At 60.5% G+C, this 56,176-nt stretch carries 55 protein-coding genes and 4 pseudogenes (1 of these 59 cut by a window edge); 43 read left to right on the plus strand and 16 right to left on the minus strand.

Going from position 1 to position 56,176, the window contains the following annotated elements; translation table 11 throughout:
- Positions 1-371: helix-turn-helix domain-containing protein (locus FMN63_RS28415; RefSeq protein WP_148587538.1), on the plus strand; the 371-nt coding region annotated here is incomplete at its 5' end.
- 66 nt (positions 372-437) lie between these two features.
- Here FMN63_RS28415 and FMN63_RS28420 read toward each other — a convergent pair.
- Positions 438-680: a WGR domain-containing protein gene (locus FMN63_RS28420; protein ID WP_148587539.1), complete on the minus strand. Its 243-nt coding sequence runs from the start codon at positions 678-680 to the stop codon at positions 438-440.
- 528 nt (positions 681-1,208) lie between these two features.
- Here FMN63_RS28420 and FMN63_RS28425 point away from each other — a divergent pair.
- The 14 genes and pseudogenes from FMN63_RS28425 to FMN63_RS28490 all read left to right on the plus strand — a co-directional run bounded on the left by FMN63_RS28425 (position 1,209) and on the right by FMN63_RS28490 (position 14,354).
- A complete protein-coding gene (locus FMN63_RS28425) occupies positions 1,209-1,907 on the plus strand; it encodes an alpha/beta hydrolase (protein WP_148587540.1) in 699 nt (232 codons plus the stop codon).
- Positions 1,908-1,950: 43 nt separating this feature from the next.
- Entirely contained in the window at positions 1,951-3,660 is a 1,710-nt protein-coding gene (locus FMN63_RS28430) for a sensor histidine kinase (protein ID WP_162530145.1), read from the plus strand.
- Positions 3,657-4,265, plus strand: coding sequence for a response regulator (locus FMN63_RS28435; RefSeq protein WP_148587542.1), 609 nt, complete (start codon positions 3,657-3,659; stop codon positions 4,263-4,265). Before FMN63_RS28430 ends, FMN63_RS28435 begins: the two co-directional genes overlap by 4 nt.
- Positions 4,266-4,329: 64 nt before the next feature.
- Positions 4,330-4,676: pseudogene (locus tag FMN63_RS28440) on the plus strand (DDE-type integrase/transposase/recombinase); the annotation flags it as partial.
- A 184-nt stretch (positions 4,677-4,860) separates the two neighbouring features.
- Entirely contained in the window at positions 4,861-5,727 is an 867-nt protein-coding gene (locus tag FMN63_RS28445) for a PaaX family transcriptional regulator C-terminal domain-containing protein (protein WP_209001426.1), read from the plus strand.
- A gap of 120 nt (positions 5,728-5,847) precedes the next feature.
- Complete coding sequence (gene pcaF, locus FMN63_RS28450) at positions 5,848-7,053, plus strand: 3-oxoadipyl-CoA thiolase (RefSeq protein ID WP_148587544.1); 1,206 nt, start codon at positions 5,848-5,850, stop codon at positions 7,051-7,053.
- A gap of 21 nt (positions 7,054-7,074) precedes the next feature.
- Positions 7,075-8,073, plus strand: coding sequence for a 1,2-phenylacetyl-CoA epoxidase subunit PaaA (gene paaA / locus FMN63_RS28455; RefSeq protein ID WP_148587545.1), 999 nt, complete (start codon positions 7,075-7,077; stop codon positions 8,071-8,073).
- Positions 8,074-8,097: 24 nt separating this feature from the next.
- Positions 8,098-8,385, plus strand: a complete 288-nt coding sequence (gene paaB / locus FMN63_RS28460) for a 1,2-phenylacetyl-CoA epoxidase subunit PaaB (RefSeq protein WP_148587546.1) — start codon at positions 8,098-8,100, stop codon at positions 8,383-8,385.
- Positions 8,385-9,239 (plus strand): 1,2-phenylacetyl-CoA epoxidase subunit PaaC, encoded by an 855-nt coding sequence (paaC, locus tag FMN63_RS28465; protein ID WP_148587547.1) that lies wholly within the window; start codon positions 8,385-8,387, stop codon positions 9,237-9,239. The genes paaB and paaC overlap by 1 nt, the downstream gene beginning before the upstream one ends.
- Positions 9,240-9,244: 5 nt before the next feature.
- Positions 9,245-9,766, plus strand: a complete 522-nt coding sequence (gene paaD / locus FMN63_RS28470; RefSeq protein ID WP_148587548.1) for a 1,2-phenylacetyl-CoA epoxidase subunit PaaD — start codon at positions 9,245-9,247, stop codon at positions 9,764-9,766.
- A 65-nt stretch (positions 9,767-9,831) separates the two neighbouring features.
- Positions 9,832-10,908, plus strand: a complete 1,077-nt coding sequence (gene paaE, locus FMN63_RS28475) for a 1,2-phenylacetyl-CoA epoxidase subunit PaaE (RefSeq protein ID WP_148587549.1) — start codon at positions 9,832-9,834, stop codon at positions 10,906-10,908.
- Positions 10,898-11,650: a Phenylacetic acid catabolic protein gene (locus FMN63_RS28480; RefSeq protein ID WP_148587550.1), complete on the plus strand. Its 753-nt coding sequence runs from the start codon at positions 10,898-10,900 to the stop codon at positions 11,648-11,650. The genes paaE and FMN63_RS28480 overlap by 11 nt, the downstream gene beginning before the upstream one ends.
- Before the next feature lie 17 nt (positions 11,651-11,667).
- Entirely contained in the window at positions 11,668-13,737 is a 2,070-nt protein-coding gene (paaZ, locus tag FMN63_RS28485) for a phenylacetic acid degradation bifunctional protein PaaZ (RefSeq protein ID WP_148587551.1), read from the plus strand.
- 2 nt (positions 13,738-13,739) lie between these two features.
- Positions 13,740-14,354: a transferase hexapeptide repeat family protein gene (locus FMN63_RS28490; protein ID WP_148587552.1), complete on the plus strand. Its 615-nt coding sequence runs from the start codon at positions 13,740-13,742 to the stop codon at positions 14,352-14,354.
- Here FMN63_RS28490 and FMN63_RS28495 read toward each other — a convergent pair.
- The 4 genes from FMN63_RS28495 to paaG form a co-directional block, all read right to left on the minus strand.
- Entirely contained in the window at positions 14,338-14,937 is a 600-nt protein-coding gene (locus tag FMN63_RS28495) for a TetR/AcrR family transcriptional regulator (RefSeq protein WP_148587553.1), read from the minus strand. The two genes, FMN63_RS28490 and FMN63_RS28495, sit on opposite strands and share 17 nt — an antisense overlap.
- 88 nt (positions 14,938-15,025) lie before the next feature.
- Positions 15,026-16,336 (minus strand): phenylacetate--CoA ligase PaaK, encoded by a 1,311-nt coding sequence (paaK, locus tag FMN63_RS28500; RefSeq protein WP_148587554.1) that lies wholly within the window; start codon positions 16,334-16,336, stop codon positions 15,026-15,028.
- A gap of 18 nt (positions 16,337-16,354) precedes the next feature.
- The gene (gene paaI, locus FMN63_RS28505; RefSeq protein ID WP_209001427.1) at positions 16,355-16,813 is read right to left on the minus strand and encodes a hydroxyphenylacetyl-CoA thioesterase PaaI; all 459 of its coding nucleotides are present in this window, start codon (positions 16,811-16,813) and stop codon (positions 16,355-16,357) included.
- Positions 16,814-16,815: 2 nt separating this feature from the next.
- A complete protein-coding gene (gene paaG, locus FMN63_RS28510) occupies positions 16,816-17,610 on the minus strand; it encodes a 2-(1,2-epoxy-1,2-dihydrophenyl)acetyl-CoA isomerase PaaG (RefSeq protein WP_148587555.1) in 795 nt (264 codons plus the stop codon).
- A 97-nt stretch (positions 17,611-17,707) separates the two neighbouring features.
- On the opposite strand from paaG, the gene paaN reads away from it, so the two are divergent.
- From paaN to FMN63_RS29965, 8 genes and pseudogenes are all read left to right on the plus strand, one after another.
- A complete protein-coding gene (gene paaN / locus FMN63_RS28515; RefSeq protein WP_148587556.1) occupies positions 17,708-19,354 on the plus strand; it encodes a phenylacetic acid degradation protein PaaN in 1,647 nt (548 codons plus the stop codon).
- 50 nt (positions 19,355-19,404) lie between these two features.
- Positions 19,405-20,550 carry an ABC transporter substrate-binding protein gene (locus FMN63_RS28520; protein WP_148587557.1) on the plus strand — a complete coding sequence of 382 codons (1,146 nt, stop codon included), beginning with the start codon at positions 19,405-19,407 and terminating at the stop codon, positions 20,548-20,550.
- Positions 20,551-20,616: 66 nt separating this feature from the next.
- Entirely contained in the window at positions 20,617-21,489 is an 873-nt protein-coding gene (locus FMN63_RS28525) for a branched-chain amino acid ABC transporter permease (RefSeq protein WP_148587558.1), read from the plus strand.
- Complete coding sequence (locus tag FMN63_RS28530; RefSeq protein ID WP_148587559.1) at positions 21,489-22,445, plus strand: branched-chain amino acid ABC transporter permease; 957 nt, start codon at positions 21,489-21,491, stop codon at positions 22,443-22,445. The genes FMN63_RS28525 and FMN63_RS28530 overlap by 1 nt, the downstream gene beginning before the upstream one ends.
- Entirely contained in the window at positions 22,442-23,227 is a 786-nt protein-coding gene (locus FMN63_RS28535) for an ABC transporter ATP-binding protein (protein WP_148587560.1), read from the plus strand. Before FMN63_RS28530 ends, FMN63_RS28535 begins: the two co-directional genes overlap by 4 nt.
- Positions 23,214-23,915: an ABC transporter ATP-binding protein gene (locus FMN63_RS28540; RefSeq protein WP_148587561.1), complete on the plus strand. Its 702-nt coding sequence runs from the start codon at positions 23,214-23,216 to the stop codon at positions 23,913-23,915. Before FMN63_RS28535 ends, FMN63_RS28540 begins: the two co-directional genes overlap by 14 nt.
- A 1-nt stretch (position 23,916) precedes the next feature.
- Positions 23,917-25,875 carry a 3-hydroxyacyl-CoA dehydrogenase NAD-binding domain-containing protein gene (locus FMN63_RS28545; RefSeq protein ID WP_148587562.1) on the plus strand — a complete coding sequence of 653 codons (1,959 nt, stop codon included), beginning with the start codon at positions 23,917-23,919 and terminating at the stop codon, positions 25,873-25,875.
- 211 nt (positions 25,876-26,086) lie between these two features.
- Positions 26,087-26,203 (plus strand): annotated as a pseudogene (locus FMN63_RS29965) (IS630 family transposase); the annotation flags it as partial.
- A 15-nt stretch (positions 26,204-26,218) separates the two neighbouring features.
- On the opposite strand, the gene FMN63_RS28555 reads toward FMN63_RS29965, so the two are convergent.
- Positions 26,219-28,108 (minus strand): potassium transporter Kup, encoded by a 1,890-nt coding sequence (locus FMN63_RS28555; RefSeq protein WP_205514393.1) that lies wholly within the window; start codon positions 28,106-28,108, stop codon positions 26,219-26,221.
- Positions 28,109-28,577: 469 nt separating this feature from the next.
- Here FMN63_RS28555 and FMN63_RS28560 point away from each other — a divergent pair, with 469 nt between their 5' ends.
- Positions 28,578-29,321 (plus strand): imm11 family protein, encoded by a 744-nt coding sequence (locus FMN63_RS28560; RefSeq protein WP_148587564.1) that lies wholly within the window; start codon positions 28,578-28,580, stop codon positions 29,319-29,321.
- Positions 29,322-29,511: 190 nt separating this feature from the next.
- Here FMN63_RS28560 and FMN63_RS28565 read toward each other — a convergent pair.
- The 3 genes and pseudogenes from FMN63_RS28565 to FMN63_RS28575 form a co-directional block, all read right to left on the minus strand.
- A pseudogene (locus FMN63_RS28565) lies at positions 29,512-29,922 on the minus strand (IS5 family transposase); the annotation flags it as partial.
- Positions 29,904-30,293: a transposase gene (locus FMN63_RS28570; RefSeq protein WP_148587566.1), complete on the minus strand. Its 390-nt coding sequence runs from the start codon at positions 30,291-30,293 to the stop codon at positions 29,904-29,906. The pseudogene FMN63_RS28565 and the gene FMN63_RS28570, both read right to left, overlap by 19 nt.
- A gap of 139 nt (positions 30,294-30,432) precedes the next feature.
- Positions 30,433-30,687, minus strand: a complete 255-nt coding sequence (locus FMN63_RS28575) for a hypothetical protein (RefSeq protein ID WP_148587567.1) — start codon at positions 30,685-30,687, stop codon at positions 30,433-30,435.
- A gap of 128 nt (positions 30,688-30,815) precedes the next feature.
- Here FMN63_RS28575 and FMN63_RS28580 point away from each other — a divergent pair, with 128 nt between their 5' ends.
- The 7 genes from FMN63_RS28580 (at position 30,816) to FMN63_RS28610 (ending at position 36,727) form a co-directional block, all read left to right on the plus strand.
- Positions 30,816-32,426, plus strand: a complete 1,611-nt coding sequence (locus FMN63_RS28580) for a cytochrome ubiquinol oxidase subunit I (RefSeq protein ID WP_148587568.1) — start codon at positions 30,816-30,818, stop codon at positions 32,424-32,426.
- Between the two features lie 5 nt (positions 32,427-32,431).
- Positions 32,432-33,595 carry a cytochrome d ubiquinol oxidase subunit II gene (gene cydB / locus FMN63_RS28585; RefSeq protein ID WP_148587569.1) on the plus strand — a complete coding sequence of 388 codons (1,164 nt, stop codon included), beginning with the start codon at positions 32,432-32,434 and terminating at the stop codon, positions 33,593-33,595.
- Positions 33,596-33,611: 16 nt separating this feature from the next.
- The gene (gene cydX / locus FMN63_RS28590; RefSeq protein ID WP_148587570.1) at positions 33,612-33,749 is read left to right on the plus strand and encodes a cytochrome bd-I oxidase subunit CydX; all 138 of its coding nucleotides are present in this window, start codon (positions 33,612-33,614) and stop codon (positions 33,747-33,749) included.
- Between the two features lie 217 nt (positions 33,750-33,966).
- Positions 33,967-34,515 carry a YeeE/YedE thiosulfate transporter family protein gene (locus tag FMN63_RS28595; RefSeq protein ID WP_148587571.1) on the plus strand — a complete coding sequence of 183 codons (549 nt, stop codon included), beginning with the start codon at positions 33,967-33,969 and terminating at the stop codon, positions 34,513-34,515.
- 3 nt (positions 34,516-34,518) lie between these two features.
- The gene (locus FMN63_RS28600) at positions 34,519-35,106 is read left to right on the plus strand and encodes a DUF6691 family protein (RefSeq protein ID WP_148587572.1); all 588 of its coding nucleotides are present in this window, start codon (positions 34,519-34,521) and stop codon (positions 35,104-35,106) included.
- A gap of 194 nt (positions 35,107-35,300) precedes the next feature.
- Positions 35,301-36,266: an SLAC1 anion channel family protein gene (locus tag FMN63_RS28605; RefSeq protein ID WP_148587573.1), complete on the plus strand. Its 966-nt coding sequence runs from the start codon at positions 35,301-35,303 to the stop codon at positions 36,264-36,266.
- Between the two features lie 17 nt (positions 36,267-36,283).
- Positions 36,284-36,727: a DsrE family protein gene (locus FMN63_RS28610; protein WP_209001428.1), complete on the plus strand. Its 444-nt coding sequence runs from the start codon at positions 36,284-36,286 to the stop codon at positions 36,725-36,727.
- Between the two features lie 27 nt (positions 36,728-36,754).
- Here FMN63_RS28610 and FMN63_RS28615 read toward each other — a convergent pair whose 3' ends face one another.
- Entirely contained in the window at positions 36,755-37,669 is a 915-nt protein-coding gene (locus tag FMN63_RS28615; protein ID WP_148587574.1) for a hydrogen peroxide-inducible genes activator, read from the minus strand.
- Positions 37,670-37,770: 101 nt separating this feature from the next.
- Between FMN63_RS28615 and FMN63_RS28620 the strand changes: the two genes are divergently transcribed.
- The 5 genes and pseudogenes from FMN63_RS28620 to FMN63_RS28640 all read left to right on the plus strand — a co-directional run bounded on the left by FMN63_RS28620 (position 37,771) and on the right by FMN63_RS28640 (position 41,536).
- Entirely contained in the window at positions 37,771-38,433 is a 663-nt protein-coding gene (locus tag FMN63_RS28620) for a peroxiredoxin (protein WP_148587575.1), read from the plus strand.
- A gap of 85 nt (positions 38,434-38,518) precedes the next feature.
- Entirely contained in the window at positions 38,519-39,190 is a 672-nt protein-coding gene (locus tag FMN63_RS28625; protein WP_148587576.1) for a Crp/Fnr family transcriptional regulator, read from the plus strand.
- 20 nt (positions 39,191-39,210) lie between these two features.
- Positions 39,211-39,501, plus strand: coding sequence for a YgaP family membrane protein (locus tag FMN63_RS28630; protein WP_286192792.1), 291 nt, complete (start codon positions 39,211-39,213; stop codon positions 39,499-39,501).
- Positions 39,502-39,915: 414 nt separating this feature from the next.
- Positions 39,916-40,118, plus strand: a pseudogene (locus FMN63_RS28635) (IS3 family transposase); the annotation flags it as partial.
- A 248-nt stretch (positions 40,119-40,366) separates the two neighbouring features.
- Positions 40,367-41,536, plus strand: coding sequence for a M20 aminoacylase family protein (locus FMN63_RS28640; protein WP_148587577.1), 1,170 nt, complete (start codon positions 40,367-40,369; stop codon positions 41,534-41,536).
- Between the two features lie 96 nt (positions 41,537-41,632).
- Here FMN63_RS28640 and FMN63_RS28645 read toward each other — a convergent pair whose 3' ends face one another.
- Positions 41,633-42,394 (minus strand): helix-turn-helix domain-containing protein, encoded by a 762-nt coding sequence (locus FMN63_RS28645; protein ID WP_205514397.1) that lies wholly within the window; start codon positions 42,392-42,394, stop codon positions 41,633-41,635.
- Positions 42,395-42,655: 261 nt separating this feature from the next.
- On the opposite strand from FMN63_RS28645, the gene FMN63_RS28650 reads away from it, so the two are divergent.
- The 5 genes from FMN63_RS28650 to FMN63_RS28670 all read left to right on the plus strand — a co-directional run bounded on the left by FMN63_RS28650 (position 42,656) and on the right by FMN63_RS28670 (position 49,855).
- Positions 42,656-44,236, plus strand: coding sequence for an ABC transporter substrate-binding protein (locus tag FMN63_RS28650; protein WP_148587579.1), 1,581 nt, complete (start codon positions 42,656-42,658; stop codon positions 44,234-44,236).
- Between the two features lie 134 nt (positions 44,237-44,370).
- Complete coding sequence (locus FMN63_RS28655; RefSeq protein WP_162530156.1) at positions 44,371-45,318, plus strand: ABC transporter permease; 948 nt, start codon at positions 44,371-44,373, stop codon at positions 45,316-45,318.
- A complete protein-coding gene (locus tag FMN63_RS28660; RefSeq protein ID WP_148587581.1) occupies positions 45,315-46,139 on the plus strand; it encodes an ABC transporter permease in 825 nt (274 codons plus the stop codon). Before FMN63_RS28655 ends, FMN63_RS28660 begins: the two co-directional genes overlap by 4 nt.
- A gap of 19 nt (positions 46,140-46,158) precedes the next feature.
- Complete coding sequence (locus FMN63_RS28665; protein WP_148587701.1) at positions 46,159-47,784, plus strand: ABC transporter ATP-binding protein; 1,626 nt, start codon at positions 46,159-46,161, stop codon at positions 47,782-47,784.
- A 76-nt stretch (positions 47,785-47,860) separates the two neighbouring features.
- On the plus strand, positions 47,861-49,855 hold the full coding sequence (locus FMN63_RS28670) for a CocE/NonD family hydrolase (protein WP_148587582.1): 1,995 nt from the start codon (positions 47,861-47,863) through the stop codon (positions 49,853-49,855).
- 253 nt (positions 49,856-50,108) lie between these two features.
- Here the strand turns inward: FMN63_RS28670 and FMN63_RS28675 are convergent, their stop codons facing one another.
- From FMN63_RS28675 to FMN63_RS28695, 5 genes are all read right to left on the minus strand, one after another.
- A complete protein-coding gene (locus tag FMN63_RS28675) occupies positions 50,109-50,861 on the minus strand; it encodes an SDR family NAD(P)-dependent oxidoreductase (protein ID WP_148587583.1) in 753 nt (250 codons plus the stop codon).
- Between the two features lie 22 nt (positions 50,862-50,883).
- Positions 50,884-51,702 (minus strand): SDR family NAD(P)-dependent oxidoreductase, encoded by an 819-nt coding sequence (locus FMN63_RS28680; protein WP_148587584.1) that lies wholly within the window; start codon positions 51,700-51,702, stop codon positions 50,884-50,886.
- Positions 51,699-53,066 carry a TRAP transporter large permease gene (locus FMN63_RS28685; protein WP_148587585.1) on the minus strand — a complete coding sequence of 456 codons (1,368 nt, stop codon included), beginning with the start codon at positions 53,064-53,066 and terminating at the stop codon, positions 51,699-51,701. Before FMN63_RS28685 ends, FMN63_RS28680 begins: the two co-directional genes overlap by 4 nt.
- Before the next feature lie 2 nt (positions 53,067-53,068).
- On the minus strand, positions 53,069-53,602 hold the full coding sequence (locus FMN63_RS28690) for a TRAP transporter small permease subunit (RefSeq protein WP_148587586.1): 534 nt from the start codon (positions 53,600-53,602) through the stop codon (positions 53,069-53,071).
- A gap of 74 nt (positions 53,603-53,676) precedes the next feature.
- Positions 53,677-54,702, minus strand: coding sequence for a TRAP transporter substrate-binding protein (locus FMN63_RS28695; RefSeq protein WP_209001429.1), 1,026 nt, complete (start codon positions 54,700-54,702; stop codon positions 53,677-53,679).
- 200 nt (positions 54,703-54,902) lie between these two features.
- On the opposite strand from FMN63_RS28695, the gene FMN63_RS28700 reads away from it, so the two are divergent.
- Both FMN63_RS28700 and FMN63_RS28705 read left to right on the plus strand, forming a co-directional pair.
- Positions 54,903-55,724, plus strand: coding sequence for an IclR family transcriptional regulator (locus FMN63_RS28700; RefSeq protein WP_148587587.1), 822 nt, complete (start codon positions 54,903-54,905; stop codon positions 55,722-55,724).
- Positions 55,725-55,757: 33 nt separating this feature from the next.
- Positions 55,758-56,176 carry the beginning of an acetyl-CoA acetyltransferase gene (locus tag FMN63_RS28705; protein ID WP_148587588.1) on the plus strand. Its footprint extends 751 nt past the window's final position, so 419 of the gene's 1,170 nt are visible here — the first part of the coding sequence; its start codon is at positions 55,758-55,760; the stop codon falls past the right edge of the window.

The raw sequence follows: 56,176 nt of genomic DNA on the forward strand, positions 1-56,176 counted from the left end.
ATCGGCTGAACCTATCCACCGGCTTGCGGAAATCCCCTTTCCGCTGGCGCCGCAAGGATCCGTTCCAGACACGCATCTCCGGCTTCCTCACCGGCTTTGAAAAAGCCGCCCAGGAAACCATGGATCAACTGGACCGGCTGTCGATCGCACAGGAGCAACTGGCGCGCCATTGCCAGGCGTGCCGAAGCCACTCCCGGCTGCCGGAGTTTGCGCAGATGTTCCTGTCCCGGCCGTTGGTAACCATTCCGATGGCGCGCCAGACCCTCGGCGTCACCGCCGCCGCCGTCGACCGCATGATCCGCCAGCTTGGCCCGGCATTGCCACGCGAGCTCACAGGCCGCGACAGATACAGGGCCTGGGGTATTCTGTGATTTCTGATTTAGTGATCTGTCAGAGGAAGATCCCATGAAACGTGGGATCAGGCGCCCGCCACTGCCTCACTGCGGACAATACCCGCGCCTGTGTTTTTGCGCTGCTATTTTCTGCTGATGTGCCAGAGCCAAAGTAACATCTGCAAAGAGATCCAGGCGCGTCCGTCCCCAGGTGCCCACACGTCCCCATGTCCGTCGCACAGCAAATCCGCCGAACAATGTCGGCTCGACGGACAGGTGGTAGAACCGGTTCATGTTCCGGGCGGGATCCACGCGTTTGAGCAGAAGAGGGGTGTCACCAGGCTCCATCCCCCAAGTCTCGAGGACTTCCGATCTGCGGTCCAATGAATCATTGGAATCAAAACGTGAGGAAAGATTCAAACGGATGATGTGTAACGGAGGTGGGGGTTGCAGGCCTGATGAGGTAGACAGCCTCCTGCCCCAGCACGTGAAGTGCCATGATGCAGTTGTAAGGAGCCGCAAAGAGGAGAGCTCTCCATCTTTTCAGGCCCCAACGAAAGAGACCTGCCGCCGTTCGGTTCATTTTGGCGGTTGTCACTTCTGTCTCTTGACGCATTCTCTATCTTGGGAGCCCCTAAGGTCGCAAGATCCAGCGCGTCTGGCTCGGTGGGAATTGCAGCCGATGGGCTGAAGAACGTTGATTTGTGGGTGTGTCGCAACTTACGCTGAGAGGCAGGATGCAGCGCGGAACGTAAAATTCCGGATTTTCGGAAAGACTTTGCCCAAAGGCAACCGAAACTCAATCCTAAGCCCCTAAAATAATTCACGAAAATCTCAACGCGGCTGTCTGGCACGGTTTCATCTAGGTGACATGCGATGCGCTCCTTCACAATAGATGTCTCACAACTTCAAACTTGGAAATGGCTGGAGGAAGACATCGTGTCGAAATTACCTTTTCTTTTGATTGCAGCGTATCTGTTCACGACGTTTGCCAGTTTTGCAGCAGACGTCGCCCCCCCGGAAAACCTTGTCACCAACGCTGACAGCGACCTCTATATGAGCGATGCCACCTACTTTCCGGCGCAGGGTGCAAAAGCGGTCGTGTGGGTTCCTGGCTTCATCTTCAACAAGGAGAGCTGGTTTCCGCTTGCAAAAACTCTTCAGGAAAAGGGTATTGCCTCTCTTGCAATCAGCGGCAAATCTGCGAACCACGTAAGGCACGCGATCCAGCAACTAGCCCGCCGTGGCCATCTGGAGGTTATTCTCGTCGGTGCCTCGAGTGGTGGCGAGGCTGTCTTGAACGCCATGGAGCAGGTCACGTCCGTTGCCGGAGTGAGGAAGGTCGTCCTGCTTTCACCAGTGCGAGGAAACCCGCTGGACGATTCCGAAGCTGAAAAACTCTTCATCGCGTCAAGCGACGAAAAAGCGATGGCCAATGTACAGCGGCTTTTCGATGGCTCGTTGGAGCCGAAGAGCCTTTATCCGGTGGAAGGCAAGGCACATGCGCAATTCTTGCTCTTTGGAGAAAACAAGGACAAGGTGTCATCAATGATCATTGAATTCATTGAGAAATAGCAACAACAGCGACATGAAGCAGCGTCCCGGCGCGGAAAGTTCTGTGCGTTCCGACAAGACAATCGCCCTCAACTTTACGAGAGCGATTGTCATTGTCCTGACCGCAGCTCTTGCAGGCGGCACCGCGGGGCTGATTAAGGGATACGCGGACGTTACCCGAAATGCCGAACTGAAGCTGGGATTGTTCGCACAGCAAACCGAAGGCCTGCTTGCGAAATACCGTCACATCCCGCTTTTCCTGGCGAGCCATCCGACAGTTGTCACTGCCACGATCAAGGAAACCGGATCCGTGGAACTCGATGACCTGTTACAGCAAACGGTCATTGCAACCAACGCCTTCGGGATTGTTCTGCTGCTCGAAGACGGAAAACCGCTGGCTCATGCTTCCCGAAGGATTTCCGGTCCCGCACCTTCAGAGGCAGGAGCAGAAAAAGCGATTGGGTCCTCCGGAATCCTGGCCTTGAAACGCCGGTTCACGCTGGACCGGCGCAGCGGAAAACGTCTTTACGAATTCGCCTTTGGAATACGCGACGTCGAAAAGGCGGAGACCGGCACGGTCGCGGTTTATGTCGATCTTGAAGATTTCGAGATCGGCTGGCGATCGCAGTCGGAACTAATCTTTCTGCAAGCGGACGATGGGACTGTCGTTGCCTCGAACGAGGCAGGGCTGCTGATGAAAAAAACGCCGGTCCAAGACGCGGCGATTTTGTCATTGCCCGGGACCTACAGGATCGGCGATTTGCCCGGCTTCTGGCTCGGCACCAACAAACAGTCTTTTGTCACCGGCACGCGGCTTTATGTTCTCAGTCCGGCGTCGTCACTTTTCAACTATTTCGTCTTTGGCGCGGTCTCGATCGCGGCGATTGCAGCGCTTTTCTTCACGACGTTTCGCTACCTGCAGATCCGAAGACATCTCATCTTGAGACGGCTGGACGAAGAACAGTCGGCGAAGGAGCTGCTCGAGCAAGCGGTGCAGGAGCGCACGCGGTCTCTGCGGGCGGAAATGGCCCAGCGGAAGGACGCGCAGGACCGCATGAGACGGCTGCAGGCAGAACTGGCCGAGGGGGAGAAATTGCGCGCGCTCGGCGAGATGTCGGTCACCATTAGCCACGAAATCAATCAGCCCCTGTTTGCCTTGGAGGCGCTGGTCGACACAATCCGGGTTGATCTGGCTGCAGACAACGACCGCTCTCACATTGGCCCCGAGATTGACCGGCTTTCCCAAATCGTCGACCGGATCGGTGATGTCGTGCGGAATCTGAGGGATTTTGCCCGCGATCCTGAGTTTGAGGTCGAGCAGGTAAATCTGCTTCAGTCGGTACGCGACTCCATCGAGCTGTTGGCCATACGGCTTTCGCGTGACGGTGTCGAAGTGGATCTGAAATCCCGGGAGGAGGAAGGGCCAATGGTTGCCGCCGAAACCGTGCGGCTGCAACAAGTCATTGTCAATCTGATGTCGAACGCCGCCGACGCGGCGAAAACGGCAAGGTGCCCGCGCGTGATCGTCGAAGTGGCCCGGGAGGAGCAGGAGGCGACCGTCGCCGTTCGGGATTTCGGTGCAGGTATCGAAAGGATCGAAAAGATCTTCGACCCGTTTTACACGACCAAGCCGACCGGTGAAGGTATGGGATTGGGGTTGTCGATTTCGGCGCGGATCGCAGCGGTGTTCGGCGGCCGTATCACGGCAGCGAATTGCAGCGGCGGCGGTGCCGAATTCACCTTGCATCTTCCGCTGAGGGAGCCCGAGTCATGACCGGGGTTCGCGTTCTTCTTGTCGATGACGACCGGGATGTCCGTGAAACGGTGGCAAGCCGCCTGAGGCAAGAACAGTTCGAAGTGATTTCCTGCACCTACTTCATCGAGGCAGCCGACCATCTTCATGTGCACTTCGAAGGGGTTGTGGTCTCCGATTTCCGCATGCCCGGCAAAGACGGCTTGTGGCTGTTGAACCATTGCCGTTCTGTTGACCCGGAACTGCCGGTAATAATGCTGACGGGCTATGCGGACCGCCGCTTCATTATCGACGCGATTTCCCTGGGTGCAGTCACTGTTCTGGAGAAACCATGTTCAATGAAGACGCTCATCGCCGAGATCCGGGCCGCAAATGACAGGCGCCTTTCTCGGCTGGAAGCCCGGTCGCGCAGGGCCAAGAGGCAGCTGCGCTCCTGGATCGGCAAAACACCAGAGGATGTCAGCCTTTCGGTTCAGATGCAGATGATCGAGAAAACGCTGATAGAAAAATCGCTGAAACGCCATGGCGGCGATATCGCGAATGTTATGAAAGAGCTGAACCTGTCGAAAAGTACTCTTTATGAACGCATGCGAAGGGCTGGTATCGACCCAAAGAAATTTCGCTAGGCAAGCGGGCCGGGCGTGTCGCAAAGCTTGTGAAGTTAACCACGCCTTGAGATTTGACTATTGAAAGAGCGCTCCTCTGCTGTCACCGGGCAAAATCGGCACAGATGGTGCCGGCATATTTTCTCCGGCCATCCAAGGTTCAGTTGACGGGGCCTGCTTGCTTCGGATCCGGTGCACCTTTTGACCAAGCATTTGCAACAGGGTACCGAGAGCGATCATTTCAGGGTGAAGAAGAACATGCCGAAAGTAGGCGGGTTCCGCTCGTTTATCTCAGCCAGAAAATCCATCGCCGGTTTTGAAGCCATGCTGTGGCTCAGGAAGGGTTTCGACTCTGACGGTCAGTGGAGCGTCCGCGAACAGAACGATCTGCTTGCGGTGCTCTTCGGAATTGAAAAAGGGAACGAAGCCTGAAAGTCGTTCCCAAAACGGCAGAAACCTGCCCGAACGCAAAAGTTTCGACACGCCTATTGGGCGTCGGCCCTATTTTAAGCACACCATATTCCATTTAACGATGTTATATGTGATGCTTTTGATGTGACGTCTCTCTTTGAGGGCCAGACAGGTACCGAGAGCGATAATGTGGGAACTGGGACGCATGACAATGGATACAGGGACAGTCCTCGCGGATGCGCCGCGCGCGCCCGCCTTCATCGTGACCATCTACGGCGATGTGGTGGAGCCGCGCGGGGGCATGCTTTGGATGGGCACCTTGATCGACTGCTGTGCCGCGCACGGTCTGAGCGAAAGTCTTGTGCGCACCGCCATGTCCCGGCTTGTGGCGGCAGGGCGTCTGGAAGGGGTGCGGGTCGGGCGGAAAAGCTACTACCGGCTCTCCGAGGCCGCTCGGGATGAGTTTCACGCAGCGGCAAAGCTCCTGTTTCGACCGACGCCCGCGACAAAGGGCTGGTTGATTTGTTTGTCAGAAACCTCTTTCGATCAAGAACTTGCCGACGGCTGGGTCCGGTTTTCGCCGACAGTTGCCCTTGCGCCGGACCGCCCGGATGTGACGCGGATGGACGGCGTTCTGATGGCGGCCCGGCATTTGGGCGGATACGGCGATTTGCGGGCTCTGGCGTGGGACAAATGGGGGCTTGAGGCGGTCGCCGCGGCCTATGACAGATTTCAGGACCGCCATGGGTGGCTGATGTCTCGGCTCGCGGGGGAGACCCCGTTTCCCTCAAAGGACGCGCTGGATCTGCGCTTGCGCCTTGTCCACGATTACCGTCTCGCGGCGCTCAATGACCCGAGGCTACCAGAAGACGCCTGTCCGCCGGACTGGCCTGCGGACCGGGCGCGTCAGCTTTTCGTGCGTGCCTACGTCGGCCTGTCCGCGCCCGCGGACCGCTACGTCGGAGAGGTTTTTCTTAGCAATGACGGGGCCTTGCCCACGCAGAGCGCCGGGAGCGAGCGGCGTCTGATCCAGCTGAATCAAGAGATCGCCGCGTGGGCGGAAAACGGCTGATCACTCAAAGCATCACGTAAAATCGAATAAATCACTTAACACGTGCTGTTTTGAGTGTTATATGTCTGACCGAACGGTCGGCCTATGGTTCGGCGGGAGAGTTCTGAGGGAGGAAACTTGATGGCTGACGCCTTTATCTGCGACGCGGTCCGCACACCCATCGGGCGCTACGGCGGGGCCTTGTCCGGCGTACGCACCGACGATCTGGCCGCAGTGCCGCTGGCCGCGCTGGTCGCACGCAACGGGTCTGTCGACTGGGAAAGCGTGGACGACATCATTTATGGCTGCGCCAACCAGGCGGGGGAGGACAACCGCAACGTCGCGCGGATGGCGGGGCTGCTGGCCGGTCTGCCGATTGAAGTGCCGGGCACGACGGTCAACCGGCTGTGCGGGTCGGGCATGGATGCCATCGGCCTTGCGGCGCGCACGATCCGCGCGGGCGATGGTGACCTGCTCCTGGCGGGCGGTGTCGAGAGTATGAGCCGCGCGCCCTTCGTGATGGCCAAGGCGACCTCTGCCTTTTCGCGCAACGCCGAGATGTATGACACGACCATCGGCTGGCGGTTCAAGAACCCCAAGCTGAACAAGGCTCACGGCACACATTCGATGCCCGAAACCGCCGACAACGTGGCCGCCGACTACGGCATCAGCCGCGCCGATCAGGACGCCTTTGCCGCACGGTCCCAGGCGCGGTGGGAAGCGGCGCAGGCCGCAGGTGTCTTCGCCGAAGAGATCGTCCCTGTTACAATCCCGCAGCGCAAGGGCGATCCAAAAGTCGTCGATACCGACGAACATCCGCGCCCCGGCACCACGGTTGAGGATCTCGCGCGGCTGCGCGGCGTGAACGGGCCGGATCTGAGCGTGACGGCTGGCAACGCCTCTGGCGTGAACGACGGGGCGGCTGCGGCGATCATCGCCTCCGAGGCCGCGGCGCAGAAGAACGGGCTAACCCCGCAGGCGCGTATCGTCGCCATGGCGGCGGCGGGGGTGCCCCCGCGCGTGATGGGCATGGGGCCGCTGCCCGCGACGCTCAAGGTGCTGGGACTGGCTGGTCTGACGCTCGACCAGATGGACGTGATAGAGTTGAACGAGGCCTTTGCCGCTCAGGGTCTGGCCGTGATGCGCGAGCTGGGCCTGCCCGATGATGCGGCCCATGTGAATATGAACGGCGGGGCCATAGCGATGGGCCATCCACTGGGCATGTCGGGGGCGCGGCTTGTGCTGACCGCCGCCCGGCAACTGCATCGCACGAATGGCCGCTATGCCCTGTGCACCATGTGCGTGGGCGTGGGGCAGGGGATCGCGATGATCCTCGAACGCACTTAATTCTTTTCAGGAGGAGCGGACATGTACGCACAGATGGTCAAATCGGAAGGCATGAAGTCTCTGGAAGAGATGAGCCCCGAAGAGCGCGCCTTTCAGGAGCGGATCGACGCGAACGAGAAGATCGAACCGAAGGAATGGATGCCCGAGGGCTATCGCAAAACCCTGATCCGTCAGATCGGCCAGCACGCGCACTCTGAAATCGTGGGCCAGCTGCCAGAGGGCAATTGGGTGACCCGCGCACCCACGCTGGAGCGCAAGGCGATCCTTTTGGCCAAGGTGCAGGACGAGGCGGGGCATGGGCTCTACCTCTATTCAGCGGCCGAGACGTTGGGCGTCACCCGTGACGAGCTGACCGAAAAGCTCCTGTCGGGCGACATGAAGTATTCGTCGATCTTCAACTATCCAACGCTGACCTGGGCCGATATGGGCGCGGTGGGCTGGCTGGTCGACGGGGCGGCGATCATGAACCAGGTGCCGCTGCAGCGGACCTCTTACGGGCCTTATAGCCGCGCGATGATCCGTATCTGCAAGGAGGAAAGTTTCCACCAGCGGCAGGGCTTCGCCATCATGATGAAGATGGCGAACGGGACGCCCGAGCAGAAGGAAATGGCGCAGGACGCGCTCAATCGCTTCTGGTTCCCGGCGCTGATGATGTTCGGGCCCTCGGATGCGGATTCGGTTCACTCCGCGCAGTCGATGGCCTGGAAGATCAAGATGAACACCAATGACGAGCTGCGTCAGAAGTTCGTCGACGAGACCGTGCCGCAGGCAGAGTTCCTGGGCCTGACCGTCCCGGACAAGACGCTCGCCTGGAACGAGGAAAAGGGCGGCTACGACTTTGCCGAGCCGGACTGGAACGAGTTCTTCGAGGTGATCAAGGGCAACGGCCCATGCAACGAGGAACGTCTGAGCGCACGGCAAAAGGCGTGGAGCGAGGGCGCGTGGTTCCGCGAGGGGCTGACCGCCTACGCCGACAAGGCCGCGTCGCGCCGCGCGGCAGCACAGATGGCCGCCGAATAACCGGGATCAAAGGGAGGATATGGCATGAGCAAGAAAGAATGGCCGCTCTGGGAGATTTTCATCCGGGGCCAGCACGGATTGAACCACCGCCACGTGGGCAGCCTCCACGCGCCGGACGCCGAAATGGCGATCCGCAACGCGCGCGATGTCTACACACGCCGCAAGGAGGGTGTCTCGATCTGGGTCGTACCGAGCGCACAGATCACCGCGTCGAGCCCCTCTGAGAAAGGGCCGATGTACGACCCCGCCGAAAGCAAGGTGTACCGTCATCCGACGTTCTACGACATTCCTGACGAAGTGGGGCACATGTAATGCCGTCGCTTCCCGATGCCGCAACGCCGGACGCCGCCGCTCTCGCCAAACAGGCCGCGGCGCATCAATCCCACGATCCGCATGTCGCGGACGTTGACCTGCAACCTGCCTTGTTTGATTGGCTGTGCCGGATGGGAGACAATTCCCTGGTCCTCGGTCACCGCTTGTCGGAATGGTGCGGGCACGGTCCCGCGCTGGAAGAGGACATCGCGCTGGCCAATACTGCGCTCGACCTGATCGGGCAGACGCAAATGTGGCTGGCGCTCGCCGGCGAGGTCGAGGACGCGGGACGCACCGCCGACGATCTGGCCTATCTGCGCGACACGAGCAAGTTCCGCAATCTGAAGCTGGTCGAACTGCCGAACGACGATCTGGCGGTGACCCTGATGCGCGGGTTCCTGTTCGATGCGTTCCATTTCGAGCTGCTGAAAGAACTGGCCGGCTCGTCCAGTCCGCGCGTGGCCGAGATCGCCGCCAAGGCGCTGAAGGAAGTGTCCTATCACCTCGAACGCTCTTCGGATCTGGTGGTGCGGCTGGGCGACGGCACGACCGAAAGCCACGAGCGGATGCAGGCCGCTCTGAACCGACTCTGGCCCTATACCGGAGAGATGTTCAAAGCGGACGGCGTGGACGAGGCTGTGGCCGAGGCCGGGATTGCGCCGAAGCTGTCGGACGTGCTGCCAGTCTGGCAGCGGACGGTGGACGATGTTCTCTCCGAGGCGACGTTGGCCAAGCCCGACCGCAAGTTCGACGCACAGACCGGCGGCAAGCAGGGACGCCACACAGAGCATCTGGGCTTTCTTCTGGCCGAGATGCAGTTCCTGCAGCGCGCCTATCCCGGCGCGAGCTGGTAAAGCCGATGACGACGCTTTTGCCATCGACCGATCAGGTCTGGGACTGGCTCTCCGAGGTGCCCGACCCCGAGATCCCCGTGGTCTCTGTTACGGATCTGGGCATCGTGCGCGAGGTGCGTTGGGACGAAGGCACGCTGGTGGTGGCCGTTACGCCCACCTACTCGGGCTGTCCCGCGACCGCCGTGATCGACCTGATGATCGAGACGCACCTGCGTGAGAAGGGTATCGACGATCTGCGGCTGGAACGCCGTCTCTCGCCGCCCTGGACCACCGACTGGGTCAGCGAGGAAGGCCGCGACAAGCTGCGCGCCTATGGCATTGCGCCGCCTGTTGACGGCACCGCCTCAGACGGCATGACGGCGGGCCGCGCGGCACGGTTGTCGGGCAAGTCGAACCTCGTGATCGTCTGCCCACGCTGCGGATCGAACCAGACTGAGAGGGTCAGCCAGTTCGGCTCGACCCCCTGCAAGGCCAGCTACCGCTGTCGCGACTGCCTGGAGCCTTTCGACTACTTCAAGTGCCACTGAGCCACTTCGGTGCCCCTACGGGGCATCGCCGACGCATTGCCTATCCAGACAGGAGGAGGTCTGACATGCCCCGTTTCCATCCCCTAGAGGTGACCGACATCCGGCGCGAGACCCGCGACGCCGTTGTCCTCACGCTGACGCCGCGGCCCGAGGACGCGGCGAATTTCGAATTCACCCAGGGCCAGTACCTGACCTTTCGCCGCGATTTCGACGGCACCGAACTGCGGCGGTCCTATTCGATCTGCGCCGGCAAGGACGAGGGCGCGCTCAAGGTCGGCATCAAGCGCGTCGACGGCGGGGCCTTCTCGACCTGGGCCAACGAAGACCTGAAACCCGGCGACACGCTGGACGCGATGGTGCCGCAGGGCCGGTTCTTCACCCAGATCGACCCAGCCAGCACCAAGTCCTACCTTGGCTTTGCCGGCGGGTCGGGCATCACGCCGGTTCTGTCGATCATCAAGACCACGCTGGCGCGGGAACCGAATGCCAGTTTCACGCTGGTTTACGCCAACCGCCAGACCTCTTCGATCATGTTCCGCGAGGAGCTGGAGGATCTCAAGAACACCTATCTCGGGCGCTTCTCCGTTATCCACATCCTCGAAAGCGAAGGGCAGGAGATCGACCTCTTCACCGGGCGCATCGACGCCGAGAAGATGGAAATGCTGTTCCGCCTCTGGATCGACGCCGAAACCGTCGACACCGCCTTCATTTGCGGCCCCGAGCCGATGATGTTGACCATCGCCGAAAGCCTGCGCCAGGCGGGGCTGAGCGACGCGCAGATCAAATTCGAACTTTTTGCCTCGTCTCAGCCGGGCCGCGCGAAAAAGCGCGCCGTCTCGCAACAGGCCGCCGCTGCGGGCACGAGCTGCGAGGTGTCGGTGACGCTCGATGGCACGACCCGCACGTTCCAGATGCCGAAAGACGGCACCGCCGTGCTGGACGCTGCGATCGAGAACCATATGGACGCGCCGTATTCCTGCAAGGCGGGTGTCTGTTCGACCTGCCGCGCCAAGGTGCTGGAAGGCGACGTCGAGATGGAGATCAACCACGCGCTCGAAGACTACGAGGTGCGCGCCGGCTACGTGCTGTCGTGCCAGTGCATTCCGCTCTCTGACAAGGTGGTGCTCAGCTATGACGAATGATTTCGACACCATGACCATGGGTGACTACCTCGCACAGGGGGGAAAGCTGACTTCGCCCGAGAATGTGCCGCCGCGCTACCGGGGTGAATTGCTGCGGCTGATGTCGTCTTTCGTTGACAGCCAACTGGCCGCCTCGGCGGGCTTCGCCGGGGCGATCAACTGGGCGCCCGGCATCAAGTCCCGGATCGCCGCCAGCCGGATCACGCTGGAAAAGGCCGACCACGCCGAACGGGTGCTGGACCTGATGGAAGGTTTTGGCACCGACGCGGCGCTCTATGAGCGGGCGCACGATTGGGCGGCGCGCGAACCTCGCGACAGCACATTGGAGGCCAAGCGCCATGGCGGCGACATGCGCCTGTCGGTCTTTCACTACCCGCTGACCGGCTGGACCGACGCGGTGGTGATGAACGTACTCATGGGGCTCGCGACGCAGCACGCGGTGGGCGAGCTGACGCAGTGCTCTTACCAGCCTCTGGCCGATGTGTTGCGCGATCTGCTGCCGCGCGAACGGCGGCACATGGAACTGGGACTCGAAGGGCTGGAGCGGATCGGCGCGACGGAGGAGGCGAAGACCTCGGTCGCCTATTGGATGCCGCGTGTGGCCGAGACCTTTGGCCCGGCGCAGTCCGACAGGTTTGAACGGCTCAAGGCGATGGGTCTGCGCCGCACCGACAATGAAACGCTGCGCACTGCGTGGCGCGCCGAGGCAGAGCGCACGCTCTTTGCCCTCGGTCTGACCTGAACCGAAAGGACAAGCAGATGCTGGATACCGGACGCACCGCGCGCCGCCTCGAAAGCTATGTGCAAGGCGCCTGGCGCGCCGGAGAGGGTGACGGCAAACCGCTTGCCAATGCCGCTACCGGCGAAGTGCATGCCTACATCGGCTCCGAGGGCCTCGATTTCGCAGGCGCGCTTGACTGGGGCCGCGACGTTGGCGGTCCCGCCCTGCGCGCGCACACCGTGCATGAACGCGCGTTGATGCTGAAGTCCATCGGCCTCAAACTGATGGAAATGAAGGGTGAGTTCCACGCCGAAAGCCTTGCCACAGGGGCCACGCCAAAGGACGCCTGGCCCGATATCGACGGCGGGATCGGCACGCTTTTGACCTTTGCCTCGGTGGCGCGGCGCGAGCTGCCCAATGCCAAGGTGATCCCCGAGGGGGCTGTGGAGCCGCTGTCCAAGGATGGCAGCTTTGTCGGCCAGCACATCCTCGTGCCGATGCGGGGCATTGCCATTCACATCAACGCCTTCAACTTCCCGGTCTGGGGGATGCTGGAAAAGATCGCGCCCGCGCTGATTGCCGGGATGCCGTGCCTTGTGAAGCCCGCGTCCTCGACCGCCTATGTGACTGAACTGGTGGTGCGGCGCATTCTTGAGATGGGCATCCTGCCGGACGGCGCGTTGCAGCTCGTCTGCGGCGGAGTGGGCGACATGCTGGATCATGTCACCGGTCAGGATGTGGTGACCTTCACCGGCTCTGCCTCCACCGGGCGTAAGCTGAAGGCACACCCGGCGATTGTCGAAAACGCCACGCGCTTTACGATGGAGGCGGACAGCCTCAACGCCGCGATCCTCGGCCCCGATGCGGGTCCCGACACGCCGGAGTTCGATCTGTTCGTGCGCGAAGTGCACCGCGAGATGACGACGAAGGCGGGTCAGAAATGCACCGCGATCCGGCGCGTCATCGTGCCGAAAGCGCTGGAACAGGACGTCATCGCGTCCCTGTCCGAGCGGCTGGCGAAAACGCCTGCGGGCCTGCCCGATCTGCCCGAGACCCGGCTGGGCGCGCTGGCCTCGATCGGCGACCGCGACGGCGTGCGCGAGAAGATCGCAGAGATCGCGAAAGAGGCCGAGATCGTCTTTGGCGATCCGAATACCGTCAAGGTGGCCTCGGGCGATGCCGAGAAGGGCGCGTTTCTGAACCCGGTGCTGCTACGCTGTCCCGATCCGATGACCGCCAATGCCCCGCATGAGGTCGAGGCCTTCGGCCCGGTCGCGACGGTGATGGGCTATGACGGGATCGACGAGGCGGTCACGCTGGCGATGAAAGGAATGGGGTCGCTGGTGTCGTCGGTCTTCACCAATGACGAAGACGTCGCCGCCAAACTGGTGCTGGGCATCGCACCCTTCCACGGGCGCGTGATGCTGGGCAACCGGGACAGCGCCAAAAGCTCGACCGGGCACGGGTCGCCTATCGCGACGCTGATCCACGGTGGACCGGGGCGCGCAGGTGGCGGCGAAGAGATGGGCGGCATGCGCGGTGTGAAGCACTTCATGATGCGCACCGCCGTGCAGGGGACGCCAAGGCTTCTGTCGGCTGTAACGGGCAACTGGGTGTCGGGCGCCCCGGCAGAGCAGGGGACACATCCGTTCCGCAAATCTCTGGCCGAACTCAACATCGGCGACCAGCTGCTGACCGACAGCCGCGTGGTCAGCAAGGAAGACGTCGAGCATTTCGCGGAGTTCACCGGCGACACCTTCTACGCCCACATGGACAGCGAAGCGGCCAAGGCAAACCCGTTCTTCGAGGATCGCGTCGCGCACGGCTACCTGATCGCCTCTTTCGCGGCGGGTTTGTTCGTACAGCCCGATCCGGGTCCGGTGCTGGCGAACTACGGCGTCGACAACCTGCGGTTCCTGACCCCGGTCTATTTCGGCGACAGCCTTCAGGTGCAGCTGACCTGCAAGCAGATCAACCCACGCGAGGGGACGGTATACGGCGAGGTCCGCTGGGACTGCCGTGTCACCAACCAGCGCGACGAGGTCGTTGCACAATACGACGTTCTGACCATGGTGGCCAAAAGCTGGCCGCTGCCGGACGAGGGCTGAGCGTGGCGATCTGGTCTTGGGACGGCGTGGTGCCGGTGGTGGCGACGTCGGCCTTCGTCCACCCGGACGCCACGCTGATCGGCGACGTGATCGTGGGGGCAGGCTGTTACGTCGGCCCCGGCGCGGTCCCGCGCGGCGATTTCGGGCGTGTCACGCTGGAGGCGGGCTCGAACGTGCAGGAGACCTGCGTCGTCCACGCCTTTCCGGGCAAGGACGTTCTGGTCGAGGAACGCGGCCACGTCGGGCACGGGGCGGTGCTGCACGGTTGCATCATCGGTCGCAATGCGCTGGTGGGGATGAATGCCGTCGTCATGGATGAGGCGCGGATTGGCGAGAACAGCATCCTCGGTGCTGCGGCTTTCGTCCCGGCGGGGGTCGAGATCCCGGCGGGGGTCATGGCCGTCGGCGCTCCTGCCAAAGTGTTGCGGGATCTGACGGAGAAGGAAATCGACTGGAAGTCGCGCGGCACGGATATCTATCGGCAGCTGGCCGTCGATGCGAAGACGAAACTGGCCCCCGCGCAGCCGCTGACAGAGGTCGAGGCGAACCGCCGCCGGGTGACGGCGCCCAACTACGATCCTCTGGTGGTCGAACGTGCGGCTAGCGAACGCCCTTGATCCCTTCGAGAATCAGGGTTGTCGCGATGCTGGCGTAATCTTCACGGCTGATCTTTCCGCCTTCGCGGAACCACATGTAGACCCAGTTCATCATCCCGAAGAGTGACATGGTCACGGGCATCAGCAGCGGCCGCTCGGGCGTGTCCAGATGCGGGTGCATCCGCGAAATTACTTTCGAGAAATGTCCAACGATCCGGCGTTCGATGGCCGTGACCTCGCGCTTTTGCTCGTCCGACAGGGCGGGCCCTGCGTTCAACTGAACCTTGTGCTGATCGTCGGCGCCCTTGTAGGCGTCGAGCACCGTCATCACCAACCGCTCCAATCGGTCGCGCGGGGACAGCGTCTCGTCACCGGCCTGGTCGAGCGCGGCATCGACCTCTTCCAGATGTGTCTTGATGATCGCGAAGATCAGCGCACCCTTGGACGGATAGTAGTGGTAGAGCAGCGACTTGGAGACCCCAGCCTCGGCGGCGATCTGCGACATGGAAGCCTTCTCCATGCCTTGGGTCGCGAAGACATGCGCGGCCGTCAGCAGCAGGCTGTGCTGCTTTTCCTCGAAGTCTTCGGCGCGGGTTCTGGCCATGGGTTAGCGTGCTCCTTGCTGTCCGGCGGTCGCAGGTGGACGGCCCCTTCTACCCGCCGGACGGCGTTTTATCCAGCCTGTCGCCGGATCACGACTTGGGACGGTTGTCGACGACGCGCTTGGCCTTGCCTTCAGAGCGCGCGACGGTTTCGGGGTCGTGCACCTCGATCTTTGTCGACACGCCGACCACCGATTTGATGTGATGCGACAGTTCCCTGGCGGATGCGTCGCGGGCGTCGCTGTCGGAGCGGGCGGGTGTGCTTTCGACATGCACGGTCATGACGTCCATCCGGCCCTTGCGCGACAGCTCGATCTGGAAATGCGGGGCAAGCCCCTCGCATTTCAGGATCTGCTCCTCGATCTGGGTCGGGAAGACATTGACGCCGCGCAGAATGATCATGTCGTCGCTGCGCCCGGTGATCTTTTCGATGCGCCGCATTGACCGCGCGGTGCCCGGCAGGATGCGGGTCAGATCGCGGGTGCGGTAGCGCACCATCGGCAGCCCTTCTTTGGTGAGCGTGGTGAACACCAGTTCGCCCATCTCGCCGTCGGGCAGCACCTCGCCCGTGGCGGGGTCAATGATCTCGGGGTAGAAATGATCCTCCCAGACATGCAGCCCGTCTTTGGTTTCCACGCATTCCTGCGCCACGCCCGGGCCCATGACCTCGGACAGGCCATAGATGTCGACCGCGTGCATGTCGAAGGCCTGTTCGATTTCCTCACGCATGGCATTGGTCCAGGGTTCGGCCCCGAAGATGCCGACCTTGAGCGAGCTCTCGCGCGGATCGATGCCCTTGGCCCGGAATTCATCCAGGATCGACAGCATGTAGGACGGTGTCACCATGATGATCTGCGGCTGGAAATCCTGGATCAACGTGACCTGCCGTTCGGTCATCCCGCCGGAAATCGGCACCACGGTACAGCCCAGACGTTCCGCTCCGTAATGCGCGCCAAGCCCGCCGGTGAACAGCCCGTAGCCATAGGCCACATGGCAGATGTCCCCCTTACGTCCCCCGCCCGCGCGGATCGAACGGGCGACGAGGTCGGCCCAATTGTCGATATCGTTTTGCGTATAGCCGACGACCGTCGGCTTGCCGGTGGTGCCGGACGAGCCGTGGATGCGCACCAGATCCTGCCGCGGGGTGGCGAACATGCCGAACGGGTAGGTGTCGCGCAAATCCTGTTTCAGCGTGAAGGGAAACTTGGCGAGGTCGGCCAGCGTCTTGAAGTCGTCGGGATGCGCGCCGTAGTCGTCGAACTGCTTTTTGTAGAACGGAGAGTTGTCGTAGGCGTGGCGCAGCGACCAGGCCATGCGCTTTTCCTGCAGGGCCGAGATTTCGTCGCGGCTGGCGATCTCGATGGGATCGAGAATGTCTTTCGTGGGGCTCAGGTCTGTCATCGGTTCCTCCCATAATGATCACTGTGCCGCGGATTGGTCCGTCAGCATGGGTGTGTTGAGTGTCCGCGCGTGTCCGCGGAATTCTGCGATGACCGTCCCGTCCTCCCGGGTGATCGTCACATCGTAGATGCCGGAACGGCCCTTGCGCGACACCTCGCGCGCGCTGGCCGTCAGCCTGTCCCCCAGGGCTCCCGGGGTGATGTAGGTGACCGAGCAGTGCTGCGCGACGGTCACCGCGTTGTAGGTGTTGCAGGCAAAGGCAAAGGCGCTGTCGGCCAGCGTGAACAGGTAGCCGCCGTGGGCATTGCCGTGGCCGTTGGTCATGGCCTTGGTCAGGGTCATCAGAATCGTCGCCTGACCGGGGGCCACATGGGTCAGATCCATGCCAAGCTGCTGGGACGCAGTGTCGGTCGACCACATCTGCGCGGCGCAGGCCTCGGCCAGTTCTTGCGGGGTCATCATGTCGGGGTCGGCCATGATCATTTACCCTTGAAACCGGGCGCGCGTTTTTCGAGGAAGGCCGCCACACCTTCTGCGTAGTCGTCTGAATAGCCTGCCTTGCGCTGGCAGTCCCGTTCGCGGTCGAGGTGAGTGTCCAGGTCGTTGGTCGCCGCTTCCTGAATCAGCACCTTGGTCAGTCCCAACCCGACGGTCGGCCCGGCGGCAAGTTTGGCGGCAAGTGTCCGGGCCTCGTCCATCAGGGCGTCGTCGTCGATCGCCTTCCAGATCAGGCCCCAGTCGGCGGCAGTGTCCGCCATCAAGGGCTCAGCCGTCATGGTTAGCGCTTTGGCGCGTGGCTCGCCCAAAATGCGGGCCAGCGACCAGCTGCCGCCCGCATCAGGGATCAGCCCGATCTTGGAAAAGGCCTGAATGAATTTCGCCGATTTTGCAGCCAGAACGATGTCGCAAGCAAAGGCGATGTTGGCACCTGCACCGGCTGCGACGCCGTTCACGGCACAGACGACAGGTTTGTTCAAAGCGCGAATCTTCCGCAGGAGCGGGTTGTAGAAGGTCTCGATCGTGTGGCCGAGGTCGGGCTTCGGTCCGCCCTTGCGCGGATCGCGATCGCCCAGATCCTGCCCCGCGCAGAATCCGCGCCCCGCGCCGGTGATCAGAACGGCACGAATATCTGCGTCGTTGTGCGCGCGCTCGATCTCGGCCCGCAGGGCGAGGTGCATCTCTTCATTGAAAGAATTCAGCTTGTCCGGGCGGTTCAGCGTCAGCGTCAGAACGCCGGAGTCCTGCTCGGACAGGATGGTTTGCGATGTGGTCATTTGGTCCTCCAAGGCCCTCTCTCCCAGGACGTCGTAAATAATGCTTGCATAAACCGACCGGACGGTCAATCATTACGTTCAAGCTTTGGGAGGAGCCATGACAGATTTTTTTACCCACCACCGCGCCCTTCTTGACGACGCCCTGACAGCGTTGACGACGCGCAAATTCTGGACCCCGTTTCCCGAGATCCCAAGCGGCAAGCTCTACGGGGAAACCGCGCGCGGGGATGGCGAGTCTGCGTGGCAGGCACTGCTGGGCAAGCCGTTCGATCTGCCGGACCACCCAGGGATTGGGCGCGTCGGAGCCGAGGTCTCGCCCTGGGGACTGGACTTGGGGATCACCTATCCAGCCGCCGATCCCGATACATTGATTGCCGCCGCCGAGGGGGCCGCAAGCGCCTTTGCGGAAGCCGGGGTTGAGCGGCGCGTCGGCGCGCTGCTGGAAGCGCTGGTGCGGCTCAACCGGATGAGCTTTCTGCTGGGCCACGCCACGATGCACACCACGGGGCAGGCCTTTGCCATGGCCTTTCAGGCGGGCGGACCGCATGCGCAGGATCGCGGCCTGGAGGCCGTCGCCGTGGCCTACGCCGAGTTGACCCGCTACGCCCGTGATGCGGTCTGGGAAAAGCCGCAGGGCAAACACGCGCCGCTGGTCATCGAAAAGCACTGGACATTGGTGCCGCGCGGCCCCGCCCTGACCATCGGCTGCAACACCTTTCCGACATGGAACGGCTATCCGGGGCTGTTCGCCAGCCTCGCCACCGGCAATCCGGTGATCGTCAAGCCGCACCCGCGCGCGATCCTGCCGCTCGCGCTGACCGTGCGTGTGCTGCGAGAGGTCCTGGCCGAGGCGGGGCTGCCCGCCGACGCGGTCGTGCTGGCCGCCGACGCGCCGGGCGAGGAAATCACCAAGACCCTCGTGGCGGACGACCGGATCGCCATGATCGACTACACCGGTTCGACGGCGTTTGCCGACTGGATCCGTGCCAACACCAGCGCGCTGGTCTTCACCGAAGAGGCCGGGGTGAACTCGGTCACGATCACCGGCACCGACGATTTTGACGGCATGTGCGCCAATCTGGCGTTTTCGCTGTCGCTCTACTCCGGGCAGATGTGTACCTCGCCGCAAAACCTCTACGTCCCGAAGGACGGGATCGAGACTGACGCGGGCCACAAGAGCTTTGACGCCGTGGCAGAGGGGATCAAGGCCGCGATCGACGCGCTCCTGTCGGACCCCGACCGGGCCGCGGGTGTCTGCGGGACCATCGTAAACCCCGACACGCTGAAACGCGTCGAGGCCGCACGCGGGGCAGGGCGGGTGCTTCGCGACAGCGCCGAGACGGGCAAAGGCCGCAGCGCCACGCCGCTGATGTGTCTGGCCGAAGGCGAGAGCGGTCCGCAGGACGATGAATGCTTTGGCCCCGTCTCTTTCGTTGTGCCCTGCGACAGTGCCGAGGACGCCATCGCGCGGGCCGCAAACATCGCGCGTCGCAAGGGAGCGATTACGGCAGCCCTTTACGCCACGGACGAGGCGCTGATCGACAGGGCAGCACGGGCCTTTGCGCAGGCGGGGGTGAACCTGTCGGTGAACTTGACCGGCAACATCTACGTCAACCAGTCGGCGGCCTTTTCCGACTTTCACGTCACCGGCGCGAACCCGGCCGGCAATGCCAGCCTGACCGATACCGCCTTCGTCGCCCCGCGCTTTCGGCGGGTGATGATCCGCAGGCCCAAGACCGCCTGACAGGCCGCCTATCAGGCCGACATTCGACAATCACACTGGGAGGAACCACCATGCTTAAAACCACCACGGCCATCGTCACACTCGCTGCCCTTGCCGGTCTCACCGGGGCCGCGCAGGCCGAAATCCGGCTGGGCGCAAGCCTTTCGGCCACCGGGGGGGCCGCCTTTCTCGGCGATCCCGAGGCCAAGACCATCGAGATGCTGGTCGAGCAAATGAACGAAGCCGGCGGCATCGACGGCGAAGAGATCGCGCTGACGCTTTATGACGACGGCGGCGATCCCAACAAGGCGCGCACATTTGCCACCCGCTTGGTCGAGGACGACGAGGTCGTGGCGATCATCGGCGGCTCGACCACCGGCACCACCATGTCGATCCTGTCCGTCGCCGAAAGCGAGGGGATCCCGTTCATTTCTCTGGCGGGGGCGATCTCGATCATCGATCCGGTGCGCGACTATGTCTTCAAGACCCCTCATACCGACCGGATGGCCTGCGAGAAGATCTTTACGGACATGCAGGCGCAGGGGATCACGAAGGTCGGCATGATTTCCGGCACCGACGGCTTCGGTGCCTCAATGCAGGCGCAATGCAAGGAGGTCGCGGGCGACTACGGGGTCGAGATCGTGGCGGATGAGACCTACGGGCCGCAGGACGCCGACATGACCCCGCAGCTGACGCGCATCCGCAACACCGACGGCGTACAGGCGGTTCTGAACCCCGGCTTCGGCCAAGGCCCGGCCATCGTCACCCGCAACGTGGCGCAGCTGGGTTTCGACGTGCCGCTCTACCAAAGCCACGGGGTTGCCTCAAATGCCTTCATCGAGCTGGCAGGTGCCGATGCCGCCGAGGGCGTGCGCCTGCCGGGCACCGCGCTGCTGATCGCCGACAGCCTGAGCGAGGACGATCCGCAATACGATGTCGTGACCTCTTACACGACGGCCTACAGGGACGCCTACGGGCAGGAAACCTCGACCTTCGGGGGCTACGCGCATGACGCCTTTGCGCTGATGGTCGACGCGATGAAGCGGTCCAGCGACCCGGAGGACCCGCAGGCGATCCGCGATGCGCTTGAAGAGACCAACGGCCTTGTAGGCACCACCGGAACCTACAGCTTCTCGCCCGAGGATCACCTGGGCCTCGACCTCAGCGCCTTCCGGATGCTCGAGGTCAAGGACGGCGGCTGGCAGCCCGTCGAGTAACTCTCCCGGGCTTCGGGGGGACCTCTCCCGAAGCCCCCGTCTCCATCGCATCTACTGGAGCCAAAAATGGACGCCCTGCTACAATTTCTGTTCTCCGGCCTGACCGTGGGTGCTGTCTATGCGCTCGTGGCTCTGGGGTTCACGCTGATCTACAACGCCTCCGACGTGGTGAACTTTGCCCAGGGCGAATTCGTCATGCTGGGCGGGATGATCACGGTTTTCGCCTATCAGGCCGGTGTGCCGCTGCTGCTGGCGGCGACTCTTGCCATCCTGATCACCGCCGCCTTGGGCGTCGCGCTGAACAAGCTGGCGATCGAGCCCGCGCGGGGCGCACCGGTGGTGTCGCTGATCATCATCACGATCGGGGCCTCGATCCTGATCCGGGGTGCGACACAGCTGATCTTCGACAAGCAGCTGCACCGCTTCCCGGCCTTTTCGGGCGACGATCCGATCCGCGTGATGGGGGCCACGATCCTGCCGCAAAGCCTGTGGGTGCTGGGCGGCGCATTGGCGGTTTTCGCGGTCCTCTGGGTGTTCTTTAGCCGCACGCTGACCGGCAAGGCGGTGCTGGCCACGGCGAACAACCGGGTCGCAGCACAGCTGGTTGGCATCAATACCGGCTGGATCATGACACTGTCCTTCGGTTTGTCAGCGGCCATCGGGGCCTTTGCGGGCGTGCTGGTCACTCCGATCACACTGGTCAGCTACGACGTGGGCGTGACCCTGGCGCTGAAAGGCTTCGCTGCCGCGATGCTGGGCGGCATGGGCACCCCCAAGGGCGCGCTGGTCGGCGGGCTGCTGCTGGGCTGCCTGGAGGCCCTGACGGCGGGCTACCTCAGCTCGCAATACAAGGAAGCGGTCGCCTTCATCGTTATCCTCGGCACGCTTTTCGTGATGCCGCAGGGTCTGTTCGGCGCAAAAACGACGGAGCGTGTGTGATGGCCGGTCGAAGGAAATGGATATCCTTGGCCGTGCTGTCGGCGCTCATAGTGCTGCTGCCGCTGGTCTTCCCCTCGGGCTATTACTACCGCGTCGGTGCGCTGGTCTTCGTCAATGCGTTGTCGGTGGTGGGTCTGGTGATCCTGATCGGCTACGCCGGGCAGATCAGCCTTGGGCACGCGGGCTTTGCCGGGATCGGCGCTTATGCCTGCGCGCTGGCACCCGAGCATCTGGGCCTGCATCCACTGCTCGCACTGGTGCTGGGGGCCGCGATCTCGGCGGCGATGGCCGCGCTGATCGGACGCCCGATCCTCAGGCTGAAAGGGTACTACCTCGCCGTGGCGACGCTGGGTTTCGGCATCCTCGTGTCGATGGTGCTAACCAATGAACGCGCGCTGACGGGCGGCCCCGACGGAATGGTCGTCTCCGATCCCGGTCTGCGCAGCCTGCTGCGCGATATGGGCTGGCGGGTGTCGGGTGGAGAGTTCTGGTACGGCGCCTCGGGCTTTGTGCTGCTGGTGGGCGCGTGGCTTGCGCTGAACCTGTACGACAGCCCCACGGGGCGGGCGATGCGCGCGCTGCACGGGTCAGAGGTCGCGGCCGCCACGGTCGGCATCGACGTGCCCCGGCAAAAGCTGCGCGCCTTCGTGATCTCGGCGGTCTACGCCTCGGTCGCGGGCTCGCTGCTGGCGCTGCAGAACGGATACATCACGCCGGATGTCGCGGGCTTCATGCATTCGGTCGAGATGGTGACGATGGCGGTACTGGGCGGTGTCGGCTCGGTCTTGGGGGCGACCTTCGGGGCGGCGATCCTGACGCTGTTGCCGCAGGTTCTGACGGTGTTCGCCGAATATGAACAACTGGTGCTGGGCCTCGTCATGGTGCTGGTGATGATCTTCATGCCCCAGGGGCTGCTGCCTTCGATAGCGCAGCGCCTGAAAGGGAGGAACAAATGAGCCTTCTGGATGTGAATGGCCTTGGAATTAGCTTCGGCGGGCTTAAGGCCGTCGACGATGTCAGCTTCGCCGTCAAACCCGGAGAGATCGTGTCGGTCATCGGGCCGAACGGCGCGGGCAAGACGACGCTCTTCAACATGATCTCGGGGATCTACCTGCCCGGGCGCGGGTCGGTCTCACTCATCGGGACCGACGTGACCGGCACGGCCCCGAACCGGCTGGCCGAGATGGGCCTGTCGCGCACCTTCCAGAACCTGCAGATCTTTCAGGAGATGACGGTACTCGACAACGTGCTGGCGGGCTATCACCTCAGCGAGCGCGGGTCGGTGCTGGCGGACCTTCTGTCGCTGCCGGGGATGCGCCGCCGGGCGAGCCAGGCGCGGGCCGGCGCAATGAAACTCCTGAACCGCGTGCGGCTGGACGAAAAGGCGGACGAGATTGCGGGCAACCTCAGCTACGGCGCGCTCAAGCGGCTGGAAATCGCGCGGGCGCTGGCGCTTGACCCGAAGATCCTGCTGCTGGACGAACCTGCGGCGGGCTGCAACGCGGTCGAAACCGAAGAGATCGACCATCTGATCGCCGAACTGGCCGCGCAGGGCATCGCTATCCTGCTGGTGGAACACGACATGAAGCTGGTGATGCGCATCTCGAACCACATCGTGGTGCTGGATCATGGCCAGAAGATCGCCGAGGGCGACCCGGCAACCGTCTCGCGCGATCCGGCGGTGATCGCCGCCTATCTTGGCACCGAGTACAAGGAGCCCGCCCATGTTGACGGTTGAAGGGGTGCGCTCGTGCTACGGGCGGATCGAGGTGCTGCACGGCATCGACCTGGAGGTCCGCACGGGAGAGATCGTGACCGTGGTGGGCGCCAACGGCGCGGGCAAGACGACTTTGCTGAAATGCCTTTCCGGCACCCAGCCCATCAGCGACGGCACGATCACCTTTTGCGGCGAAAGCTTTGCGGCAGTGCCGGCCCACAAGCGCCTGTCACACGGCCTGGCCCAATCGCCCGAGGGGCGGCAGATCTTCACCAATCTCTCGGTCGAAGAGAACCTGCGTCTGGGCGCGTTTCTCTATGCTGACGACCGGGTGCAAAGCGACATGGACGATGCCTTTGCCATGTTTCCGATCCTCAAGGAAAAACGCAACCTCGCCGCTGGGGGCTTGTCGGGCGGGCAACAGCAGATGCTGGCCATCGCCCGCGCGCTGATGGGCCGCCCGCAGTGCCTGCTGCTGGACGAGCCGTCGATGGGCCTGGCCCCCCTGCTGGTCGCACAGATCTTCGACGTGGTGAAATCGCTGAAAGCGCGCGACGTGACCGTCCTGCTGGTCGAGCAGAACGCCTTTGGTGCGCTCAAGATCGCCGACCGCGGCTACGTGATGGAAACCGGGCGGATCACGATACAAGGCCACGCGCCGGACCTTATCGCCGATCCACGGATCAGAGAAGCTTACCTGGGAATTTGACATGACACGTCTGACACTTCGCATGGATGGCGACATTGCTGTCGTCACGCTGGACAATCCGCCCGTCAACGCGATCTCCGAGGCTGTCCGAAAGGGGTTGGTCGAAATGGTCGACCGGCTCGACGCCGACGATACCGTGCGCGCCGTGGTGCTGATCTGCGCCGGGCGGACCTTCATCGCGGGTGCGGATGTGCGCGAATTCGGCAAAACGCCGGTAGAGCCGCACCTGCCCGACGTGGTGGACCGGATCGAGGCCGCGCAAAAACCCTGGGTCGCGGCGATCCACGGCACGGCGCTTGGCGGAGGGTTCGAGATCGCAATGGGCTGCCGCTTCCGCGTGGCGCTTGGCAGCGCGAAGGTCGGCTTGCCGGAGGTCAACCTTGGGATCATTCCCGGCGCGTCCGGCACGGTCCGCACACCACGCCTTGCGGGAGTCGAGTTTGCGGTCGACCTGGCAACCGGCGGCAAGCCCGTGTCCGCTGCCCGTGCTCTGGATGCCGGACTGCTGGACCTTGTGATCGGAAATGATCTTGAAGCCGCCGCGATCGACTTCGCCAGACAGGCGCTGGACGCTGACCTGCCGCAGCCGGCATCACAGATCCCGCTGGAACCGATGCCCGATGCGTTTTGGCAGGCATCGCGGACGTCCGCCGCAGAGGCCGGGCATCAGGCCCCGTTGCGCGCGCTCGACTGCATCCGCTTTGCGACGGAACACGACTTCGCCGCTGCGATGGCCCACGAGCGCAAGACCTTTCTGGATTTGCGCGCCTCGGAGGAGGCCGCCGCTCTGCGCCACGTCTTTTTCGCCGAACGCGCGGCCCCGAAGCCTGAGGTGCTGACAGGGGTCGAGCCGCGACAGATCAAGACGGTGGGCATCGTCGGGGGTGGCACGATGGGCGCCGGGATCGCCGCCGCCTGCCGCGAGGCGGGGATGCGGATCGTCCTGATCGAACGCGATGACGAGGCCGTCGCGCGGGGGATGCAAAACATCGACAAAATCTTTACTGGTGGTGTGAAGCGCGGCAAGCTGAGCGAAGCGGACCGCGCCGACCGCATGGCAGGGGTGCAGGGCAGCACCGACTACGCCGCGCTTGCACAGGCCGACATGGTCATTGAGGCGGTCTTTGAAGAGATCGGCGTCAAGCGTGCGGTCTTCGAGCGGCTCGGTCATTTCTGCCGGGCCGATGCGGTGCTGGCGACCAATACCTCGTATCTCGATCCCCGCGACATCGCGACAGGCCTTCCGCACCCCGAGCGTTTCATCGGCCTGCATTTCTTCAGCCCCGCCCACATCATGAAACTGCTCGAAATCGTGCCCACCCCCGACACCGCGCCCGACGTGCTGGCAACGGGATTTGCGCTGGGACGCGCGCTGAAAAAGATGCCCATTCAAGCCGGTATCTGCGAAGGGTTCATCAGCAACCGGATTCTCAAACGCTACCGCGCCGAGGCCGAGGCGCTGGTGAAAAAAGGCGTACCGATTCCCGAGATCGATGCCGCGATGCGCGATTACGGCTTCAAGATGGGGCCCTTCGAGGCGCAGGACCTGGGCGGCCTGGACATCGCCTTCCTGCAGCGCGAAGGAGCCCGCGACGCCGGGCAGAAGGTGCCCGAGACGTTGGGCGACATCCTCATGCGGGCAGGGCGCAAGGGGCAGAAAACCGGGGGCGGTTGGTATGATTACGCCGACGGCGACCGGACCCCGCAGCCGTCGGACACCACGACAGCATTGCTGGCGCCCCACGTGTCCGCAGACGGGCAGGGGCCGTCGCTCCGCCCCGACATCGCCCGGCATCTTGTCGCGACGATGGCCGCGGAAGGAGAGGCCATCCTCAACGAGGGCATAGCGCAGGCCCCCGAGGACATCGATCTGGTGGAAATCCACGGTTACGGCTTTCCCCGCTGGAAAGGCGGGCCGATGTTCGCCAGCCGCGACCGCGCCTCCGGGGGAGCTGCCTGATCGCCATCAAGGCTTTGCGCGATACGCCGATTGATCTGAAACAGCGGCCGGCGCTTTTTCGTTCCCCGGCCGAAGTTCAAGAGCTATGCCGAACTCAACGCATCGCTGTCCAGATCAACGATCAACGGTGAGGTCAGATGATCGTACATGACTTTTGCGAATTCTTTTCGAGCTACAAGCAGTGTCGATCACTGCAACATGCCCGGATCGTCTTGCCGCGCATCGCTGGCGCAGCTTCAAGCTGTCGTACGATCCGGTCTTCGCCGAGAAACTCCCAGGTATCGTGGGTCTCTATGTCGATCCGCCGACCGATGCGGTGGTGTTGGCATGCTGCAGCTTCAGGCTAAACAATGATCTGTCTCCCGATGGAGATCACCCGGTCAGGCGGCAGGTTAAATTTATCAATCGATTGAGCCGAGTTGCGCCAAAGGAATGCGAACATCGTGCTTCGAACCCGCTCGAAGAATGGTGTCTCGCGTGCCGAGAGGATTGTGTCATGCCCGACATAGAAAATGGCTTCATCCAAAGAGATGTCTAGCCCGAGCGTCTCGCTTAACCTCATCGCGATGGGTAAGTTCGGGTTCTGCATAAACCCATAGTGAAATGTGATGTGATAAAACCCGGACGCAAGCTCCACGATTTCGGCGCGCTCCGCACTTGGTACCCGTGGCACGTCTTCGACCAGAACGGTCATGAACACGACCCGTTCATGCAACGCCGGAGCGTATTCAAGATCCTTCAGGAGAACCGCGGGGACATAGTCGCCCGGTGGCGTCAGATAGACAGCAGTACCGGGAATACGGGCCGGTGGATTGGCAGCAATCCGCTCGAAGAAGTCCGTGAGCGGTTCCCTGTCCCGAGTGTTCAGGTCACGCACTCGCCCCATGCCGAAGCGCCATGTTGCCATGATTGCGAAGACCAGAAAAGCAACGACGATCGGGTACCACCCGCCTTCTAGGAACTTGAACAGATTGGCGCCCAGAAACGCCATATCGATGACGAGGAACGCAGCAGCGAGCACCCCAGCAAGCAGCGGGTTCCAGTTAAAGCGCCGGGCAACGAAGTAGGCAAGACAGGTGGTAATCACCATGTCCATCGAAACGGCCAGACCATAGGCAGCAGCCAGATTGTCCGATGTCCGGAAGGCCAGCACCAGGCCGACCGTCGCGACCATCAGCACCCAATTTACCACCGGAATATAAATCTGACCGATCTGTTCGCGGTCGGTCTGAAGTATGCGCAATGATGGCATTTGACCGAGACGTATGGCTTGGCGGGTCAACGAGAAGACCCCGGAAATAACTGCCTGCGACGCGATAATGGTGGCAACGGTCGAAAGAGCTACAAGCGGGTAATGTGCCCAATCCGGGCTGAGCCCGTAGAACGGATGTGCGACGAAGCCGGGCTCGTGGAGAACGATCGCTCCCTGACCGAAATAATTCAACAAAAGGCAGGGGAGCGCGACGACAAACCAAGCCAACCGAATTGGGGTACGTCCGAAATGACCCATGTCTGCATAGAGCGCCTCCGCGCCTGTGACCGCGAGGAAGACCGTGCCAAGGATTATGATCCCCATGACACCATTGCCGAATAGAAAACTGATGCCATGGAGGGGGTTCAGCGCTATGAGCACACCGGGATAGTGCAGGATACCGCGTATTCCGATCAGGCCAAGAACGAGGAACCAGATCAACATAACAGGTCCAAAGAGTGCCCCGATCCGGCTCGTGCCCTTGTACTGAAATGCAAAGAGCACCAGGAGAATGCTGACTGTGACCGGAATGACGAAATGATCGAAACGCGTTGTCTCAACTGTCAAGCCTTCGACAGCACTGAGAACCGAGATCGCAGGCGTGATCGTGCCGTCCCCGAAAAGGAGTGCGGCACCGAAGAGGCCCATGATCATCAGAACATTTCGTTGAGTACCGGGTGCCGCAACCCAGGGGTTGAGTAAGGCGACGAGTGCGATGATCCCGCCTTCACCGTTGTTGTCCGCTTTGAGTACAAACCAAAGATACTTGATCGAAACGACAAGGATCAGCGCCCAAACGATCAGGGAAAGAACGCCAAGGACATTGGCTGGCGTGGCCGTTACGAATTCACTTCCGTTGAAGGCCTGCTTGAAAGCATAGAGAGGACTGGTTCCAATGTCGCCATATACGATACCGAGTGCAGCAAGAGATAGCTTGGATGCGGACTTGCGGGATTCTGTTTCAGGTAAATTCGAGGTCAAAATTTAGCTTTCCGGTTTGTCAAATGGACCTGTCACGATTTGATCTTCATTGGCAGCGCCTTTATCGACCTTATCTGCAAAGCAGATCCAGCGCGAACGATCGTACCCCGAATGGGCCGAGAAAAAGTCGGTTTCGGCCGATGGACTATCTTGCCGGCGGAAGGCTCCTTGAGACTTCTGCCGGCGCTAGATGGTCCCGGCAGAAATTGTGTTTGGCTCGGAGGAGGCCGCACAGCGGCCGGAAGAAAGCGTGGTCCGCAGGGCGAGACCAGAACAGATAGGAGCCGTGCTTGGCTCTCGTTCGCTTTCTCGTCCAAAATCGCTCTGAGTTCTGCGTACAATTCGTCTGTTTCTAGGCCGTGTGGACGGATTTGATCAAGATGAAGGCCGCGGCAATTGAGACGAAGCTTCTGCAAACCGAAACAGCGCTGGTCTCGCTCGCAATTTCACGCTGTTTGCTCGGCGTAAGTTGCTGCTCGGCTTGGCAATTTTATCGGCGCGTGTTTGTGTTCAGAGCATTGGCAGCAACGCGCAGACCCAAGGTTTGCCGGATCACATGAGTAAATTGGGCATGGAAGAAAATTCAGTTGTCTACAGTCTCGGAGTAGGGGTACAGCCCGAAAACTACATGTACACCAACTATTTTGAGGCAATCGACGGGGATCCTGAGAAAATAAGAGTAGTCGATGACACACCAGATGAAGGAGCCTGGATCTCGCCGATTGGGCTTACCGCTGGCAGGCACGTGTTACCTCAATTCGTACCAACCAAGCTTCGCAGGGGCGGGCCTGGGATCAAACGTCAACCGCTGCTCGATGTGAACCGCTGGGAAGGAGGTGCGCCGCTTGTTCCGCAAGTGTTCAAGGACATTCTTGAAGAGCTTGAGCCAGACGTTCACCAGTTCTTCCCAATGGAGTACTTCGAGAACGAGACCAAAATCGGAGAAGGCTATCTGTTTATCACTGGCAACCGTCTGGACACACTGCATGACACGCTATGCGAGCCTGGCCGTGATGACCAAGGTTTCTTGATCCGGGCGAAGAAGCCTGAAATCACAAAAATTGTGTTTTCGCTTTCGAAAATCAATGGTCACCACGCTTGGAACGAAATGTTTATTCGCCGTCCTGGCCTCAGGGTGTCGCAAGTTTTTGGCGATGCGTTGCGAGCCAAGAACCTGAGTGGCGTCAATTATCATAGCTATCGGGCTGTTTGATTTTTTAGGGGCTGATTATGGTGGAGTTCAGTGATCTTACCCGTCCGGACTTGGGCGCGTTGCTGGGGTTTGCATCCGTATACGGATCGGAGCTCCAAGGCGCTCATGTGAACGGCAAAACCAAACTTGTGCCTTCGCTCGGACGAATCTTCGATTTTAAGAGCAGCGATGTGCCTGAAGGAGCGAAGCATTAGGCCGTGTAGACGGATTTGATCAAGATGAAGGCCGCGGCGATTGCGACGATGGCGCGGAAGTTTCTGGCGGTTTTCTCGCATCGCAGGGCGACGCGTTTAAAGCGTTTGAGCTTGCCCATCATTTGTTCGATGCGTGCGCGGCCGCGGTAGAGCGCTTTGGCGAAGTGCCTGGGAATGTCGCGCCGGTTTGATTTGTAAGGGATGACCGGGACAGCCCCGGCCTTTCGCGCAGCCTCTCGATTGGCATTGCTGTCATAGCCCTTGTCGGCAACGATGGCCCGATGTTTGATGTCGGGGCCGGTTTCCATGAGATCCGTAAACTGCTTGCTGTCAGAGGCTTCGCCACCGGTCAGTTCAAAGCCAAGCGGCAGGTCGCTCCGATCCGTTTTCAGATGGATCTTGGTGCCGAACCCGCCGCGCGAACGCCCGAGCGCTTGACCTTCCTGCCCCCTTTGGCGCCTGCCGCGGAAACATGGGCGCGAATAACGGTGCTATCGAACATGGCAATCAGGTGTGCCCCTTCATCAAACCCGGCCAGAATGGAAAAATAGTCCTCGAACACACCCGTCTTGCCAAGACGGTCGAACCGTTTCCAGACGCTGTTCCAGTTGCCGAACCGCTCGGGCAAAGCGCGCCAGGAGATGTTGTGAAGCGTGAAATAGTGCAGAGCCTCGAGAAACAGACGGTCATTCTTTGCCTTCGCGCCGACCCGTGGCAAGCAAGCCCGGAAAACCTCCAGTGCCAGTTCGAAATCCCGTGCTGTCATCTTGGTACACATCGCCGACCTCCAAATCACGTCGGCAACCTATGAATCACTTTGAAATCAAATCAGGAATGAACAACCTAGTATCTGGGTTGGAATCGTAGGTCAGCTCTGCAATTTTCTCAGACGTTTTTGAGCGTCTTCTCTGATATTTTCAAAGGTGTAATCTTGGCAGCTCCCGAGCAGCTTTGATGTCATCGTAAATGGCACAGAGATATTTTGACCTTTTGCGCTGATCATTCACGTGTTTCGCGTCATCGAGCCTTTGGGCTGTTTGTTGAACACGCTCTTGTTCTTCTTGTTGTTTTTCCGCCAACCGCTCTTGTTCTGCCTCTTTCTTTTTGTCTGCGATGATTTTCTGTTGGGTGTCGTGCAGGCGCTCAGGTGCTGTCCCCTTATTCCTCAACATCCGATGCGCGGGAGTTTGGTGATTTGGTCACCAAACTCCCGCGCATCGGGTGATAGGGATCCTCAAATGTGTCCTGTGCTGGTTGATTTTCCGAAAAGCACAGGTCCGCAAACTGAGGAGCACACGACATGGAGCTCGATATTGTCGAGCTGTCACGCCTGCAATTCGCGATGACGGCGTTGTACCACTTCCTCTTCGTGCCGCTGACACTGGGGCTGTCGATCCTGGTCGCGATCATGGAGACCGTTTATGTAATGACCGGCCGGCCGATCTGGCGGCAGATGACGAAATTCTGGGGAACGTTGTTTGGTATCAACTTCGTTCTGGGCGTCGCAACCGGCATTACCATGGAATTCCAGTTTGGTATGAACTGGAGCTACTATAGCCACTATGTTGGAGACATTTTCGGAGCACCACTCGCAATCGAGGGGCTCATGGCCTTTTTCCTGGAAGCAACCTTCGTCGGGCTGTTCTTCTTCGGTTGGGACAAGCTCTCCAGGGTCGGGCATCTGACGGTCACCTGGCTGGTCGCGATCGGCTCCAACTTCTCAGCGCTGTGGATCCTCATTGCCAATGGCTGGATGCAGAACCCGGTTGGCGCGCAGTTCAATCCGGACACGATGCGCATGGAGATGACTTCGTTTTTCGAAGTGGTCTTCAACGAGGTTGCCCAGGCAAAATTCGTCCACACCGTCTCGGCTGGCTACGTCACCGCCTCTGTCTTCGTGCTCGGCGTATCCGCCTGGTACCTGCTCAAGGGCAGACACATGCCGATGGCGCGCCGATCGATCACCGTTGCGGCCTCCTTCGGCCTGGCATCGGCTCTTTCCGTCGTCGTGCTGGGGGACGAATCCGGTTATTCGGCCAGTCACACACAGCGCATGAAGCTCGCCGCAATGGAAGGCATGTGGGAGACCCATGAGGCTCCGGCCCCCTTCAATCTGATCGGGCTACCCGACCAGGAAGCGCGTGAAACACATTATGCCATTGAGATCCCCTGGGTCATGGGGCTCATCGGCACCCGTTCACTCACGGAAACAATTCCCGGTATAAATGACCTGGTCGCCGAAGCCGAGAAGCGGATCGAAAGCGGAATTGCCGCCTATGACGCGCTCATGACCATTCGCGAGCAAAGGTCGGAAACAGCACCGCAAGTGCGCGATACCTTCGAGGAAAACTCCGGCAACCTGGGATTTGCGTTCCTTCTGCTTCGCTATATGGACGACCCGAGGGACGCTACGCCCGCGGATATTGCCCGGGCAGCCGAAGACACCATTCCCGGCGTTGCGCCGCTGTTCTGGTCCTTCCGCGTCATGGTCGGTCTCGGGTTCGCCTTTATCGGGGTGATGATCTACTTCTTCTGGCGTTCCTCTTTCTGCCAGCAAAGCTATCCCCGATGGGCACTCCGGCTCGCCGTGGCGATCATTCCGGCGCCCTGGATTGCAGCAGAACTCGGTTGGTTTGTTGCCGAGTTTGGCCGTCAGCCCTGGACAGTGGACGGCATTCTGCCTACGGCCCTCTCCGTAAGCCACCTGAGCATTCAGGACGTATTGCTCACCCTCACCGGGTTTGTGACCTTCTACACGATCCTCTTCGTGGTCGAGATGAGCCTGATGCTGAAATACATCCGCAAGGGCCCCTATCAGGACGTCGAGGAAACGGAAATCTGGAACGCCCGCCACGAACACCGCTTGCGTACCCATGACGGCCAGGTGCCGTTTGCAACCCCTGCGGAGTGATAGCCATGATCCTCTTTGAACTTCTGCCGTACGACACTCTTCGCCTTATCTGGTGGCTGCTTTTGGGTGTCCTGCTGATTGGTTTCGCCCTTACGGACGGCTTCGACATGGGCGTGGGAGCGCTGCTTCCCTTTGTCGGTAGAACGGATGTTGAACGGCGCATCGTTATCAACACCGTCGGTCCCGTCTGGGAAGGAAACCAGGTCTGGTTCATTCTCGGCGGTGGCGCGATTTTTGCCGCATGGCCACCGCTTTATGCGGTCAGCTTTTCCGGATTCTATCTGGCCATGTTCGCAGTTCTAGCGGCGCTCATCTTGCGCCCCGTAGCATTCAAGTACCGGTCCAAACGTGAAAGCATCATCTGGCGAAGTAGCTGGGACTGGGCTTTGTTTGTTGGCGGTGCAGTGCCGGCCCTGATCTTCGGGGTCGCAGTTGGAAACGTCCTTCAAGGCGTGCCGTTCGAACTGACGCCGGACCTATTCTCTCGCTACGAGGGCAGTTACTACGGCAAGTTTCTGGGCCTCCTCAACCCCTTTGCATTGCTCACGGGCGTTGTATCCATTGCCATGTTGACGACCCACGGTGCAGCCTGGCTGTCGCTGAAGGCGGAGGGCGTGGTCGCTGAGCGCGCGCGAAGCATCGGTGTGGTAACGGGATTGATGACGATTATCGGTTTCGCGGTGTCGGGGCTATGGTTGTTCTTGGTGATCGAAGGGTATGCCCTCACAAGTGACATCGTGACGGACGGGCCGTCGAACCCGCTCTACTCCGAAGTTCAGCGAACCTCTACATGGCTGTCCGCCTATGTGGCCAGACCATGGATCATCATTGCTCCCGTGCTCGGTTTCGCAGGCATGACGATGGCTGTGCTCGGCCTGCGCAAGGGCCGCGAAGTCTCTACTCTGCTGTGGTCCAAACTCGGCATTTTTGGAGCAATCTCGACCGTAGGTCTAACAATGTTTCCGTTTATCTTGCCTTCATCTCTCCACCCGAACTCTTCGCTGACGGTCTGGGACAGTTCATCCTCTCACCAGACGCTTTTCATCATGCTGGTGGTCACGGTGATCTTCATGCCGTTGATCCTGGCCTACACCGCTTGGGTCTACAAAGTGCTCTGGGGCAAGGTCACCGAAGCGGACGTTACCGGAAACTCGGACACTGTCTACTGAGATAAGGAGCAAAACCATGTGGTATTTCGCCTGGCTTCTGGGTCTGCCGCTCGCCGCGATATTTGCCGTGATGAACGCGATGTGGCTCGAACTGCAGCGGGATCGTGTCCTCGCCGACGAACACGAGGAACGCCCACCTGCCGTTCACGGATAAAGGTGATGAGGCCGGCCATGGAGGCCGGCCTTTTCACGCTGCCCAGCGCCACCGGCCTTCAGTGTGAAAGGAAGAGCCGGAATAAAGGAAACTCCTGTCCGTTGGTGACCAAGTCACCGAGTGATGCAGGCACGACATGCTAGGAAATCGGGAACTGCCGGTGAAAGGCGAAATGTTTCGCATGGTCTGCCGGCCCGATACCAAAGGAGATGTCGAAATGACCTGGGACTGGAGACTAGGTGGCGTCCTGCTCGGTGCGGTCTTCTTTGCCGCGGTGCTTCTCGTGAAGCCCATCGGTGTCAGCACGCAGTTCGTGATCCTTGATGCAATCGTTACGGATGTTGTTACGCCCGATTTCATCACCAAGACCGCAGACGGTTACACATCGACGAATGCCTACATGGCCAAGTCGAACGGCAAATATGCCGGTAATGCCGCAAACCCGTTGAATTACAGTTTCGTTTTTGTGCTGGCCATGGCGGCGGGCGCCTTCGTCTCAACGCTGCTCAAGGGCGGCATCGGACAGCAGGAACGCCGTCTGCCTGCTGTCTGGCGGGCCAACTTTGGCGAAACACCGTGGAAGCACTACGCGGTGGCCTTTGCCGGAGGCTTTGTCGTGCTTTACGGCGCGCGTCTTGCCGGTGGCTGCACCTCCGGACACATGATGAGCGGCATGATGCAGACGTCCCTGTCCGGTTACATCTTCGCCCTCGGCGCCTTTCTCGCAGCCGTTCCTACAGCCCTCTTCATGTACAGGGAGGATTGACCGATGACCCTCGTGCTCGCCTTTGCGATCGGCGCCGCATTCGGCTTCGTCCTGGACCGGATCGGGGCCACCAACCCCAATGTCATCATCGGCATGCTGACATTACGGCGCCTGAACCTGATGAAAACCATCCTTCTGGCCATCGGAACCGGTTCGATCCTGATGTTCGGTGGCCAGATGCTCGGGCTTGTGGACGTCGGCCACATGTCGGTCAAGGCGGCCTATGCAGGCGTCTTTATCGGCGGACTGCTGCTCGGTGTCGGCTGGGCGGCTGCCGGCTACTGTCCGGGCACGGCCATCGGCGCCGCTGCTGCCGGTCGAAGAGGTGCATTGATCTTCGTCGTCGGCGGTCTGTTCGGAGCCGCCGCATACATGGCGACCTATCCAATGTGGAAGGCCTCCGGACTGCTTGATGACATCGCAGGCGGCAAGGTCACGCTAGGCTCCGTACCCGGCTCTGCCTATGAGAGCATCTGGACCGTTCAGGGCGATCTTCTGGGCATTGCACTGGGGGCAGTTTTCGTTGCTGTCGCTTTTGCCCTGCCGCAGCGCCTGACGGGAGATGCGACAGGCAAGCTTCCGGCCGAATAACACGGGAGCCAAAAGGCCAACCCGAACTCATCAAACTAAAGGGCGATCATCATGTTGAACGGCAAGATCGCGCTGGACGAAGAATGTCACAAGGGATAGCGCGACCTGATCGAACGACCTGGCAAGAAAATCCACAACGCCAATACGGTCAGTTTCGGCGAAGACCATTCCGAATAACCGCAGGATTGAAAACCATGACCGTTGATACCGGACAGGCGGCACTGCCGTCACGACTGGAACATTTTCCGATCAGCATCTTCGGCGTCACGATGGGGCTATTCGGTCTGGCTCTGGCGTTGCACGCCTGCGGCGTTGCCGGGGCTTCCTCGGCCGTTGGCTGGACCGCTTTTGCTGTTTTGGTGTTGCTTGCCGCGATATATCTGCTCAAGGCGCTGCGCCATCCGGAATCCGTTGCCGCGGAGTGGCACCATCCGGTAAGGCTCGCCTTTTTTCCGGCGACCGCAATCTCGCTGTTGCTTTTTGCGACTTTCCTGCGTGAACAGAACCCTGCAGCAGCTAATATCGTCTGGATTATCGGAGCGTCGGCACAGGCAGTCTTCACGCTTGTCGTGGTGACGGCCTGGATCTCCCATCGCTCCTTCGGCCCAGGTCAGCTCTCTCCGGCCTGGTTCATACCGGCGGTGGGCAACGTTGTTGTTCCGCTCGCCGGTGTCCCGTTGGGCCATATCGAGGCGAGCTGGTACTTCTTCTCGGTCGGCATCGTTTTCTGGATCGTATTGCTGACACTTGTCTTCAACCGGCTCATCTTTCACGATCCGCTTCCCGGCAAGCTTCGTCCGACACTGGTGATCCTGATCGCTCCGCCTGCGGTCGCCTTTCTCGCCTGGATTCAACTGTCGAACGGCGCCGTGGATGCACCGGCCCGGCTGCTGCTGAACATCGGTTACTTCTTTACCGCGCTTGTTGCGATCCAGGTCCCTGCGCTGTTGCGGCTTCCGTTTGCACTGCCGTTCTGGGCCCTGTCATTCCCACTGGCCGCCATGACCACAGCCAGCTTCCGCTTTGCTGCACTTGATGGCTCCGCGCCACACCGCGTGATCGGCTGGACCTTGCTGGCGCTTCTCATTCTCACCATCGCAGCGCTGACTGTCCGAACTATCCGCGCTGTCGTGGCACGGGAGATCTGCCAACCTGAATGACCCTGAAAGGAAGTCCCATGAAGTTCCTGACCCGTGCTCTCTCAGCCGCGGTAATCTGCGCCGCAACCGTAACCACCGTCACAGCGCAGGAAGCGAAGAAACTCGTGACCGTGGTGACCTCGGCCGAACCTCAGACCCAGTTGATGGCAATGGTGCTGACGATGCAGGCGGCGCAAAAGGGTGCCGAAACGCACATCCTGCTCTGCGGACCGGCGGGAGATATCGCATTGCGCGACGCTCCGGAGAGCGCAACCTCCGGCCAGCCTCCGCGTGATATGAGCCCCCAGGGGCTTATGCAGACTATCCGTCAGAAAACCGGGGCCTCGGTCGAGGTTTGCGCGATTTACCTGCCAGGACGCGGTGAAGACACGTCGGTCCTGCTTGAAGGTATCGGGGTGGCAAAGCCCGACGAGATTGCGGCACGACTATTGGCTGACGGTACGCGCGTGCTCAGCTTTTGAAGCAGGTTTGACCGGAGGCGCCGGCCGTCACCTTGAAGCGGCCTCTTGCAGATGGTCCCTGGCGTCGCGCAGGTGAGCACCTATCCGGCCATATAGATCACCCTGTGCTGAGGACTTGCGCCACGCCAGAGCCACCCGGCGTGGACACGCGTCGGGCAGTTCAGACAGGCTCAGAGCGTGCCCCTTTGTAACGCCGGCATCCAGGGCGAGCTGCGGTAGGAGGGTGATGCCAAGTCCTTCCTCCACCATTGCGACAAGCGTTGGCAGGCTTGTGGCGGCAAAACTCTCGTCTTCATTGAGCTGAACATCCGGGAAGCTGGACAGCGCGTGGCGCTGAAGGCAATGCCCACGTTCGAGAAGAAGCAGCTGCCGTCCGGACAAGTCCTCCCCTGCGAGCGATTTCCGGTTCGCCAGGGGATGACTCAACGGGACGGCAAGACGATAGCCGTCGGCAAAAAGCTCCTCGGAGGCAATCTGAGACGGCAACTCATATGGCAGGGCGATCAGTATGAGGTCGAGCCGTCCGTCAACCAGTCCGGCGATGAGCGCGTCAGTCAATTCCTCACGCAGATAAAGCTTCATATCCGGATATGCCGCGCGGAGCAGCGGCATGGCTCTCGGCATGAGAAACGGGCCAATGGTCGGGATCGCGCCCAGCCGAAGCTGCGTGGTCCCTGCCTCAACCTCGCGGTCGGCACGGTCTTCGAAGTCCTTCACGCGGGCGAGCACATCTCGTGCACGATCCGCAAGATCTTCGCCGACCGGGGTCATCATGACCGAATGCTTGGTCCGTTCCGCCACCTGCACACCCAGCCTGTCTTCAAGTTCTTTCAGGCCGTTCGAAAGCGTGGATTGCGTGACATGACACAGTTCAGCCGCGCGGGAGAAATTTCTCGTTTCCGCAAGGGCCGTGAGAAACCGAAGCTGTCTGAGAGTGGTCATCTTCTGATCGTTTTTTTGAATTACAAAACGCGATTAAATCAATTTCCAATATAACGAGCAAGTTCATACTTTTGGTAGGCAACCACTCAAGGAGCCTATCGATGACTGCTGAAACCCCTGCCTCAAACGATTCTAATGTCGGCCTGCCACGCCTGAACGAGCCGGCTCCCGACTTCTGCGCACTGACCACACACGGAACGAAATCCCTCTCGGACTACCGTGGCAAATGGCTGATCCTTTTCTCGCACCCGGCCGACTTCACCCCGGTGTGCACGACTGAATTCACCGCCTTCGCTCGCCGGGCTGAAGACTTCGCGAGGCTCGATACGGAGCTACTTGGCCTTTCCATCGACAGTCATTACGCTCACATCGCATGGGTTCGCTCGATCAAAGAGACCTTCGACGTCACCATTCCGTTCCCGATCATTGCCGATCTGGATATGAAGGTGGCACAGGCATTCGGCATGATCCAGCCCGGCGCATCCGACACCCAAGCGGTTCGGGCGACCTTCATAATCGATCCAGAAGGCATTCTGCGGGCAATGGTCTATTACCCCATGACCAACGGCCGCTCCGTCGATGAATTCTTCCGCCTGGTCCAGGCGCTTCAGACTTCGGACGCGCACAAGGTGGCGACGCCCGAGAACTGGAGGCCGGGCGAGGATGTTATCGTGCCGACACCCCAGACGACAGATGCGGCAGATGCGCGAATGAACGAAGGCTACCAGACCAAGGACTGGTATTTTTCGACGCGCGCAATCTGACGACCCGCGTGCAAAACTGGTATTCGAGTCGCACGGCGGTAGCACCGCCGTGCAAACTGACTTTATTGGAATCGGAGCACGCTTCATGAATCACCTGGCAGACAACTGGATTGACCGGTTTCAGGGGCTCAGGGGGCTTCCCGCAGACATTCGAGCGGACCTGAAAAGCGGAAGCAGGATCGTCTCGGTTCCTGCCGGCACCCGGGTCTTCGAACCCGGCCAGTCCGCAGACAATCTCCTCTTGCTGCTGGAAGGTACGGTGCGTGTCCAGCACCACTCGGCAACCGGACGTGACGTGCTGCTTTACCGGGTTCATGCCGGCGAAAGCTGCGTGCTGACCACCGCCTGCATGCTGGCATTCGAGAACTATTCCGCCGAGGGCATTGCAGAAACAGCGGTGACTGCGGCAGCAATCCCGCGAAAGGTCTTCGACGAGCTCGTAGCACATTCGTCCATATTCAGGGAGTTTGTTTTCACAGCATATTCCCGCCGGATCACCGACCTTTTCACCCTGATCGACGACATCGTGTTTCAACGTATGGATGTTCGTCTCGCGTCCCGCCTCCTGGAGCTTGCCAATGCCGAAGGCTACGTCCATGCGACCCATGCGGTCCTCGCTTCTGAGCTGGGAACGGCACGCGAGGTGATCTCGCGAACGCTCTCGGAGTTTCATCGCCGCGGCTGGATCGAACAGTTGCGAGGCGAAATACGCCTGCTGGGACGGGAGGGACTGGAACAACTTGTCCGCTCTGTGTGAACCGGGCACAGAAGAAGGGCTTGGTCGGTGACCAAGTCACACAATACCGGCTGCTGGGCATGCGATTGTTTGCTTCCTCGCATTCCATCAAGGAGCAGAACATGAAAAGAAATATGGGAACCATTGATCGCGGCATTCGCGTGTTTGTCGCAATCATTCTCTTGGGCATTAGCTTTGGATCTGCGTTCGCCTCAAGCGGCGTCTTGCATTGGGTGTTGATCGCCGTTGCTCTTGTTTTCCTTCTCACAGCCGCAGTTGGAAATTGCCCTCTCTACAGCCTCATCGGCATCAGGACCTGCAGAGCAAGCTGAGTCATCAGGACAGCCGTTTACCTCATCAGGCCCAGTCCAACGAGTTTTATGGGGGTGTCGCAAGTTTCGTCAGCAAGCGGACCTCTCACGTTTTGGGAGCGGCTTTCGGGCTTCGTTCCGGCATCGCAAACTATTGAATTCACTCATGCCGACGGGGTCACTCGGTGAAGCCGTCGGCATTCTTCGCCCTGAAATTTTCCCGGGTGTATGCAACACCGCCATTGGTCAACGACAACACATTGGACCGACAGTTGATGTGGTTACCCCAACCGGATCTGGGTAGCGGGCATCCCCTACGTCAGGATACTGGAAGGCTTTGCCAAATTTTTTTTTTTGGGGGGGTGACCGATCTCTACTCCCGCCGTGTCGCAGGCCTCCTCTCGGCGATGCGTTACATCGCCTGCCAGGCAATGGATGAGCCGGCGCGGGACCGGCCACGACAACGCTGTTGCCGAGAGCTTCTTCAAGCTGTTGAAGCGCGAGCGGATACGGCGTCGAGCCGACAAAACCCGCGAAGACGTCGGCCGGATGTGTTCGATACCATCGAGATATTCTACGACTCGAAGCGAAAGCACGTCAGGAACGGGAGGCTGTCACCCGTCGAGTTCGAACGGTAGTAGAAAATGATAGCCGAGGGCGTCTGGAAACCCGCGGCTATCCACTATTCAGTCGCTCCTCGTGAACCCCTAAATTCATGAGTTTACGGCCTAAATTCAATCCATCAAATGCCGGAACTATACAAACTAGGGTTGACTTGCTCCCTCTGGAGCCTGAGAAGCTGCGCCGCGATGGAGGCGATAGCCGTCCATGTCAGATCCTTCCCGCCACCGTCTATTAATACCCAAAAACTGCAAGGAAATGCCTTATGGCAATCAAGAATCGCTTTGCCGATTTGCTTTCGGAAATCAGTGCATGGCGCCGTGACATCCACGCGAATCCCGAACTGGGTTTCACGGAAACGCGCACGGCCGGCAAAGTTGCTGAACTTCTAAGATCCTTTGGCTGTGAAGAAGTCGTTGAAAACGTCGGTAAGACCGGCGTTGTCGCTGTCATCAAAGGACGCGGCGGCGAAGGCAAGTCCATTGCGCTGCGCGCCGATATGGACGCCCTGCCGATTACCGAACTGACCGGCGTTGAGTATGCCTCCGTAAATCAGGGTAAAATGCATGCCTGTGGTCACGATGGTCATACGGCTATGCTGCTCGGTGCCGCCAAATACCTGTCAGAAACCCGCAATTTCGCCGGTCAGGCCGTGCTGATTTTCCAGCCCGGTGAAGAGGGGTGTTTTGGTGCGCGCTGTATGCTGGAAGACGGACTTTTGGAGCGTTGGAACATTGATGAAGTCTACGGCATGCACAATTGGCCCGGCATGCCGGTTGGCAGTTTTGCCGGTCGCGCAGGCCCGAACATGGCAGCCGTCGGCAACCCGACCATCAAGATCACGGGCAAGGGCGGTCATGCTGCAGAGCCGCACGATTGTATTGACCCAATGCCAGTGGCCGCTCAGATCATCATGGCCTGCCAGACCATTGTCTCGCGCAATGCCGATCCGCTCGAATCGCTTGTCATTTCGCTGACAAACCTGACATCGGATTCAACCGCCAGAAACGTAATCCCGGAGACGGTTGAAATTACCGGTACGGTGCGCGCACTCAGTGACGACATGATGAAGTTTGCCGAAAAACGGATTGGCGAAATCTGTGCCGGTCTTGCACTGAGTGCCAACGTCAAGATCGAGTTCTCGTTCGCTGCAGGCTATCCGGTCACGGTGAATGATCCTGCTTCAATGGAGGCAGCCGTGGCCGTTGCCCGTGAAATCGCCGGCGCCGAGAATGTCGATGATGATATGGCGCCGTCCATGGGTGCAGAAGATTTCGCGTACTTCCTGCAGAAGCGACCGGGCGCCTTCATCAATCTTGGCAATGGTGACAGTGCCGGACTGCACTCGCCCTATTACAACTTCAACGACGAAGCCATTCCATTCGGATCCAGCTGGCTGGTCGGAATGGTGGAAGCACGCAGCCCGCTCAGTTGATCGGTGCCGTTGAACCGTCCTGGAAAAGAGCCGACTTGGCTCTTTTCCTGTTTTTACTCACCTCAACAACTATGAATATCTGGGTCGCTCTGTTTTTTACCGTGTGGCGACAAGCGTGTGGTTTTCGCCGTCGACGTTCAGATAGCGGCGCACGGGGAGGGGCAGCTTCGGCGATTTTTCATTGAACAGGCCACATCCTTCCAACAGCTGCCGCTTGTCCGGGTTCGGACCCACCGCGCGCCATATGGTCCGCGTGGAATAGGGCAGGTTTTCCTCACGCCAGGAAACGCCGGTCGTCACCCCGCGCAGATAGGTGCGCTGGTGTTCTGCAAACGGCATCAGTGTCGTCTGACACAGGAAAGAATGTTCGCTCATGCCGCGCTCGACGATAAAAAGCCGGTTGCGCCAGTAGGCGGCCAGTCCGGAATATTTCGAAAGCTGCCGAATCTCCAGGTCGCGATCATAGATCCGCTCGATCGTTTTCACCGTGATCTGACCGTTGTGTTCCTCGAGTCTGGCAAAGCTTCGGACGATTGTTCCGGGCCATGACAGGCTTTTGTGGTAAATTTCGTAATAGCCTGCGTACTGGCGCAGCTCCGGCAGGTTTCCGGGAAACCCCTCCCGCAACAGGAAATTCGGCCCGATGGTTACATCTGGCTTGCCCAGTATGTCCTGAAAATGCTTCTCCGGCAGCAGGAAGTCCTGCGGTTTAAGTTTGAAGTACCGCGCAATTTTCCCCGTATTAAAAGGCGAAGGACGAGTTTGCGCGGCAAGATAGCGGTTGAACTGTTGCCTGTTGATCCCGATCTCGCGACAGATTGCTGTAATCGACGGACGGGTATCGCAGGCAAGCCTCAAATTGGCCGCGAAACGACTTTTGTTACTGTTTTTCAATCTGTTCGGAGCCGATCATAATAGCGTCAAGTAGCGTCACTGTGCATCAATAAGCGAAGTTGTCCGGCTTGCGCAAGCCGCTTATGCAGCTGCACATGAATTCTGACAGACCCGTCAACCGCGCCTTCAGGCATCCCGATACGACCTTTTGCGACTATTCAGCATCCGTAATCGTGAAGCGGCACGGGCGATATGTGAAACGCTAGAAAAGACCGGCAAAGCCAAATGAAAAAAACGAAATCAACCATTCAGAAATCCGGCCTTGATCGCCGCGCCTTTCTTGCCTCTACCGCTGCTGTCGGGTTTGCGGCAACCGCTTCCGGGCTTTTGGTGCCGAGCGAAAGCCAAGCTGCCGAAGAACCGCAGCGCGGTGGCCACCTCGTCCTCGGTCTTGACCGCGGGCAGACGACCGATGTTCTTGATCCCGGCACCTACACCGGCAGCGCCATGTTCCTGGTCGGCTTCACCTGGGGCGACAGGCTGGTCACCACCGATCCGGTGTCCGGCGAGGCGCTCCCCAGCCTTGCCGAAAGCTGGACATCTTCCGAAGATGCAAAGGTCTGGACCTTCAAATTGCGCAAGGATGTGCGCTTTCATGACGGCACGCCGTTCACCGTCAACGATGCCGCCCAGACGCTCCGCCGGCATTCCGACAAGGACTCCACCTCCGCAGCACTCGGCCTTCTCAAAGGGATCGAAACCATCGAAGAAAAAGGCGGCGATCTTGTCATTACGCTGAAGAACGGCAACGCCGACCTGCCGCTGACGCTGACCGACTACCATCTGCAGATCCAGAAGAACGGCGGCATGGACGATCCGAACAACGCGATCGGCACGGGGCCTTACAAGCTCGAAAGCTTCGAGCCGGGCATTCGCATCACCTTTTCCAAGAATGAAGATGACTGGAACGAGGATCGCGGTTTCGTCGACAGCGTAGAGGTGCTCGTCATCAACGACAATACAGCCCGCATCGCGGCGCTCTCGTCCGGCAAGGTGCATTTCATCAACACGCTCAGCCCGAAGACGATGCCATTGCTGTCGCGGGCGCCGAACATCGAGACCATCAGCACCAAGGGCAAGGGCTTCTATTCCTTCCTGATGCAAGGCGACACTGCACCTTTCGACAATAACGATCTCAGGATGGCGCTGAAACTCGCCATCGACCGCGAGGCGCTGCTGAAAACCGTTCTCGGCGGTTATGGCACGTTGGGCAACGACTATCCCGTCAATGATGCCTATGCGCTGGCGCCGACCGACATACCGCAGCGCGCCTACGACCCGGAAGAAGCGGCCCATTATTACAAGAAATCCGGCCATGAGGGCCCGATCCTGCTACGCACCTCCGATGGTGCCTTTACCGGCGCGATCGACGCCTCCGTGCTGTTCCAGGCAAATGCGAAGAAAGCGGGGATCGACATCCAGCTTCAGCGTGAGCCTTCCGACGGATACTGGTCGAATATCTGGAACAAGAAGCCATTCGTAGCTGCTTACTGGGGCGGCCGCGCAACGCAGGATCTCCGCTACACCACCAGCCAGCTTTCGACGGCGCCCTGGAACGACACCCATTTCAACGACCCCGAATTCGACAAGATGCTGCTTGTGGCCCGCGCCGAAACCGATCAGGAAAAGCGCCGCGCGCTCTACCGCGAGATGGCAATCAAGGTGCGCGACAACAGCGGCCTGATCCTGCCCGTGTTCAACAACTTCCTCAACGCCCGTTCGGTGAAGATGAAGGGCTGGATCGACGATGTCGGCAACGACCTCTCCAACGGACAGCTCGCCAGCCGCGCCTGGCTCGTCTCCTGATCCCACTAACGAGGAAGCCGCGGGCAAGACCCGCGGCTTTCGTGGACACCATGACAGAAAACCAACCCGTTACCTCCGCCGCCGGCAAAGCGCCGGTTCCCGGCCCGCTCGCGGTTTTGCGCGCGCGCTTTCCCATGGGAAGCCGCATTGGCGAGCGGTTTCTACTCGGCATCGGCCTGCTGTTTGCCAGTTCGGTCCTGATTTTTGCCGGGATCGAGATCCTGCCCGGCGATTTCGCCGAGACCTATCTCGGCCAATCCGCAACACCACAGGCAATCGCCAATCTAAGCGCAGAATTCGGCCTCGACCAGCCTCTCGTGACCCGCTATTTCGACTGGCTTTTCAATGTATTGCATGGCGATTTCGGCAATTCCTGGGCCAGCGGCCAATCGGTCAGCACACAGATTGCAGACCGTCTGGGCAATTCGCTGATTCTGGCTGGCGCCGCGGCGATCATTGCCGTTCCGCTCGCCGTAGGCCTCGGCCTTCTCGCCGTGCTTTATCGCGACCGTCTGGTCGACCGGCTGATCAACCTCATCTCGCTTGCCGCAGTCTCGCTGCCGGAATTCTTCGTCGCCTACCTGTTGATCATGGTTTTCGTGGTCCAGCACCCCGTCACGGCGTTTCCGGCCACGGTCTATGACAGCATGACCCTTCTGGAGAAGCTTCAGACCATCATTCTGCCGGTGGCAACCCTGGTTCTGGTGGTGATCGCACACATGATGCGCATGACAAGGGCCGCCATCATCAATGTCATGGCGTCGGCCTATATGGAGACAGCCGAACTCAAGGGCATCGGCGCTTTGCGGGCGATCGTGAAACATGCCGCGCCCAACGCGCTGGCGCCGATCATCAATGTCGTCGCGCTCAACCTTGCCTATCTGATCGTCGGCGTCGTCGTGGTTGAAGTGGTCTTCGTCTATCCCGGCATGGGTCAGTACATGGTGGATGCTGTGACCGTGCGCGATCTGCCGGTGGTGCAGGGCTGCGGCTTGGTGTTCGCGGCGATCTACATTCTTCTGAACATGACCGCCGATATTCTATCCATTCTTGCCAATCCGCGTCTGAGGCATCCACGATGAATATCCGTTCTGTTTCCCTGACGGCATGGATCGGCATGACCGGTATCGCCATAGCCGTCATCGCCGCCGCCTTCGCTCCCTGGCTTGCACCCTACGGCGAGAACCAGGTTGTCGGGGCCCCCTGGGAGGCGGCCAGCCAGGCCTTTCCGCTCGGTCTCGACAATCTCGGCCGGGATCTGCTGTCGCGCATGATCTACGGCGCCAGGATGACGCTGTTCGTGTCGTTCTGCGCCACCGTTCTCTCCTTTTCGTTGGGCGTTGTGCTCAGTTTCGTTGCGGCAGTCACGCGCGGATTTGTCGATATGGGCCTGTCACGCCTCAATGACCTGATGATGTCGATCCCGACGCTGATTTTCGCGCTGATCGTGCTGGCGGCGCTGCCGCAGAATCTGGCGGTGCTGATCGGCGTCATGGCGGTGCTCGATTCCACCCGCGTCTTCCGCCTCGGCCGGGCGCTGGCGGGCGATATCGCGGTTATGGACTTTGTCGAGGCGGCAAGATTGCGCGGCGAGAAGACGCTGTGGATCGTGTTCCGCGAGATCCTGCCGAACGCGATGACGCCGCTTCTGGCCGAATTCGGCCTGCGCCTCGCCTTCGCCGTTTTGTTCATCTCGACCCTGTCGTTCCTCGGGCTCGGCATCCAGCCGCCGACCGCCGACTGGGGCGGCATGGTGAAGGACAACAAGGACGGTATCATCTTCGGCATTTCCGCTGCCCTTGTGCCGGGTGCAGCGATTGCCGTGCTGACCATCTCGATCAATCTCGTCGTCGATTGGCTGCTGAATCGCACGTCCAGCCTAAAAGGAGGCCGCGGTGGCTGAGCTTCGAAAACCAGACGAAATACCCCTTCTCGAGATCCGCAACCTTGAGATCGGCGCCATGGCCTATCCGCCGGGCGAACGTCCCCATCCCATCGAGATCGTCAAGGGTGTGAGCTTTACGCTGGAAAGCGGCAAGGTTCTCGGGCTGATCGGTGAATCAGGCGCCGGCAAATCCACGATCGGGCTTTCACCGCTGGCCTACGGGCGCGGCGGCGTCACGATTACCGGCGGCGAGGTTCTGCTGGATGGCGTCGACATCCTGAAACTCGGCAAGGCCGGTACACGCGCGATCCGCGGCGCGCGGGTCTGCTACGTCTCGCAATCGGCAGCTGCCTCGTTCAACCCCGCCCACAAGCTCGGCAATCAGGTGATCGAAGCGACGGTGCGCCATGGGTTGATGAGCCGCTCGGAAGCCCGTGCTCGCGCAGTCGAACTGTTCGGAATTCTCGGATTGCCGGAGCCGGAAACCTTCGGCGATCGATACCCACACCAGGTCTCAGGCGGACAGTTGCAGCGCGCCATGACGGCGATGGCCCTGTGCAGCCGGCCGGAACTCATCATCTTCGATGAACCGACCACAGCGCTGGACGTCACCACCCAGATTGACGTTCTGGCGGCCATCAAGACCGCGATCGTGAAAACCGGAACCGCAGCGCTGTACATCACCCATGACCTGTCGGTCGTGGCGCAGGTGGCCGATGACATCATGGTGTTGCGCAACGGCGAAACCGTGGAATATGGCAGCGTCGAGAAAATCATCGAGAACCCCGATGCCGACTATACCCGCGAACTGGTGAATGTCCGCGCAATCCGGAACGAGGAAGCCGGCGACCAGTCCGGCCGCGTCTTGGAGATGAAAAACATCTCGGCCTCCTATGGCACAACGCCGGTTCTGTTCGATGTGTCGCTACACGTTCCAAAAGGGCAGACGCTCGCCATCGTCGGCGAATCCGGATCGGGGAAATCGACGCTGGCGCGAGTGGCCACGGGGCTTCTGCCACCGACATCGGGCAGCGTGCGCTTTGACGGACAGGAATTACCGCCGGCGCTGAAGAACCGCAGCCGCGAAGAATTGCGCAAGCTGCAGCTGATCTATCAGATGGCAGATACCGCGATGAACCCGCGTCAGACTGTTGGCGCGATCATCGGCAGGGTCGTGACGTTTTATGACGGCCTGCGTGGATCCGCACGCCGCAACCGGGTCAACGAATTGCTCGAACAGATCGAAATGGGCAGCGGCTTTTACGACCGTTATCCTGCCGAGCTGTCGGGTGGCCAGAAACAGCGTGTGGCCATTGCCCGCGCGCTTGCCGCAGAGCCGGAGCTGATCATCTGCGACGAGCCGACATCGGCGCTTGACCCGCTGGTTGCCGACGGCATTTTGAAACTGCTGCTGCAGCTTCAGAAGGAGAAGCAGCTTTCCTATGTTTTCATCACCCACGATATCGCCATTGTCCGCGCCATAGCCGACAGTGTCGCGGTGATGCACCGGGGCAGACTTGTCCGCTTCGGCCCCAAGTCACAGGCGCTGACCCCGCCTTTCGACGATTATACCGATCTGTTGCTGAAATCCGTGCCGGAGATGAAAATCGGCTGGCTGGAAGACGTGCTCGCCAGCCGCAGGATTTCCAGCGCCGGCAACTGACACATCAAGGCCGGGCCGCAGACTGGCGGCCCGCGCCCGTTTCCCGATAATATCCGAATACGAGAAGGTGAAAACCATGGCGCAACAAGGTTTTTCGACGTCTGAGGACCAGTGGATCACGCTCAAGGACGGCACCCGCCTGGCAACGCGAATCTGGATTCCGGACAGCGCCAAGGACAAGCCGGTTCCCACCGTGCTGGAGTATCTGCCTTACCGAAAACGCGGTGGAACCGACCCGCGCGACGAATCCACCTATCCTGTTTTCGCCGCGGCCGGCATAGCCGGTGTCCGGGTTGATATCCGGGGTTCTGGCGAATCCGAAGGCGTCATTGACGGCGAGTACACCCCGCGTGAGCTGTCCGACGCCTGCGAAATTCTCGAATGGATTGCCGCACAGCCTTGGTCGAACGGCAATGTCGGGATGATGGGGATTTCCTGGGGTGGCTTCAACTGCCTGCAGGTCGCCGCGCTGAAGCCGCCGCAGCTCAAAGCCGTGATCTCGATCGCCTCCACCGTTGACCGTTACAATGACGATATCCATTACAAGAACGGCACGCATCTTTCCGCGCAACTTTCCTGGGCAGGCACGATGCTCGCCTATCAGTCGCGCTCGCCCGATATCGATCTGGTTGGTGACCGTTGGAAGGAGATGTGGCTGGAACGGCTGGAAGGCCAGCCCTTCTTCATGGAGGAATGGCTTTCGCATCAGCGCCGCGACGATTTCTGGGAGCACGGCTCGATCTGCGAGGATTTCGACGGTTTTCCCGTTCCCGCGCTGGTGATCGCCGGCTGGGCGGATGGCTATCGCAACACGCCGCTGAAAGCGATCGAAGGCCTTCAGGACAAGGGCAAGGCGATTGTCGGCCCATGGGTGCACAAATATCCGCATTTCGCCTGGCCGAAGCCGCGCATGGACTTCCACACTGAAGCCATAGCCTGGTGGAAACGCTGGCTCGATGATGCCGACACCGGCGCTGAACGGCTGCCGCAGATGCGCGCCTATATTCTCGATGCACCGCGCCCGGCGCTTCGTCGCGAAAACGATCCCGGCTACTGGGTCGCCAAGCAGGATTGGGAAGTGCCGCAGACGGAGACGCTGACTGTAGCTGCCGACGGAACGCTCAATACGGCGGGTTACGACGCGGGCGTCGGGGATGTCTATCTGCGTTCGCCGCTCGATACCGGCGTTACCGGCGGGGAATGGTTTACCCTGAAGCCGGATGCGGAGATGGCCGGAGACCAGCGTCCCGATGATGGCGGATCGCTCATATTTGCAACCGCGCCGCTCGCCGAAGAGGCTGTCTATCTCGGTGCCCCCGAGTTTTCGGTCGATGTTGCCTGTGAGGCTGACTTTGAAAACCTTGTTGTCCGCATCATCGATGTCCATCCCGACGGAACGCAAACCCGCGCCTGCTACGGCGTTCTCAACCTTGCCCATCGCAACGGCAATGCCGAACCCGAAGCCATGGAACATGGCCACAAGACCCGCATCACCATGCAGCTTGACGCCATGGGTTACCGTTTCGCGCCCGGTCACCGCATCAAGCTCGCCCTCTCGACAAGCTACTGGCCGATCATCCTGCCATCGCCCGAGGCGCCCGGACTGACGATCGATACGGCCAGCATCCGCCTTGGCTTGCCGCTTCTCGGCGAGCACGAGCGTATCGCCGTTGCCGAGCCGGAAAATCCCGATCCCTTGCCGAAGTACGAAATGCTGGCGCCAGCGCAAACCCGGCGGGCGGTCGCGAAAGATCTGGTCACCGGACTGACCCACTACCGTATCTACGAGGACGCCGGACTGGAAGAGCATCCGGAGAACGGTCTGCGTACCCAGGAAATCCGCAACGAGGACTGGTCGATCGACCCGAATGACCCGCTGTCGATGAGAGGCGATATCGACTGGAAAATCCTAATCGAGCGCGACGGCTGGTCTGTCATGACGAAAACCACGACAGCGATGCACTGCACCGAGACAGACTGGATCATCTCCGCCAGCGTGACGGCATTCGAGGGCGAACGGGAAATATTCAAAAAGTCCTTCGAAAAGCGCATTGCGCGCGACTTCATGTAGCCGGCCCCGCCAACGGGTATGGGCGCGGAACAAGCGCCGCTCAAAGTCGTAAGCTCTCACGCGCGTTTCCTGGCTCGCGAGGCCCCCTGCGACCTATCAATCTCACGTTAGGAATGGCGGCCGATCCCTCGGAACGCTGCCATTCCTCGTGCCCAGGTGTGATGGCGTTTCGTCCGCAGTCAACGATGCCGAGAAGGAGCGGACGTGATGAAGGCGAACGATTAGGCGGGCAATCTTCGAACGCACCACAAGGTTAAGCCCTTAGCGCGGGCAGCCCGACGCCCGTGCTCTCAAAACCACCGTCCGAGGAAATAACCTGGCCGGTGACATAACTGGCCTTGGCACTGCACAGGAAAACGATAACCTCGCCGATTTCGCCTTCCGAACCGTAGCGGTTGAGCGGAATGGCATCGTGGTAGGCGGCGATGATTTCCGGGGTATGGACGGCCATGGCCAGCTTGGTGCGGACGGGGCCCGGGCACACGCAGTTGGCACGGATGCCGTATTCGCCAAGTTCTGCCGCCTGCTGCTTGGTCAGATGGATGACAGCGGCCTTTGAGGTGCCATAGGCCACGCGCAGGGTCGAGGCGCGCAGGCCGGAGATGCTCGCGATATTGACGATAGCACCCCTGGAGGCCTTGAGGGCGGGTGTGGCTGCCTGAGACATCAGGAAGACGCTGTCGAGATTGGTCTCCATGACAGTCCGCCACCGGGCGAAACTGGTGTCCTCTATCGGGCCGAAATCGGCGACACCGGCGTTGTTGACCAGGGCATCAATGCGGCCGAAGGTTGCCATCACGTCCGTGATGAGCTGGTCCACGGCTTCCGGTTGGGAAACGTCGCAGACGAAGGCCTTGGCGCCGTCCAGTCCCATCGAGGCCTCCTCCAGGGCGGGCACATCCCGATCGATCATCGCGACCTGCCAGCCCTCTTGAAGGAATAGCTTCGTCGTCGCCAAGCCGATACCCCGGGCCGCGCCGGTCACAAGAGCAAGTTTCTGTGTCATGTTGGTTGTCTCCGGGAGAAAATCAGATTGCGGCGTTGCCCATCAGGATTGCCATGCCACCGTCGACGCGCAGATCGACGCCGGTGATAAATCCCGCCGCGTCGGACGCAAGAAACAGAGCGGCTTCAGCCACATCCCATCCAGTGCCTTGCCGTTTCATCGGAACCTGGCCGGCACGCGTCTTCGCGATCATTTCCGCATTGGCAGCCGTCGCGATGTGAGCCTGGACATGCGGCGTATCGATCATGCCGGGTACGACCGTGTTGGAGCGCACGCCGCGGGCGGCATATTCCGTGGCGACGCTTCGGGACAGGCGGCTAAGAGCTGCCTTGGAGGTTTCGTAGCCGACATAAGGGTAAGGACCGTTCAGATGGGCGGCCAGCGTCGTGATATAGACGATGGCGCCACCCCCGTTCTTTTCAAGCTCCGGCAGGGCGGCCTGGGTAATATGGAACGCGGCGTCCAGATTGATTGAAAAGACGCGGCGCCAGTCCTCGTAAGGCGTGTCGCCGATGCCGCCCCGGGTGCTGATGCCGATGTTGTAGTGAAGGATGTCCAGACCGCCGAAGGCGCTGACGGCTTCTGCCACGGCGGCGGCCGCGGCCTCAGGGTCGGTCATGTCGCCGACAAAGGACGCTGCCCTTCCGCCTTCTCCCTGGATCAGGTCGACCGTTTCAATCGCAGCCTTGCCGTTTTGATCCACCACAAGCACCTGGCCACCTTCGCGGGCGTAGAGAACGGCGGCTGCCTTGCCGTTGCCCCAGCCAGGGCCGACGGATCCACCACCTATCACTGCAATACGTTTGCCCTCAACCCGGCCTGGTTTACCGATCTTTGTCATTGCATCACCTGATTGGGCAGCCAGAGCGCGATCTCCGGAAACGCGATGACGAGCCCGAGTAGAACGAGTTGCACCAGCACGAAGGGCACGATGCCGCGGTAGATCTCGCGCATGGTCAGCATGTCACCGGCGGCGCCTTTCAGATAAAACAGCGCAAATCCGAAGGGGGGTGTCAGGAAACTGGTCTGCAAGTTGAGTGACACCAGAATGGCGAACCAATAGATCATCTGAGAACTGTCGATATGGTTGCCAAGATGCATCAAAGGCACAACCGGCGCGAAGATCGGCAGCATGATCAGGGTGATCTCGATCCAGTCGAAAAAGAAGCCCATCACGAAGATCATCGCCATCATGGAGATCAGCAGACCCCAGTCGCCGAAGGGCAGAGCGCGGGCCGTCTCGACGATGAAATGCTCGCCGCCGACTTTGCGGAAAATGTAGGAAAAGGCCGTGGCGCCGACGAAGATGAAGAACAGCATTCCCAGCGAGGTCACCGCGCCGTCCATGGACTCTCTCAGCGTCGTCCGGTTCAGGCGGCCGCGTAGCAGTCCGAGCAACAAGGCGGCCGCGACGCCAACCCCCGAGGCCTCGGTCGGAGTGGCGACGCCTCCCAGGATGGAACCCAGGACGGCGATGATCATCAGCAGCGGCGCTAGAACGGACTTGATCGTTTCCAGCCAAAGGCCGCGCCTTTCATCGTCACTCAAGGGCGCTGCCTTGGGGGCGACAGAGGGCTGCAAAAACGAGCGGACAACGATGTAGATCACATAGCAGCCGGCAAGGAGAAGGCCTGGCAAAAGAGCGGCGACGAACAAGCGGCCGAGCGAGATCGACAGCAGGTCGCCCATGAACACCAACATCACGGAGGGCGGAATGAGAATGCCCAGCGTGCCCGCCGAGGCAACCGTGCCGGCGGACAGGCCCTTGTCATAGCCGCGCTCCAGCATGGTGGGGATGGCCAGCATGGTCAGCATGACAACCGAGGCTCCGATGATGCCCGTCGCGGCTGCCAGAATGGTGCCCATGAGAATGACCGCGAGCGCGAGGCCGCCGGGAATGATGCGCATCAGGCGCTGCAGGGTCAGCAGCAAATCCTCGGCGATGCGCGTCTTTTCCATAACGAGCCCCATGAAAATGAACATGGGGGCCGCAACAAGGACAGCGTTGTCGATTGTTCCTGAGAAAATGCGGTTGGGCAGCAAGGTGGCCTGGACCAGCCGCATGTCTCCAGTCCAGATCGCAAGCAGTCCGAAGACCAAACTGATGCCCATCAGCATGATCGCGACCGGAGCGCCGGAAAAAAGCAGCACGACGAGCGACAGGAACATCGCACCCGGCAGAAAGGCGGAGACGATCTCGGCCATGATCAATCCTCCCAGGGAGTGCGCAGAATGTCGGGCCGGCGCAGCGCGACGATGGCTTTGAACAGGACAGCCAGTCCGCCCGAAATGGTGAGCATGGCGCCAAGCGGGATCACGGATTTGACAATCCAGCGGTTCGGCAGGCCGATGCCGCCGGGACTGCCTTCACCACGTTCGAACGAGCGCAGCACAAAGTCGGTCCCAAACCAGGTCAGGAGCACCATGAACGGAATGAGAAAAGCCACGATCGCGACGATCTCGATCCAAAGCCGGGTGTTGTGGCGCATATTGCTGGAAAAAATGTCGATCCGGACATGGGCATCCGCCAGGTATGTCCAGCCGAAACAGAGCAGGGCAATCGTGCCGTGAATGTGCCACTCCAGTTCCTGGAGCTTGAAGGATCCGGTCGAAAAAAAGCGCCGACCGACGACGTCGTAGAGAATGACCGCCGCCAGAACCAGCAGAAGCCAGCCGCACAGGCGCGCCGCGAGACGGCAAGGCAAGGCCAAAAAGTCGGATAGTCGCAACAGGGTGTTCATCAGGTCTGCCCGAAATCTGTCGGAAGATCAGCCGGGAGGCCGGGCGCATCTTATCGCCCGACCTCCCTGGTTGCTCATTTCTTCACGTATGCCAAGTCGGACCACGTCTGGAATTTCTTGCGGAAATCCGACAGGCTTTCCCAAGCGCGTTTGAAATCCGGATCGGCTGCGGACTGCTCGACGACAACCTCGTCCCACGACTGACGGAATGCGGCCATCATCTCATCGTTCCACTGGTGAACCTGGACACCGGCGGCTTCCAGATCGGCCAACGGCTGAAGCTGTTTGGCTTCGCCTTCCGCCGCGGTCAGGGCGACATTGGCCTGGCAGGCGGTCTGGATGACGGTGCGCTGCTGATCCGACAAGCCGTCCCAGACATCCTGGTTGATGATGAACGTTATCAGCGAGGTCTGCTGGTGCCAGCCAGGGAAGTAATAATGCGATGCGTATTCGTTCATGCCGACGGCTTTGTCGATTAGCGGGAACGAAACTTCGGCAGCATCGATGGTGCCAAGACGAAGACCGGTCAGGGTGTCGGCGACGGGCATGGACTGCGCTTCGACGCCGAGTTTCGCCATCACAGCCGCGCCGAGGCCGAAGATGCGCATTTTGATGCCCTTCAGATCCTCCGGCTTGTTGATTTCCTTAGCGAACCAGCCGGAGGCTTCCGGAACCAGGATGGCGCAAAGCTCGGTGTGAATGTTGTACTTGGCCGTGATGTCAGCCCAAAGGTCCTTGCCGCCACCATAGTACCACCAGGCGGTGTAGGGGCGGATGTCCGGCCCGAAGGGAACCGCGGTAAAGATCGCCGCGGACGGGATAATACCTTGTGCGAAGCCCGGGCTGTACCAGCCTGCATCCACGGCACCGGTGGAGATGGCATCCCACATCTCGTTGCCGCCAACGATTGCACCGGGCTCGTTGAACTCGATCTTCAACTCGCCGCCGGTCAAGGCCTCAACCTGTTTCGTCAGGCCGACACCACTGTCTCCCAGAAGCGGCAGCGACGACGGATATACACTTTGCATGACCAGGGTCTCTGCCTGGGCTGCACATGTAAGCGAAAGAGCCGCGGCGGCGGCAATGGCAAAAGTCTTCATCAGTTTTTCCTCCCAATCGCGCTCTCACCACCAAAGGATGATTCCATGACTTGAAGACTTATGTCCATATCATGGATATTTGAGCTTGCCATAGAGTAGCGCCGAGATCATAAAAATGTAAGGGATAAATTGGAAAATATTGCAATCTTCAAAATTCAGCGACAGAATACGGAGATTGCCAAGGGAGATATATCCATAATATGGATACTGCAACGCAACAAAAATCAGACGGGTCGGCTGGGGCTCAAAGTGTCGACCGCGTGCTTGGCTTGCTGTCGGCTATAGCCAGGGCGGGCGGAAAGTCCGTGTCCATCAACTTCCTGGTGGAGGAGAGCGGACTCAGTCGTCCGACTGTGCGGCGCATGATGCTGGCGCTCATCCGCGCGGGATTTGTCGAGCAGGATGAAGACAGCCGAACCTATGCGCTTGGCACGGAGAGCTATGTCATCGGCCTGATGGCGAACCGACGGTTCAACCTTCTCGACCTTGCCATTGACAGTCTAGTTGCGCTGTCACGGGACAGCGAGGACACAAGCTTTCTTTCGATCCGGCGTGGGGCGCACTCGGTCTGCCTACATCGCGAGGAAGGGTCTTTTCCAATTCGGACTCATGCTCTCCAGGCTGGACAAAAGCACCCGCTCGGAGTTGGAGCCGGCGGCATGGCTATTCTGGCGGCGCTGTCTGACGAGGAAGCGGAAAACACCATTGCGGACAACGCGGACCTGCTTGCGCGCGATTATCCCGGCTACTCGCTGGACCTCATGAGACAGCATGTAAGGGACACGCGGAAGCGTGGCTGGTCGGTGAACCCCGGCTTGTATGTGCCGAACTCCTGGGCGGTGGGCATTGTTCTCTTATCGCCTGACGGAAAACCGATCGGGGCCCTCTCCATCGCGGCTCTGGACGCGCGCATGCAGGCGGATCGCCAGATCAGGATCGCGGATCTTTTGAAGCGAGAGAAACGCTCGATAGAAACCAAATTGAGTAGAAAACTGGATTTTGACATCCCTAGCACCGCCTGAGTGACGCGGTTTTGGGGTTCGGGAGGAAATAAGATGCAGCATGCTCAGATTGTGGGATGGGCCCACAGCAAGTTCGGCAAGTCCGACGCGCCGGGCCTGGAAGGTTTGATGGCAGAGGTCGTGCCGGCCGCCCTTGGCCATGCCGGTGTCGACGCATGCGACGTCGACGGTATTTTCGTTGGCGTCTTCAACAACGGCTTCTCACAACAGGCCTTCGAGGGCGCGCTGGTGGGGATGACCCTTGATGACTTGCGTCATGTGCCGGCGGCACGCCTGGAAAATGCCTGCGCCACGGGAACGGCAGCGCTTTATTCTGCCATGGATTTCATTGCGGCCGGGCGTGGAAAGATCGCACTCGTGGTCGGTGCAGAGAAGATGACAGCCGTTCCGACCACCCTGGCCGGCGATATCATGCTGAGCGGCTGTTACAGAGAAGAAGAGGATCAGGTGGA

This window comes from Stappia sp. BW2, from assembly GCF_008107695.1.
Taxonomy (GTDB): Bacteria; Pseudomonadota; Alphaproteobacteria; order Rhizobiales; family Stappiaceae; genus Roseibium.

Excerpts from the sequence above, each read along its gene's own strand:
- FMN63_RS28420 (WP_148587539.1), bottom strand. The coding sequence starts at position 680 with ATGGAGCCTGGTGACACCCCTCTTCTGCTCAAACGCGTGGATCCCGCC.
- FMN63_RS28425 (WP_148587540.1), top strand. The coding sequence starts at position 1,209 with ATGCGCTCCTTCACAATAGATGTCTCACAACTTCAAACTTGGAAATGG.
- FMN63_RS28435 (WP_148587542.1), top strand. The coding sequence starts at position 3,657 with ATGACCGGGGTTCGCGTTCTTCTTGTCGATGACGACCGGGATGTCCGT.
- FMN63_RS28445 (WP_209001426.1), top strand. The coding sequence starts at position 4,861 with ATGACAATGGATACAGGGACAGTCCTCGCGGATGCGCCGCGCGCGCCC.
- pcaF (WP_148587544.1), top strand. The coding sequence starts at position 5,848 with ATGGCTGACGCCTTTATCTGCGACGCGGTCCGCACACCCATCGGGCGC.
- paaA (WP_148587545.1), top strand. The coding sequence starts at position 7,075 with ATGTACGCACAGATGGTCAAATCGGAAGGCATGAAGTCTCTGGAAGAG.
- paaB (WP_148587546.1), top strand. The coding sequence starts at position 8,098 with ATGAGCAAGAAAGAATGGCCGCTCTGGGAGATTTTCATCCGGGGCCAG.
- paaC (WP_148587547.1), top strand. The coding sequence starts at position 8,385 with ATGCCGTCGCTTCCCGATGCCGCAACGCCGGACGCCGCCGCTCTCGCC.
- paaD (WP_148587548.1), top strand. The coding sequence starts at position 9,245 with ATGACGACGCTTTTGCCATCGACCGATCAGGTCTGGGACTGGCTCTCC.
- paaE (WP_148587549.1), top strand. The coding sequence starts at position 9,832 with ATGCCCCGTTTCCATCCCCTAGAGGTGACCGACATCCGGCGCGAGACC.
- FMN63_RS28480 (WP_148587550.1), top strand. The coding sequence starts at position 10,898 with ATGACGAATGATTTCGACACCATGACCATGGGTGACTACCTCGCACAG.
- paaZ (WP_148587551.1), top strand. The coding sequence starts at position 11,668 with ATGCTGGATACCGGACGCACCGCGCGCCGCCTCGAAAGCTATGTGCAA.
- FMN63_RS28495 (WP_148587553.1), bottom strand. The coding sequence starts at position 14,937 with ATGGCCAGAACCCGCGCCGAAGACTTCGAGGAAAAGCAGCACAGCCTG.
- paaK (WP_148587554.1), bottom strand. The coding sequence starts at position 16,336 with ATGACAGACCTGAGCCCCACGAAAGACATTCTCGATCCCATCGAGATC.
- paaI (WP_209001427.1), bottom strand. The coding sequence starts at position 16,813 with ATGGCCGACCCCGACATGATGACCCCGCAAGAACTGGCCGAGGCCTGC.
- paaG (WP_148587555.1), bottom strand. The coding sequence starts at position 17,610 with ATGACCACATCGCAAACCATCCTGTCCGAGCAGGACTCCGGCGTTCTG.
- paaN (WP_148587556.1), top strand. The coding sequence starts at position 17,708 with ATGACAGATTTTTTTACCCACCACCGCGCCCTTCTTGACGACGCCCTG.
- FMN63_RS28520 (WP_148587557.1), top strand. The coding sequence starts at position 19,405 with ATGCTTAAAACCACCACGGCCATCGTCACACTCGCTGCCCTTGCCGGT.
- FMN63_RS28525 (WP_148587558.1), top strand. The coding sequence starts at position 20,617 with ATGGACGCCCTGCTACAATTTCTGTTCTCCGGCCTGACCGTGGGTGCT.
- FMN63_RS28530 (WP_148587559.1), top strand. The coding sequence starts at position 21,489 with ATGGCCGGTCGAAGGAAATGGATATCCTTGGCCGTGCTGTCGGCGCTC.
- FMN63_RS28535 (WP_148587560.1), top strand. The coding sequence starts at position 22,442 with ATGAGCCTTCTGGATGTGAATGGCCTTGGAATTAGCTTCGGCGGGCTT.
- FMN63_RS28540 (WP_148587561.1), top strand. The coding sequence starts at position 23,214 with ATGTTGACGGTTGAAGGGGTGCGCTCGTGCTACGGGCGGATCGAGGTG.
- FMN63_RS28545 (WP_148587562.1), top strand. The coding sequence starts at position 23,917 with ATGACACGTCTGACACTTCGCATGGATGGCGACATTGCTGTCGTCACG.
- FMN63_RS28570 (WP_148587566.1), bottom strand. The coding sequence starts at position 30,293 with ATGTGTACCAAGATGACAGCACGGGATTTCGAACTGGCACTGGAGGTT.
- FMN63_RS28575 (WP_148587567.1), bottom strand. The coding sequence starts at position 30,687 with ATGTTGAGGAATAAGGGGACAGCACCTGAGCGCCTGCACGACACCCAA.
- FMN63_RS28580 (WP_148587568.1), top strand. The coding sequence starts at position 30,816 with ATGGAGCTCGATATTGTCGAGCTGTCACGCCTGCAATTCGCGATGACG.
- cydB (WP_148587569.1), top strand. The coding sequence starts at position 32,432 with ATGATCCTCTTTGAACTTCTGCCGTACGACACTCTTCGCCTTATCTGG.
- cydX (WP_148587570.1), top strand. The coding sequence starts at position 33,612 with ATGTGGTATTTCGCCTGGCTTCTGGGTCTGCCGCTCGCCGCGATATTT.
- FMN63_RS28595 (WP_148587571.1), top strand. The coding sequence starts at position 33,967 with ATGACCTGGGACTGGAGACTAGGTGGCGTCCTGCTCGGTGCGGTCTTC.
- FMN63_RS28600 (WP_148587572.1), top strand. The coding sequence starts at position 34,519 with ATGACCCTCGTGCTCGCCTTTGCGATCGGCGCCGCATTCGGCTTCGTC.
- FMN63_RS28605 (WP_148587573.1), top strand. The coding sequence starts at position 35,301 with ATGACCGTTGATACCGGACAGGCGGCACTGCCGTCACGACTGGAACAT.
- FMN63_RS28610 (WP_209001428.1), top strand. The coding sequence starts at position 36,284 with ATGAAGTTCCTGACCCGTGCTCTCTCAGCCGCGGTAATCTGCGCCGCA.
- FMN63_RS28615 (WP_148587574.1), bottom strand. The coding sequence starts at position 37,669 with ATGACCACTCTCAGACAGCTTCGGTTTCTCACGGCCCTTGCGGAAACG.
- FMN63_RS28620 (WP_148587575.1), top strand. The coding sequence starts at position 37,771 with ATGACTGCTGAAACCCCTGCCTCAAACGATTCTAATGTCGGCCTGCCA.
- FMN63_RS28625 (WP_148587576.1), top strand. The coding sequence starts at position 38,519 with ATGAATCACCTGGCAGACAACTGGATTGACCGGTTTCAGGGGCTCAGG.
- FMN63_RS28640 (WP_148587577.1), top strand. The coding sequence starts at position 40,367 with ATGGCAATCAAGAATCGCTTTGCCGATTTGCTTTCGGAAATCAGTGCA.
- FMN63_RS28650 (WP_148587579.1), top strand. The coding sequence starts at position 42,656 with ATGAAAAAAACGAAATCAACCATTCAGAAATCCGGCCTTGATCGCCGC.
- FMN63_RS28655 (WP_162530156.1), top strand. The coding sequence starts at position 44,371 with ATGGGAAGCCGCATTGGCGAGCGGTTTCTACTCGGCATCGGCCTGCTG.
- FMN63_RS28660 (WP_148587581.1), top strand. The coding sequence starts at position 45,315 with ATGAATATCCGTTCTGTTTCCCTGACGGCATGGATCGGCATGACCGGT.
- FMN63_RS28670 (WP_148587582.1), top strand. The coding sequence starts at position 47,861 with ATGGCGCAACAAGGTTTTTCGACGTCTGAGGACCAGTGGATCACGCTC.
- FMN63_RS28675 (WP_148587583.1), bottom strand. The coding sequence starts at position 50,861 with ATGACACAGAAACTTGCTCTTGTGACCGGCGCGGCCCGGGGTATCGGC.
- FMN63_RS28680 (WP_148587584.1), bottom strand. The coding sequence starts at position 51,702 with ATGACAAAGATCGGTAAACCAGGCCGGGTTGAGGGCAAACGTATTGCA.
- FMN63_RS28685 (WP_148587585.1), bottom strand. The coding sequence starts at position 53,066 with ATGGCCGAGATCGTCTCCGCCTTTCTGCCGGGTGCGATGTTCCTGTCG.
- FMN63_RS28690 (WP_148587586.1), bottom strand. The coding sequence starts at position 53,602 with ATGAACACCCTGTTGCGACTATCCGACTTTTTGGCCTTGCCTTGCCGT.
- FMN63_RS28695 (WP_209001429.1), bottom strand. The coding sequence starts at position 54,702 with ATGAAGACTTTTGCCATTGCCGCCGCCGCGGCTCTTTCGCTTACATGT.
- FMN63_RS28700 (WP_148587587.1), top strand. The coding sequence starts at position 54,903 with ATGGATACTGCAACGCAACAAAAATCAGACGGGTCGGCTGGGGCTCAA.